Below are 56,084 nucleotides of genomic sequence, written 5' to 3' on the forward strand. Positions count from 1 at the left end.
CCAGGTGGTGGCCCCGGACGACGTCTACAACGAAGCGCTCAAGTGGGCGGGGCAGTTCGCGAACGCCGCGTCGGCCGCGCTCGCCGCGGCCAAGACCGCGATCGACTCCGGCACGGACGTCGATCTCGCGACGGGTCTGAAGATCGAGGAGCAGGTCTTCGCCGCCCTGTTCGCCACGCAAGACCGCACGATCGGCATGGAGTCGTTCGTCGCCAACGGCCCCGGCAAGGCCGAGTTCACCGGAAAGTAGGACCCGACACATGACCGCCATCGACGATCAGAACACCACCGATCCTGCTGAAGAGACCGTGACGGCCCCCGCCGATCATGTGGATCCGGCACCGAACCCGCACGCCACCCAGGAGCAGGTCGAGGCCGCTCTGAAGGACACCAAGCTCGCCCAGGTCCTGTACCACGACTGGGAGGCCGAGACCTACGACGAGAAGTGGTCGATCTCGTTCGACGAGCGCTGCATCGACTACGCGCGCGGTCGTCTCGACAAGATCCTGCCCGACGCCCCGCTGCCGTACGGTCGCGCCATGGAGCTGGGCTGCGGCACCGGCTTCTTCCTGCTCAACCTGATGCAGTCGGGTGTCGCCGAGAAGGGTTCGGTCACCGACCTCTCGCCCGGCATGGTCAAGGTCGCGCTCCGCAACGCCGAGAACCTCGGACTCGACGTGGACGGCCGCGTCGCCGACGCCGAGTCCATCCCGTACGAGGACGACACCTTCGACCTCGTCGTCGGACACGCGGTGCTGCACCACATCCCCGACGTCGAGCAGTCGCTCCGCGAGGTGCTGCGCGTGCTGAAGCCCGGCGGACGCTTCGTCTTCGCGGGCGAGCCGTCGACGGCCGGTGACTTCTACGCGCGCTGGCTCAGCCGCGCCACCTGGTGGGCCACCACCAATATCACCAAGCTGGGTCCGCTGAAGGATTGGCGTCGCCCGCAGGCCGAGCTCGACGAGAGCTCGCGCGCCGCAGCCCTCGAGGCCGTCGTCGACATCCACACCTTCTCGCCGGAGGACCTGGAGCGTCTCGCCACCAGCGCCGGTGCGGTGCAGGTGGAGTCGGCCGCCGAGGAACTGGCCGCGGCCATGCTCGGTTGGCCGGTCCGCACCTTCGAGGCCGCCGTCCCCGCCGAGAAGCTCGGCTGGGGCTGGGCCGGCTTCGCGTTCGGCGGCTGGAAGCGGATGACCTGGCTCGACGAGAACGTTCTGCGCAAGATCGTGCCGCCGAAGTTCTTCTACAACGTGCTGATCACCGGTGTGAAGCCGGAGAAGTAGACGGCAGACGCGAACGGGGATCCCCGCTCGGCGCCGCACCGGTCGAACAGGCCGGCGGGGCGCGGAGCGGGGATCACTGCTGTTCGGCCACCGCGACGACCGGCTCCACGCGGACCGGGAAGTTCACGGAGTTCGCGATGAAGCAGTACTCGTGGGCGGGTTTGTGGGCCGCGACGGCCGCGTCGACCATGGCCGCGTCGGTGACCGTCACCCGCGGCCGCAGGACCACCTCGGTGAATGCGCCGCCCAGCCCGCTCTGGGCCATCGTGCCCTCGGCGTCGTCGGTGTAGCCCACCACCGTCACGCCCTCGGTGACGCAGACATGCAGGTACGAGAGCAGGTGGCATTCCGACAGGGCCGCGACCAGCAACTCCTCGGGATTCCAACGGGCACGGTCGCCGTGGAACGCGGCGTCGGCCGACCCGGCCATCGCGTCCTTCCCCGGTGCCTGGAGCCGGACGTTGCGGTCGTAGTCGCGGTACCCGGACGTACCGGTGCCGCGGTCGCCTTCCCACGTCGAGCGAATCCGGTAACTGTGCTCTCTGACCATGTCGCCGAGTCTATTTCGTCAACGCGACCTCGCGTCGTCCCGCGAACACCCCCGTGCGGAAGTCGGACATCAGGTGAACGCACGACCGGATGAACCGGCCACGGGACCGTCCGACGGCACGCAGTGCGCCGCCGTGGTCGAGGGCCACCACCACCGCGACGACGGCCGCGAACGCCAGCCACACCGCACCGGCCATCCCGCGCAGTCGGGGAGGCGTGTCGGCGAAACCCGCCGCCGACCGCTCCTCCTGGAATCGGACGTGATGCACCTCGTCGTCGAGGATGCGCGCGGACACCTCGTGCAGGAGATGATCCGGCGACGTCGCGAGGGCGCCGTAGTACTCCAGAGCGATCAGTTCGGCGACCGACAGGACCAGCAGTTCGCAGCGCAGCCCCAGCGCTCGGCGGCACCACACGAAGACCTGATCGGACCAGTGTCCCGCGAGCGTCGTCTCGCCGGCTGCGCTGAGCAGTTCGGCGAGCAGTCGCGCATGATTGTTCTCCTCGGCCACGAACATCCGCACCGCCTGCGCGTACTCGGGGTCGCCCGCCGCGTCGGCCAGTCCGATCAGTCGGGCGCCGTCGCCGCTCTCGCCGACCTGGAAGCGTTGGAGACTGGCGACGATCGACGGCGGCAGGGTGCTGCCACGATGCCAGTCCGGGTCGCCGACCTCGGCGCGGTGGCGGGCACGGTCGGAGAACAATTCGGTCCACGTCATGGCTTCGGTTATAGCGGGCAGACCGGTCCCGTCGCCGCGACCTGTCATTCGCGCGGCCGACGCCGGGAGCGGTCGCCAGGTGTTGCGACGGCACGTCGAGAGGGCTCGGCCACCCTTCGATAGGGTGAGATCGCGTTCCGTGGGTGGACGTCAGATCAGGAGTCAGACGCACAGTGGGACAACAGTTCAGTGGCATATGAGTTCAGCATCGACGATGTCGACTTCCTGCGATCCCGGTACGGGACCAAAGCGCTGGAAGTGGTCGCCGACTTCACCCTGACCCCGGAATCGCTGCTGAAGGAGATGCCCGATCTCCGCGCTCGCTACGGCGACCGCGCCGCAGCGCTCGTCGAGACGGTCCGTACGCGCCGCAAAGCAGTCGGCAAGCTCTCAGACCCGGAACGGTTGCTGGCGAGCGATGTCGCCCTGCAACAGGCCACGGCGTCACAGGTGGCCGCACACCGCGCCGCCGACATCGCCGCGCGACGACCGGGGGCTGTCGTGCACGACGTCACCTGCTCGATCGGCTCGGAACTCATGGCGCTGGCCACCGCGGACGGAATCGGCGGAGTGATCGGCAGTGACATCGATCCCGTGCGGTTGGCGATGGCCGACCACAATCTGCGCGTCACCGACACGGCGGCACCATGGCTGCTGGCGCGGGCCGACGCGCTCGCTCCGATGTCGACGGCCGACGTCGTGATCGCCGACCCCGCCCGGCGGAATGCGCGCGGTCGTACGTTCAAACTCGAGGAGCTCGATCCGCCGCTGCTGGAACTGATGGCCGTGTACGCGGGCCGCGAACTGGTGGTGAAGTGCGCACCGGGCCTCGACTACCGGCTGCTGCGCGACCGCTTCGGCTTCGAAGGCCAGGTCCAGGTGGTCTCCCTCGACGGCGGTGTTCGCGAGGCCTGCCTGTGGAGCGAGGTGACCAGGCCGTCGCGTCGGGCGACGGTCCTGCGGTCCGACTGCGACGACTACGAGATCACGAGTGAGGATCCCGACGAGATCGACGGGCCCGGGGTCGGGGAGTGGATCGTCGATCCGGACGGCGCCGTCGTGCGCGCCGGACTGGTCCGCCATTACGCGCACCGGCACGGGCTGCGGCAGCTCGATCCGCAGATCGCCTACCTCACCGGGGACTCCGTTCCGGCGGGCGAGCGCGGCTTCCGGGTGATCGATCAGCTCGGCGTGTCGGAGAAGGTGCTTCGCGGCGCGCTGGCCGCCCACGACTGCGGCAGCCTGGAGATCCTGGTCCGCGGCCTCGACGTGGATCCCGACCGCCTGCGCAAACGACTCAAGCTCAAGGGAAGCAAGTCGCTGACCCTCATCATGACGCGGATCGGCCGGGCCGGGACCGCGTTTCTCTGCGAGCCGGGTGTGCGGGTCTAGGAGTTCGAGTCGGCCTGGTACGCGGATGTCGGCGAGTTACGCGGACACCCGTAACGACGACATCCGCGTAGTTCGCCGTCAGAAGCCGGGTTCTGAATCCAGCTTCTGACGGGGAGTTACGCGGATGGATGCGAAGCCCCTCAGCGGAGGCCGAGACACTAGCTCTTCGCGTCGAAGTAGTAGACGGTGCCCGCGTAGGTGGCGACGGCGATCTGCCCGTTCGGGGAGACCGCGATGCCGGTCGCGAAGCCCTTGGACTCAGGCATCGGGAGGGTCCGCTTGGTGGCACCGGTCTTCGTGTCGACCTCGATCAGTTCCAGGTGCTGATCGGCACCGGTGCGAACGACGGCCCACGCGGTGCCGGTGGTGGTCTGCGTCGACAGTCCTGCGGTCTGCAGGTCGTCGCGCCGGGCGACCTCGGTGACGGCGTCGCCCTCGTCCTTGAGGATCGTGAGGGGCGCGCCCAGCTTGCCTGCGGGGATGATCACGCCGTCCGGGGAGACGCTCATGGTCGCGAATCCCGCGTCGCCCACGTCGTGGCTCCAGCGGGTCTTACCGGTGGCGGCGTCGAGCGCGTACAGCTTGTTGTCGCGCGCGAAGGCGTAGACCGTCTTACCGTCGTTCGAGACCACCGGCGGGCCGACGACGCCCAGCGGCAGGTCCGCGGTCCACTCCTGGGACAGTTCACCGTTGTAGCCGAGCGCCTTCACCTGGGAGGTCTTGGCACCCTGCGGGAAGTAGTTGAGCACGATCCGCTTGTGGCCCCAGTCGACCGCCGGCGGCGCCGAGATCGCGCAGGCGGGTCCGCCGGTGACGCAGTCGGCCAGGCCCGCGGCAGGGGCCTCGGCGGTGGTCGGCCACAGCTTCAACTCCGGCATCATCAGGTCGCCGGTCTGCGAGTTGAAGATGCTGACGCCGCCCTGCGTGGTGGTGACCAGCACCTGGCCGGGGGCGACGAACTTCGCGGACGTGGGCGTGCCGGGGCCGTCGTGACGCCAGCGGATGGAGCCGCCGCCGGTCAGAGCGAGGAAGCGGCCGGGTTCCCCGATGTACGGCTGGCTGAACTGGTCGACCACTGCGGCATTGCCCCAGAATCCGTCGGCCAGTCGTTTGCAGAAGTTCTTGCGGCCGGCACGGTAGTCGAGGACCGTGAAATTGCAGCCGCGAGCTGTGCGTGCGCTGACGACCACGTCGCCGCCGCCGTTCATGACGATCGGGCTGGTGACCGTTCCGCCCGCGTCGCGCGTCCACGACGGTGCCAGGTCGGCGGGCGGCTGAGCCCACGTAAAGTTGGAGTTGGCGCTGTTGCCGCCGTATGACGACCATCCCGCCGCAGGCACAGATCGCACGTCGAGGTGACCGTCGGAGCAGGACGTGACGACCAGGGCAGTGAGCGTTCCGAGGAATGCGGCGCGAAGGAATGCGCGCATGCGGCGACGGGCTGCCTGGGTCATCGTGCTCCGATCTGATGGTCGTGCGCGACGGCCATCGCACACGCGCACGACTCTATCTGGTCCGCTGACCCGGGCAATCGCCTGCTGCGGTCAGGTCGCATCGGGCGGTCGTTTACTGTTTGTGGTCATGACCACCATGTGGAACGCGTCCTACCGGTCTCGTTGGCGTGCGGGACGCCGCCGTGACCCGCAGCAAGTCCGTTTTCTCACGATGGACTCGCTGCGCTGGATCAAGCGGAATCGCGCGTGGACCCCGTGGTACCTGGTCCGGTATTACCGCCTGGCGCGGTTCCGGCTGGCGAACCCGCACATCGTGCTGCGTGGCATGCTCTTCCTCGGCAAGGACGTTGAAATTCATGCGACGCCGGAGTTGGCCCGCATGGAGATCGGCCGCTGGGTGCACATCGGCGACGGCAACTCCATCCGCGCCCATGAGGGCAGCCTGCGGATCGGCGACAAGGCCGTCTTCGGCGCCAACAACGTCGTCAACTCGTACCTCGACATGGAGATCGGCGGCTCCACGCTGGTCGCCGACTGGTGCTACATCTGCGACTTCGATCACGTGACCGACAGCCTGGATCTGCCGATCAAGGATCAAGGCATCGTGAAGGGCCCGGTCCGTATCGGTCCGGACACCTGGGTCGCAGCCAAAGTGACCGTCCTGCGCAACACCACTGTCGGCCGCGGCTGCGTCCTCGGCGCCCACGCCGTGGTCCGCGGTGTGGTCCCCGATTACTCGATCGCCGTCGGCGCCCCCGCCCGCGTCGTCAAGGACCGCAAGGAGGCGTGGGAGGCCGGCGCCGAGCAGCGCGCCGAGTACGAGCGCGCCCTCGCGGACATCGAGCGCAAGAAGGCCGCCGCGCAGAAGAAGACTGGCGAGACGGAGTAGCAATCACCCGCGGATGACCGCCCACGCTCATCGAGTAAGCGCAGGCGCGTAGCGACGGAGCGCATCGAGATGGCTGCTCACTCCGTCGGAACCACGGATTCTGTCGGCGTGACGCTAGGTCGAGCCTCGACAGGCTCGGTCTCGGTCTCGGTCGTCGGAGCGATGCGTTCGGTCGTCTGCGTCGTAGTCGGCGCAGGCGGCGTCACCGTCTCCACCCACCGGTCACCCAGCTGCTTCACGATTGTCACGCTCCCGTCGGGTTCAGTGACCTCGAGCGTCTCTGTTCCCGGCAGCCATCGGACGGTCGCTGCTGAGGAGAAGCTCCCGCGATAGACGACGTCCGTGGACTTCGTGTCGCGGATCGTGACCTTGCTGCCGTCCTGATAGAAGGCGAAGTCTTTCGACGCGGTCGCGGTGCCGTTGGGCGGCAGGGTAGGGGTGGTCGTCGTGGACGAGATCGACCCCGGCGCGGGGACATCCGTGCCGGATTGTTCTTCGGGCGCCGTGTTCGCCGAGGATTCAGAGTCTGAACGTGTGATGGACGTTGTTTCGGTGGGGTGAGTCCGATCGGACGTCTCAGACGTCGTCGGGTCGATGGAGTCGGTCGCGGAAGTCGACCCGGGCATTGCACGTTGGCGCAGCGCACCGGTCACAGTGCCGCCCTGTCCCGGGTTCACGCAGCTGAGTTGAGGGACGAGACCCGTCAGGCCGCCGCCCTTCACGATGATCTTCTGCGTCAAACTTCCGGTGGACCGAAAGTTGCCTATGTAGTTGGTGAGCGTCAAGTCGAGTGTCACACTGCCTCCCAGAAGTGCTGGGATCAGGCTTAACAGCCAGCTCACGAGGCCCAGGCTTCCGGCGTCCACGACTGCCGGGTTCGCGAGGCTTGACGCTGCTTTCGTCGAAGACCGCGGCGCTCCGGATCCGGTGGTGACAATGCTGTACGTGTATGCCGCATGCTCCGGTGGGTTCGGGAAGGTCAGCGTGATGGAGCTGCCTATTCCGGCGACACCGCCACTTAGGTCGTTGCATGTCAGGGATGTCGGATTATCGGGTCGGCCTGCGTTCAGCGTGCCCGTTGCGCTTGCGCTGGCGGCTAGCGGTGCCGCTGACGCCGGACCATTTCCGTTCACGTTAGTCGCCGCGAGAGCGGCAACTGTCACGACAGCGGTACCGGCGACTAGGCGGTGAGCTGCCTGCGATCGTCGCCATCCCTGCGTGGGGGCGAAGGCGACCACGAGCAGGAATACGACTGCCAGTGCTTGGAGGAGCAGCGTCAACGGATTGCTCAGCCATGACGCGACGTATCCGAGAAGCGGGGCCGTTGCCACGATCCGTCGGACCTCCGTGACGACGTACTTCTTCGCGTCGGGCACAGGATTGGCATCGCCCTGCAGTGTGAGGGTCGCTGAGTTCCCGACGATGCCGTCGATGGATTTCACGCGGTGCGTGATTCTCGAGCCATCGTCCGCAGTGACAGTGACGATGTCGCCGCGCTCGACACTGGTAGCCGGCGTTGACCTTGCGAATCCGAGGGCCCCGACCGGGACTGCCGGCGCCATGGAGCCGGTCTCGAAGATCATCGGCCGGATCCCGAAGGTCAGGGCCATCGCAGTCAGCAAGATGCAGATGGCTCCGGCAATGGCTCCCGCAGTGAGGGCAGCCTCGAACGGACCGCGTTTCGTCGGTGAAGTCACGGCATGCCCGTCGCGGAAAAGATGAATCTTGCGGATCCTGATTGACCTGCCAGCGCGCCATCAGCGGTCGTTGGCAGACTCAGCTGTAGACAGAGAGCATCGACTCCGGTCGTGGGCGACAACCAGCTTGTCGTCGCCCGGAACTCGGTTGGGGTGCCCGTAATCGTCGTGCTGGTGCCGGCACCAGGGCAGGCTCCGTTGCTCGGTGCGACACCGGTCGCGTAGCTGAGCGTCACCGCTCGCCCCAGGGCATCAGGGCTCTGGACCGTCGCGGTGTAGGTGAACGGGACGCTGCCGATGTTCTGCACTTTGATGACGAACGCGGTCGACCTGCCAGGGAGCAGGGCCTCGGGAAAACTGAAGCTGAGTGACTTCTCTCCATTGGCCCTGATGTCCACGTTCGCCGTCGTGAACTCCTGCGACGTTGTCGCGGCGGTCGTCGACCACAGGGCCGACGTTCCGATGGCGCCGGTACCGAGCAGGATGCCGGACGCCAGGAGCGCTCGCATGCGGCGCGAGGTCCGTGCGGTGATACGTGGACGTCTCACTGGTCGGCCTCCTTCTCGTGGGTCTGGATGGTCACCGTGTCGGAGGTGTCGTCGGAGATCGCGGAGAATGCGACGGTCGGCGCTTCGTCGGCGGGACCGGCCGTCGCTTCGTCTTCGGCCTTCTTACGACGATCGTCGCGCCAGTCGCAGTAGAACTGCCAGGCCCCGTAGAGGAAGAGGAGTCCGGCGAGCACGAATACGACCACCGTTCGCTTGACGCCGGTGAACCAGGTGTTCACGAAGCCGAGGTAGGGGATCGAGTACCAGAGCTTGCCGCGGATCTGGACGGGTCTGACGGCCGGCTTGTCATTGGTGTTGTTCGCATCGCCGCGCGTGATGAACCGGCGCTCGCCGTCGGGTGCGGTGGTGGTCTCGACGATGCGATGCGTCACGACCTCCGGATCGCCGGAGCGGATCTGGTAGGTGACGACGTCGCCGACGGCGAGGGAGTTCGGATTCACCCGCTTGACGACGATCAGCGTGCCCGGCGGGTACGACGGCCGCATGGAGCCGGTCAGCACCGTGTACGGCTGCGCGCCACCGATCTTCGGAACCAGGATGGTGGCGCAGAGGACTGCGAAGGCGGCGGCGAGCAGCAGCCAGGACACTGTCTGCCATACGTAGTACATCGTGGACTTCGACTCGGCCGAAGTCTCATCGGGGGCCTCGGACGTCGAGGGTGCGTCGGTGGTGGTCATGGGCGCTTCTGCTGGACGTCGAAAGTGAAGGGAATGGTGTATGTCGACGACCCAGTACCGCTCGCTGCGGTGAGTTTGGCGCGGATGCACCAAGTCTCACTGGCACCGCTGGCGAGAGGCCGGGTCGCAGCGGCCGTGGGGGAGCTCGGTCCGGTCAGCCCGGTCGCGGTGAATGCGCTGGTAGGCGGCAATGGATCGGTCGCGAGTACGGGGCAAACGCCGACGCCGCCGGCCAGGTCGATCGTCACTCCCGGTCCGTTGGAGACGGATGGACCGGCCGTTTTCAATGCGAAGTTGATGGGGGTCGTACCGGTGTTGGTGATGACCAAGTTCGCCTGGTTGACAGAGTTGACAACGATGTTCTGGCCGCCGAGCGGAAATGTGTACCCCGATCCCGACTGACTTCCGGCGGACAGACCGATTGTGCCGGTGGTGATTTCAGATCCGGATACGGGTGCGTCGTCAGCCCAGTAGGCCCCGGTGGTGTACACCGATCCGAAGATCAGCGACACCACCAGGAGCACAAGGGCACCGAGAAGGGCTTTCTGTCGAGTCACGGCGGCCGATCAGTAGACGTGTCGCGTGGCTACGACGGTCGGACCTGCTGGAGGGTGATCGTCATTCCGGCGACGCTGACAGTCTGGTGCCCCGCGTCCGCAGTGCCCGACGTGGACGACTTGAACTCTACGGTTACGGTGACTGGGACGGGACTTCCGCTGCTCGCAGTGAACGGGGTCGTGGTGGAGTCGACGCCGTTCACCGTCGAGGTGACAGCGAAGTTGTTCGACGGCACGGTCGTACCGGCCAGATCCACGGCCAGTGTGGCCTTGATGTTCTTGCCGGTGAAGGTCGGCGTGCACATGGCCGCGTACTTCCAGGTGTCGCCGGGGACCATGAAATCTGTCGTGGGGGTGATCGTGGGACCGGTCAGCGTGTCGTTGGAGATGTCGGTCCAGGTTCCGCCTGCGTCGCATTCCAGGTTGAAGTCGCCTGTGACGACTTGGCCGTCCGCGATGTCTGACGTATCGCTCCACAACGCGAACGAACCAGCTCCGCCGAGCAGGATGATGGCGCCGGCACCGAGTGCGAGCGCGCCTTTGGTCTTACGGTTCAACGGTCTACCTCCGTTTTCGCGGTGGTAGGGGGCCGACCACCATGCTCTTGATGTGTTTTGGGAGTCACACACATGAAGATCTTCGGGGGTGATCACTATTTTGTTAACGGTTCCTTGAAGAACGTTTGTCGCGCGTTTGGATGAAACCGCATGTCACAGGACTAAGTGCCCCATGTTCATGCCTTCGAAGGGTCCCGTTCCGGCATCGGGCGCATGGAGATCGTGGGCCTGCCGAGCGGTCGGTCGGGGCGGCGCGTCGCCGATTCGTAGACGACGGCGGTGCGCTGAGCGATCGCCTGCCACGTGAAGTCGACACCCAACCGGGTACGACCGCGCCGCGCGCGGACCTGAGCGGCCTCGGGATCGTCGAGCGCGTCGCAGACGGCCTGGGCGATCCCCGCTGGGTCGAAGGGTTCGAAGGTCCAGCCGGTCTCGCCGTCGGTGACGGCCTCGCCGAGCCCTCCTGCGGTGGAGGTGATTAGCGGAATGCCGGTGGCCGCGGCCTCGAGGGCGACGATGCCGAACGGCTCGTACCGGCTCGGGAGGACGATGGCGTCGCACCGGTGCATCAGGTCCATGAGTTCTTCGCGGTCCTTCTTGCCGACGAAGTCGACGGCCGCGGTCACCTCGTGCTCGTGCGCCAGCTCGTGCAGCCAGGTGGTCTGCGTGCCGTCGCCGGCAACGGTCAGGTGTGTGCCGGGGTGAGCGCGGCGGATGGCGGGGAGTGCTTCGAGGAGGTCCTGCACGCCCTTCTCGTACTCGAGTCTGCCGGCGAACAGCAGGTGCGGCGGCTCGATGCGGACCGCCCGGTCGACGAAGTTCCAGGTGCCGACGTCGATGCCGTTGTGGATGACGGAGATCGGCGGCAGATCGGGACCGAAGAGCGTCTTCACTTCGTCGTGCATGGACGCCGAGCAGGTGATGAGCGCGTCGGAGGCGTTGGCGAGCCACCACTCCACCGAGTGCACCTGCCGGTTGATGTGCCCGGCCACCCAGCCGCTATGTCGACCGGCCTCGGTGGCGTGCAGCGTGGACACGAGGGGAGCGTCGAAGTACTCGGCCAACGCGATCGCCGGATGCGCCACCAGCCAGTCGTGGGCGTGCACGACGTCGGGGGCGGGTTCATCGCGCAGGATGCGAAGCCCGGCGCGGACGAAACCGTGCCCCATCGCGAGGGTCCACGCCATCATGTCGGCGCCGAAGTCGAACGCGGGCGGATCCTCGGCGACCGCGATGACCCGCACACCGTTGACGACGGTGTCGGTGGTGGGATGCGTCATCGAGTCGGTGCCGGACGGCTGCCGGGTCAGCACGATCACGTCGTGCCCCTCGGCGGCGACGGCCTCGGCCAGATGATGCACGTGGCGCCCGAGCCCGCCGACCACGACGGGCGGGTACTCCCACGAGACCACCAGCACGCGCATCAGAATCCGCCTTCCCGGCTCGGCAGTCGCCGAGCGTCCAGGGCGCCGAACAGATTGTCGGCGCGTCGCCACCCCGCGGCCAAGGCCGCCGCGTGATGCTCCTTGCCCGCGTCCGACGCCGCACAGATCTCGCGGGTGGCGTGGGCGTGCTTGTAGGCGCGGTCCTGCGCGTACCCGGCGGCGGTGTCCTTCGAGATCATGAACGGCCAGTCGGACTGCACGGTCATCAGCGTCTCGCGCAGGATCTGGTCGGCCACCTCGTCGCGGCCGCCGCTTCTGCCGTCGAGCCGCTTGTCGAGAGAGTCGAGCGCGGTGCCGGTGACTTCGCGGTTCAGCTGAACCAGGTGCTGTACCTGCGGGCCCTCCCACACGCGCCAGTCCTTCCCGGAACCCCACGACGAGTCCTGCAGGTCGACGGGCTCGCCGACGTAACCGTTGGCGCGGGCGGTGGCGAGCGAGCCGACGGTGATGCCGGCCTCGGGCAGTCGTCGCATCAGGCGTTCGAGCCAGATCGGGCCCTCGTACCACCAGTGGCCGTACAACTCGGTGTCGAAGGCGGCGACGACGTGCGCGGGCCGGCCGATCCGCTCCGACTCGGAGATCAAGCGGTCGCGGATGCAGCCGATGAAGTCGTCGACGTGCTTGTCGATCACCGGGTCCACGAGCGACGGGTCGTACGGCTTCTTGTCCTCGCTCGGCACGTTCTTGCCGGTGACCCGCACGGGTTTGAAGCCGGTCTGGTGGTCGTACGTGTGGAAGTCGCGGTAGTTCGCGTGACCGGGATACCCGGACTTCGGCGACCACACGCGGTAGCTGACCGTCAGATCGCGGCCGAAGGCGACGACGTCGGTGTCGCCGACGGGGCGGCCGAGCGCGGTGTCGCCGTGGAGGGTGGGGCCGTCGACCATGAAGTGGCCGACGCCCGCTGCCCGGTATTCGCGCTCCATGCCGGGCGTGTACGCGCATTCGGGCGCCCAGATGCCGGTGGGGCGGGTGCCCCAGCGCAGCGTGGCGTCGGCGAGTCCCTCGCTGAGGGAGAGACGGCGCAGCCGCTCGTCGAGCAGCGGCTGGAACGGGTGTGCGAGCGGGCCGCCGAGGAGTTCGATGACGCCGGAGGAGATCAGGGGCCGGATCTGCGGGCTGCCGCCGTGCCGCCACTGCGTCTCGAAGTCGTGCAGGGCCGTTGCCGCGGCCTGGAATTCGCGGTGACCCATCCGGCGGCGGTCTGGATCGGTCGAGGTGGCGGCCTCCATCGCACGCAGCTGCCAGTCGGCGAGCCACTCGTACATGGACGTGCCGCAGTGTGGGTCGTCGAGCTGGGCGGCGAGAACCGGCGTGATGCCGAGCGACAGCAGATCGGTGAAGCCGTCGTCGGCCAGACGACGCAGCGCGGCGAAGACCGGCTGATAGCAGTGCGCCCATGACTGGTACAGCCATTCCTCGCCAACCGGCCAGCGCCCGTGATTGGCGAGCCAGGGGAGGTGCGAGTGCAGAACCAGGGTGAACTGGCCGGGGACCTTCTCCGCAGTCATCAGCGTCGGACGGCCACGGCGAACAGGTCGAGGCTGGCGTCGATGTCCGCGACGTCGGATGGGGAGATGTCGAAGTCGGCGGTCGTGACGGCGGCGACATCGGCGGTCAGCTCGTCGGGCCACGGGGTACCCGCGAGGGCGCGCTCGATCTGCGCGTCGATGATCGATCCGCCCCACTTCTCGTCCAGCGCCTTCAGGGTTGCGCCGTGGAAGACGCCGAGCATCTGCTGGACCTGGAAACCGGTGCAGGTGGGCACCACGGTGAGCAACTCCGTCATCTCCGCGGCGTTGAGCTCCCGCGTGTGGAACGGGTTCAGCGGGGTGTCGCGACCGGGGGAGAAGGTGATGCGGTTCGGCGTGCTCATCAGCAGCACACCGCCGGGACGCAGAACACGGTGGCACTCGGCGACGAAGGCGCTCTGATCCCACAGGTGCTCGATCACCTGGAAGTTGACGACGACGTCGACCGACCCGTCGGCCAACGGCAGATCGATCAGGTTGCCCTGGTGCACGATCAGTTCCGGGTAGCGGTGGCGCGTGTGCGCGACGGCCTGCTCGTCGTAGTCGACGCAGGTCACAGACTTGGCGCGCGTCGCGAGCATCGACGCGCCGTAGCCCTCGCCGGAGCCCGCTTCGAGGACGTCGAGGCCCGCACAGCGGTCGAGGATGTACTCGTACGCCACCTCATGTCGCCGGAACCAGTAATTCTCGGCGTCGATTCCGGGTACGGTTCGTTCGCCGGTCAGCACGAGCTGGTCGGCGTGCGCATCGGATTCCGGCTGCGTCGGCTGGTTATCGGTCATCGTGCTGACTGTAAGGCATGCACCGCGGCCCGCCGCATGCGGCAAGTGATCGGTGCCATGTTCTCGCCGTGGACGCCAGCCGCTAAAGTGGTGAATGACCCATGGCCTTACCGGCCGGTAAGTTGCCGAACCCGATGCAGGAGGTCGACGAAGACCCATGACGAATATTGTCGTTCTGATCAAGCAGGTTCCCGACACGTGGTCCGAGCGCAAGCTCGCCGATGGCGACTTCACGCTCGACCGGGAAGCCGCTGACGCAGTGCTCGATGAGATCAACGAGCGCGCTGTGGAAGAGGCTCTGCAGATCAAGGAAGCCAACGGTGGCGAGGTGACCCTCCTCTGCGTGGGCCCCGAGCGCGCGACCGATGCCATCCGCAAGGCCCTCTCGATGGGCGCCGACAAGGCGATCCACATCAAGGACGACCTGATGCACGGCAGCGACGCGGTCCAGACCGCGTACGTTCTGGCCTCCGCCCTGGGCACCGTCGAGGGCGTCGAGATGGTCATCGCAGGCAACGAGGCCACCGACGGCCGCAGCGGCGCCGTCCCGGCCATGATCGCCGAGTACCTGGAGCTCCCGCACCTGACCCACCTGCGCAAGCTGGAGGTCGACGGCGAGACCCTGCGCGGCGAGCGCGAGACCGACGAGGGCATCTTCAACGTCGAGGCCTCGCTCCCCGCCATCGTCTCGGTGAACGAGAAGATCAACGAGCCCCGCTTCCCGTCCTTCAAGGGCATCATGGCCGCGAAGAAGAAGGAAGTCTCCGTGCTGACCCTGGCCGAGATCGGTGTCGACGCCGACACCGTCGGCCTGGCGAACGCCGGCAGCACGGTCACCGCGGTGACCCCGAAGGCCGAGAAGTCCGCCGGCGAGCGCGTCGTGGACGAGGGCGACGGCGGCGTCAAGGTCGCTGAGTACCTGGCCGCGGCGAAGATCATCTGATCGCGCCCACTTCCACTCGCGAACCCAAAGACATTCAGGAGAAGAATCATGGCTGAAGTACTCGTGCTCGTTGAGCAGGACGCCGAAGGCGCGCTGAAGAAGGTCACCAGCGAGCTGATCACCGCTGCTCGTGCCCTCGGCACCCCGTCGGCCGTCGTCGTCGGCAAGCCCGGCTCCGCCGCCGGCGTCACCGCCGGACTCGCCGAGGCCGGCGCCGAGAAGATCTACGTCGCCGAGTCGGATGACGTCGCCAACTACCTCATCACCCCGGCCGTCGACGTCCTGTCGCAGCTGGCCGAGGCGAACGGCGCCGCAGGCGTCCTCGTCGCCGCGACCGCTGACGGCAAGGAGATCGCCGGCCGTCTGGCCGTGCGTCTGGGCTCGGGCCTGCTGACCGACGTCATCGACGTCAAGGAAGGCGGCGCAGGCGTCCACTCGATCTTCGGTGGCGCGTTCACCGTCGACGCTCAGGCCGGCGGCGACACCCCGGTCATCTCGGTTCGCCCGGGTGGCGTCGAGGCCGCTCCGGCCGCCGGCGCGGGCGAGGTCGTCAACGTCGAGGTCCCGGCCCAGGAAGGCGGTGTCAAGATCACCGGCTTCGCGCCGAACGTCGGTGGCGACCGCCCGGAGCTCACCGAGGCGTCGATCGTCGTCTCCGGTGGTCGTGGCGTCGGCTCGGCCGAGAGCTTCTCGGTCGTCGAGGCCCTCGCCGACTCGCTCGGTGCGGCCGTCGGCGCCTCGCGTGCCGCCGTGGACTCCGGTTACTACCCGGGTCAGTTCCAGGTCGGTCAGACGGGCAAGACCGTCTCGCCGCAGCTGTACATCGCCCTGGGCATCTCGGGCGCCATCCAGCACCGCGCGGGCATGCAGACCTCGAAGACCATCATCGCGGTCAACAAGGACGAGGAAGCGCCGATCTTCGAGATCAGCGACTACGGCATCGTCGGCGACCTCTTCAACGTCGCCCCGCAGCTGACCGAAGAGATCAACAAGCGCAAGTGATGGAGCGGAGCGACAGATCGAGCCGACGTCCGAGGCCGAAGGCCGAGGCGTCGGTCGAGATCACGCAAGGTAGGCAGTAAGCCACCGCAAACCGCCGAACACAGAACGCCCTGCCACAGACCACTGTGGCAGGGCGTTTTGTGTTGCACGCTCCAGAGAAGTTAACCCACCGTGCCCGGACATGTCACTCGGCATTGTCAGCGTGGTCGCTCGGCCCGCCTTGACTTCGAGTCATGACAGTTATGGATTTCGGCAACGCCAAAACCACGACCCGCCGGGTGCTCCTGTCCGGCGGCGACTACGAGGTCTCCGTCTCCGAGCACGCCGACCAGATCGACGCCGCCCAACGACTGCGTTTCACCGTCTTCAACAACGAGCCCGGATACTCCGACTCCATCGGCGACGCCTCCACCGGCCGTGACGCCGACGAGTTCGACGAGTACTGCGAGCACATGCTGGTCCGCCACCTTCCGACCGACACCCTCGTCGGCTGCGCCCGGGTCCTCCCTCCGCCCCGCGCGATCGCCGCAGGCGGCTGGTACTCGGCGAGCGAGTTCGATCTCGACGATCTCGGCGGGATCCGCGGCGAGACCGTCGAGATGGGTCGCGCGGTCGTCGACGCCGATCACCGCAGCGGCTCGGTCACCGCGATGCTGTGGGCTGCGATCCTCGGCTACCTGGAGGAGAACAGCTACCGCTACATGATGGGCTGCGTCTCGGTGCCGCTGGAGTCGCCGATCGGCCGAGGCCGGGAGCTCCGCGGCATCCGCGACCTGGCTCGCGACCAGCACCGTGCGCAGTGGTCGGCCTACCCCTACCACGAGGTCCACGTCGACGGCCTGAGCCTCGACGAGCTGGAGCCGCCCGCCACCAACCGGCTGCCTGCCCTCCTCCGCGGCTACGTCCGACTTGGCGCCCGCGTCTGCGGCGAGCCCGCCTTCGACGAGATCTTCGACGTCGGCGACTTCCTCACGGTCCTGGACCGCTACAACGGCGACCAGCGCTACATCGACCGCCTCCGCGGCGCGATGACCCGTCTCGGCAGCGGCGAATAGGCACCGGCATGGGCGGCGCGAACATGGATGCCAGCATCTGGGTCCCGTCGAGTCCGTGCGGACCGCACTGCGTGCACACCTACGTCGAACCCGTCTCGCGTCTGCGGGCGACGATGCGGGTCACGGCACTGGGCACCGTCGGGCTCGGACTCCTGGCGGTCGGGATCCTGACCGTCCTCCTTCCGCGCGTCGCGCGGCACGGCTACTGGCGGGGGAGCGCCAAGATCGCGCTCCGCACCATGGGCGTCGAACTCGACATCGACGACCACCGTCCCGACGGCGCACGACGGGTCCGCGGCGCGCTGATGGTCGCCAACCACGTCTCGTTCCTCGACATCATCGCTCTCTGCTGTGTGGCCCCCGCGCGGTTCGTCGCCAAACGCGAGGTCTTGCAGATGGGCGTCTTCGGTCCCATCACCCGTGCGTTCGGGGTGCTGCCGCACCGTCGGGGCGACCTCCGACGACTCCGGCCGATGATCGATCAGGTCAGCGGAATCCTGGACCGCGGCCGGCCGGTCGCGGTGTTCCCCGAGGGCACCACGTGGTGCGGAACCGCGTCGGGACGTTTCAAGCCGGCGTTCTTCCAAGCGGCGATCGACGCGGGCGTCCCCGTCCTTCCGGTGCGGCTGTCGTACACCGATCACGGACACCGCACGACGATGCCGGGCTTCCTCGGCGAAGACACCATCGGCAGCACCCTGTCGCGGATCGTCCGGTCGCGTGACCTCACGATCACCGTCACAGTCTTCGAACCCCAGCTGCCTGCGGGCGATCGCGGCCACCTGGCGGCCGTCGCACAGGAGTTGATCGCGCCCGCCGAACCGGTCGCGGCACTGCAGGAACTGGCCGTCGACCTGAGCGTCCCGGCGCCGGCCGTCCAGCCTCGACCGGCGGTCGAGCAGGCGGTCGCCTGACTGAGTCGTCACAGCCGGGTCGTCTCGGCTGGGAGAACTCCCGTCGCGGTGTCTATCCTGGTTGGGTCATGTCTTCTCTGCCCTCGACCACCCCGCGCCAGCCGGTCTACCTCGACAACGCCGCCTCCACCGCGCTGGCTCCCGAAGCCGCCGCGGCGATGACCGCCGCGTGGACCACGCCGGGCAACCCCTCGTCGCTGCACGGCTCGGGCCGCGCCGCGCGACGCCTGCTGGAGGAGGCGCGAGAATCCATCGCCCGCGACCTCGGCGCACGGCCCTCCGAGGTGATCTTCACCGGCGGTGGCACCGAGTCCGACAACCTCGCGGTCAAGGGGATCTACTTCGCACGACGACGCGAGGACGCGCGCCGTCGCATCGTCGCGATCTCGTCCGTCGAACACCACGCGGTACTCGACCCGGCGCAGTGGCTGGCCGACGAGCACGACGCCGAACTGGTGGTGCTGCCGTCGGACTCCCACGGTTTCATCGCCCCCGACAAGGTGCGCGACCTGCTCGCCGAGCGGGCCGACGAGGTGGCGCTGATCTCGGTGATGTGGGCCAACAACGAGGTCGGCACCGTGCAGGAGATCGCCGAGATCGCTCGGATCGGCGCCGAGTACGGGGTTCCCGTCCACTCCGACGCGGTGGCCGCGGCCGGGCACCTGCCCGTCGATTTCGCGGCGAGCGGCCTGTCGGCGATGACCGTCGCCGCCCACAAGTTCGGTGGACCGCAGGGCATCGGAGCGCTCCTGCTGGGGCGCGAGGTGGCGTGCGTGCCGCTGCTGCACGGCGGCGGGCACGAGCGTGACATCCGGTCCGGAACGCAGTCCGTGGCCGCGGCGTCCGGCATGGCCGCCGCGTTGCGGGCAGCCGTCGCAAACCTCGATGAGACCACCGCGCGCATCGGTGCGTTGCGCGACCGACTCGCCGCCGTCCTGGTGACCGTTCCCGGCGTGCAGGTGAACGGCGCCTACTCGATCGATCCGTCGCGGGCCCTGGCCGGCGTGGTGCACGTGTCGATCGCCGGCTGCGAGGGAGATTCGCTGCTGATGCTGCTCGACGCCAAGGGCGTCGAATGCTCGGCGGGCTCGGCGTGCAATGCGGGGGTGGCCGCGGCCAGCCACGTGCTGCTCGCGATGGGCTTCGACACAGCGACCGCACGCGGGTCGCTCCGGTTCTCCTTCGGAACCGAGAACACAGATGACGATGTGGACGTCGTCGCCGGAGTGATCGGCGAGGTCGTCGAGCGCGCCCGAGCCGCGGGACTTCTCTCCGCGGCCGGTGCGCGAACGGGAGGTGTGTCCTGATGCGAGTTCTCGCTGCGATGAGCGGTGGCGTCGATTCGGCGGTGGCCGCGGCGCGCGCCGTCGAAGCCGGCCACGACGTCGTGGGCGTGCACCTGGCGCTGTCGACCGCGCCCGGCGCCCTGCGGACCGGGTCGCGCGGCTGCTGCTCCCGAGAGGACGCCGGCGATGCGCGGCGTGCCGCCGACCTGCTCGGCATCCCGTTCTACGTGTGGGACTTCGCCGACCGCTTCAAGGAAGACGTGATCGACGAGTTCGTCGCCGCATACGCGGCGGGGGAGACGCCGAACCCGTGCCTGTCGTGCAACGAGAAGATCAAGTTCTCCGCGCTCGCCGAGCGGGCCGTCGCCCTCGGTTTCGACGCCCTCGCGACCGGCCACTACGCACGCCTGAAGGACGGTGAACTCCGTCGTGCGGTCGACGACGACAAGGACCAGTCATACGTCCTCGCAGTCCTCGACCACGACCAACTCTCGCGCGCCATGTTCCCGATCGGCGACACCCCGAAGCCGCAGATCCGCGAAGAGGCGGAACGACGTGGCCTCGCCGTCGCGAACAAGCCCGACTCCCACGACATCTGCTTCATTCCGTCCGGCGACACCCGCGCGTTCCTCGGTGCGCGGATCGGCATCCGACCCGGTGCGGTCGTCGACTCGACCACCGGCGACACCCTCGCCGAGCACGACGGCGTCCACGGCTTCACCATCGGTCAGCGCAAGGGCCTCGGCATCGAGGCGCCCGCCGCCGACGGCCACCCGCGCTACGTGACCGGGATCGACGCCGAGACCGGCACCGTGACCGTCGGACCGGCCACCGATCTCGACATCCGCAGCATCGCTGCGAACCGCGTGGTGTGGACCTCCGGCGAGACGCCCGACGGACCCGTCGAATGCATCGTGCAGGTCCGAGCCCACGGCGGGCTGGCGCAGGCGGTCGCGACTCCGCTCGACGACGGCACCATGCGCATCGACCTCCGCGAACCGCTGCGCGGCGTCGCCCGCGGCCAGGCGGCCGTGTTGTACGTCCCGGACGCGGTCAAGGGCGATCGCGTGATCGGCTGCGGTCGCATCACCGGTTCGCACGCGTGACGCGACCTGCGCTCCGACTGCCGACCGGCGTCGGCACCGGCATCGGTTCCATGCCCGGCACCGATCCGCGCGAGGCCGTGCGGATCGCAGCGGGCGAGGTGGACCTCCCGTTCCTGTCCGAACTCCCGGCACGCGGGGTGGGGGCCGACATGATCGGCCGCACCGGCGCGCTCCTGGTGGAGCTGCCCGTCGACATGGTGCACCGCACCTACCGACTGGTGGACCACCCGAACACCACGACCCGGCGTGCACACGACTGGCTCCGGTGGGACCTCGACGCCCTCGAGGAGCACTGGGAGACCAGCGGCCGCCACGGCGGCATCGTGAAGGTGCAGGCCTGTGGTCCGCTGACCCTGTCCGCCCACGTCGAACTCCGCGGCGGCCACAAGATCGTCAAGGACCGCGGCGCGGTGCGCGACGTGACCGCGTCGCTCACCGAAGGACTGCGGGAGCACGTCGCGCAGGTGCGACGCCGGGTCGGCGCGGACGTCGTCGTCCAGCTCGACGAACCCGACGCGGGCCGCGTGATCGACGGGACCGTGCCCCCGCTGACGCGCCTCGATCCGATCCGTCCCATCCCGGCACCCGAGGCCGCGGAGTTGCTGCAGTCGCTGATCGACGCCGTCGACGCGCCGGTCCTGCTGCACTCCTGCAACAGTCCTCGCTGGGACCTGACGAACCTGCTGTCGGGGATCGCGCTGTCGCTGGACGTCACGGACCTGCGGCCGACCGTCGACTACGACCCGCTCGGCACGTTCCTCGATCGGGGCGGCGTCCTCGCCGCCGGGCTGGTGCCGACCTCAGAGCCGACTGAACCGCTGCACGCTGAACCGCTGGCCCGCGACCTCGCCGGCCTCATCGACCGCATCGGCCTCCCGCGCGCCGTCCTGCGCGACAACCTGCTCGTCACCCCGACCTGCGGACTCGCGGGTGCGACGCCGTCGTGGGCGACGCGGGCGCTCACGCTGTCGTCCGAGGTGGCCGCGGGGCTGGCGGCCGATCCGGACTTCGCCGCCGCTGAGTAGTCGTCGCCGGGCGGGCTTCTGAGCTATCGCCACCATCGCTGGTTGAGCCGGTCCGGAGCGAAGCGGAGGACCGTGTCGAAACCGCCGCGGGCCGGGTCAGCCCGCCTCCAACACCTTGATCGCCCGCTTGGGAGCCACCTGTCGGAAGCTCGCGTCGAGCAGTTCGCCGACCTCGTCCCAGTCGGCGTCGAGCGCGAGATCGATGCCGAGCCAGCCGTACGCGCCGACGTACGCGGGCACGAAGAAGCGTGGATCCTGAACCAGGGCTTCACGTTCGGACGCCTCTGGGATGAAGAGCAGTGCCGTGTCTCGGCGCACCTTGGAGCCCTTCTCGCCGCCTCCGTACATCGCGAACATCTTTCCGCAGCGGAACGTCGGGCGGCCGTGCGCCACCTTCTCGGTCGCCTCGGGCAGGGCCAGCGCGACGGTGCGCAGCCGGGCCAGGATCGGGTCGTCGTCGGAGAACATGATCGGGTGCGGCATGCCCGCCAAGCGTAGTGGGGAGCACGCTCTTCGTGTCGCAGTTCTGTCGGTGGTCTCCGCTAATCTGAATCGGTGAGTGAGGCTGACGGACAGGACACGGGAGCAGCGGCCATGGGGGAGCAGAACGCCGATCCGGCGCGCGAGTGGGCATTGCTCGCGGAAGAGGTTCGCGGACACCAGTTCCGCTACTACGTGCAGGATGCGCCGATCATCAGTGACGGCGAGTTCGACACCCTGCTCCGAAAGCTGCAGGCGCTCGAGGACGCCCACCCCGAGCTGGCGGTCGCCGACTCGCCGACCAAACTCGTCGGCGGCGGCTTCTCGACCGACTTCACGTCCGTCGACCACCTCGAACGGATGATGTCGCTCGACAACGTCTTCGACCACGACGAGATGCGCACCTGGATCTCGAGGGTCGACGAGGAGGTCGGTGCCGAGACCGAGTTCCTGTGCGAACTCAAGATCGACGGCGTCGCCCTCGCACTCGTCTACGAGAACGGCAAGCTGGTCCGCGGCGTCACCCGCGGAGACGGTCGCACCGGCGAGGACGTCACCCTCAACGCCCGGACCATCACCGATGTCCCTCACGTGCTCGACGACTCCGTCCGCCCGGTGCCGAAACTGCTCGAGGTCCGCGGCGAAGTGTTCTTCCGCGTCGAGGACTTCGCCGCCCTGAACGCCTCCCTCGTCGAAGAGGGCAAAGCGCCGTTCGCCAACCCCCGGAACTCGGCGGCCGGATCACTGCGGCAAAAGAACCCGCAGATCACCGCCAAACGGCACCTGCGGATGATCTGCCACGGCCTGGGCAAGATCGACGGCTGGAAGCCCGAATCCCTGCACGACGCCTACCTGGCGCTCGGGGACTGGGGACTGCCGGTGTCGTCGCACACCCGCAAGGCCACGACCGCCGACGAGATCCTCGGCATCATCGACTACTGGGGCGAGAACCGGCACTCGGTGGAACACGAGATCGACGGCCTCGTCGTCAAGGTCGACGACGTCACGCTGGAACGACGACTCGGCGCCACCTCCCGCGCCCCCCGCTGGGCGATCGCCTACAAGTACCCGCCCGAAGAGGTCACGACCAAGCTGCTCGACATCATGGTCGGCGTCGGACGCACCGGTCGCGTGACGCCGTGGGCGCTGATGGAACCGGTGCTCGTCGCCGGATCCACCGTCGCGCGCGCCACCCTCCACAACGCCTTCGAGGTGAAGCGCAAGGGCGTCCTGATCGGCGACACCATCACCATCCGCAAGGCCGGAGAAGTGATCCCCGAAGTCCTCGGACCCGTCGTCGAACTCCGTGACGGCACCGAACGCGAGTTCGTGATGCCCACCGACTGCCCCGAATGCGGCACCGAACTCGCCCCCGCGCGGGAAGGCGACAAGGACATCCGCTGCCCCAACCAGCGGTCGTGCCCGGGACAACTCCGCGAGCGCCTGTTCTACCTCGCCGGCCGCGGCGCCTTCGACATCGAAGCGCTCGGATACGAAGGCGCGCAGGCACTCCTGAGCAGCGGGGTCCTCACCGACGAAGGCGACCTGTTCACCCTGACCGCCGACGACCTCGTCAAGACCGACATCTACACCACCAAAGCCGGGGCACTGTCCGCCAACGGCAAACGCTTCCTCGCGAACCTCGACAAGGCGAAGGACGTTCCGCTGTGGCGTGTGCTCGTCGGCCTGTCGATCCGCCACGTCGGACCCACCCCCGCCCGCGCGCTCGCCACCGCCTTCGGTGATCTCGACGCCATCGCCAACGCCACCGTCGAAGAACTCGCCGACGTCGACGGTCTCGGCCCCACCCGTGCCGCTAGCGTCCACGACTGGTTCACCGTCGACTGGCACCGCGACATCGTCGCCAAGTGGCGTGCCGCCGGCGTCTCCATGTCCGACGAGCGCGACGAATCCATCGAGCGCACCCTCGAAGGAAAGACCATCGTCGTCACCGGCTCCCTCGTCGACTTCTCCCGCGACGGAGCCAAAGAAGCGATCATCGTCCGCGGCGGCAAGGCATCCGGGTCGGTCTCCAAGAAGACGGACTACGTCGTCATCGGCGACTCTCCCGGCAGCAAGGCCGCCAAAGCCGAGGAGCTGGGTGTGCCGATCCTCGACGAGGAGGGGTTCAAAGCGCTGCTTGCCAACGGGTTTGTCGGTGAGCCTGAGTCTGATCCCGACTCCGAATAGCGGGGTGTGTCCGCTCGCGGGTGGGGTCGGCGACTTTTCCCCGCCTCCGCAGGGGTGTGGTGCCTGTCCGCTCGCGGGCGGGGTCGCGGTGATTTCGCCGCCTCCACAGGGGGTGCCGCTTGTCCGCTCGCGGGCGGGATCGCGGTGATTTCGCCGCCTCCACAGTCCTCGCTCCTCGCCTAGCGGCTCGTCCCTGCGGAGAGGTCGGCGGTCGAAATCACCGCGACCCCGCCCGCGGGCTGGTTCCAGCGAGTTCGTGCGATGGGTGCCGCCGACGCTTGCTCACGCCTTCTTCTTGTTTTTCGCCATGGTGCCGATGATTCCGGCGAGGTAGCCGAGTCTGGCGATCTCAGCGGGACGGAAGTCGGGGCCGCCGATGCGGCCCAGGAGCAGCGCCTTGCCGTTGACCCCGAGCGGGGCGGCGGCGACACGCGTGTCCATGTCGCGCCACGACTGCGGAATCCAGTCGGACTCGGGGTCGAAGGACTGCACCTTCTCCAGAGGCAGCCAGTCGGCGTCGACCAGCGGCGTCTCGGGCGCACCGGAACTCGCGTACAGACGGAGCACGTCGGCGCCCGGCTTGGCGAGGACCGCAGCCCACGACACCCGCAGCACACGCGGCGCGTGATCGACGAGGACCTGCAGCCGATCCTTGCCGCCGGCCGCGACCAGGTCGATGAGCTCCAGCTCCTGGTGGGTGTCGAGGACACCGGCGAACGGGCGCAGTGAGTCGACGCGGATGCCGCTCACCTTCTCGGCGGCGGTGATGAGGGTGTCGGGGAGGGCACCGGCGGGAAGGTCGACGACCAGGTCGTCGATCACCATGCCGTCGGCGCGTTCCACGACCTCGAGCGACCGGATGTCGGCACCGATCGCACCCAACTGCACGGCCAGCATGCCGAGGCTGCCGGGACGGTCACTCAGGAGGACTCGCAGCAGATACGACACCGCGGGTCAGAGCGGCTGCTGCTGGAGCGGACGGACACCGACCGCAGTGCCGTACGCGCACACCTCGACACCGCCGGTGCCCGCGTACTCGTTGGTCTCGAAACGGAACGCGACGACGGCGTTCGCGCCCTTGCCCTGCGCTTCGGCGGCCAGGCGACTGAGTGCCTCGTTACGCGCCTCGTGGAGCAGTTCGGTGATGCCGCGCAGCTCACCGCCCGCGATCGCCTTGAAGCTGGCACCGATGTTGGAACCGATGTGCCGTGAACGGACGGTGAGACCGAAGACCTCTCCGAAGACGTGCTCGATCCGGTACCCGGGCAGCTCGTTGGTGGTGACGATGATCATGCGTCCAACCTACGTCCTGCACCTCGCTCGGGCCACCGGACGCGGCCGACCTCCCTGCCCGGTCTCGGTCGGAGGCAAACGCATATCCTTGTCGGGAACCCTACTGTCGAAGTGAACTCGCGCGGACCACCGCGACGAGTGCGTAAGTGAGAGGTCGACGATGTCCACCGATTCCCAGCCGGCGATCAGCCGGGACGAGGTCGCGCACCTGGCGCGGTTGTCCCGCCTGGCGCTCGATGACGCCGAACTCGACCGCTACGCGTCGCAGCTCGACGCGATCCTGAGCCACGTGGCGCAGATCTCCGAGGTGGCCGCCGACGATGTGCCCCCGACCGCGCACCCGGCCGAGCTGCGCGACGTGCTGCGCGAAGACGTCGTCCTGCCGTCGCTGACCGCCGAGCAGGCCCTGTCGGGCGCGCCGCACGTCGAGCAGGAGCGCTTCGCCGTTCCGCAGATCCTGGGGGAGGAGTGAGCATGAGCAACACCCGTACCGCCGGTGACATCACCGGTCTGTCCGCAGCCGAACTCGCCGACAAGATCGCCGCCCGCGACCTGTCGTCGGTCGAGGTCACCCAGGCACACCTGGATCGCATCGCCGAGATCGACGGCGAGCTCGGTGCGTTCCTGCACGTCGGCGCCGACGAGTCGCTCGCCGCCGCCAAGGCCGCCGACGACGCGATCGCAGCGGGCGAGGCGCCCTCCGCGCTGGCCGGTGTGCCGATCGCCCTCAAGGACGTCTTCACCACCACCGACGCCCCCACCACCTGCGGATCCAAGATCCTCGAAGGCTGGATGTCGCCGTACGATGCGACCGTCACCGCCAAGCTGCGCGCCGCCGGCATCCCGATCCTCGGCAAGACCAACATGGACGAGTTCGCGATGGGCTCCTCCACCGAGAACTCCGCCTACCAGGTGACCCGCAACCCGTGGGACGTCACGCGCATCCCCGGCGGCTCGGGCGGCGGCAGCGCCGCAGCGCTCGCGTCGTACCAGGCGCCCCTCGCGATCGGCACCGACACCGGCGGCTCCATCCGCCAGCCCGCGTCGGTCACCGCGACGGTCGGCGTCAAGCCCACCTACGGCACCGTCTCGCGCTACGGCCTCGTCGCCTGCGCGTCGTCGCTGGACCAGGGCGGCCCCTGCGGTCGCACCGTCCTCGACACCGCACTGCTGCACCAGGTGATCGCCGGACACGACCCGCGCGACTCCACCTCCATCGACCAGGCGATCCCCGACGTGGTCGGCGCAGCCCGCGCCGGCGCGACCGGCGACCTGTCCGGCGTGCGCATCGGTGTGGTCAAGCAACTGCAGGGCGACGGCTACCAGCCCGGCGTCGTCGCCTCCTTCGAAGCGGCGTGCAAGCAGCTCACCGACCTCGGTGCGACGATCGTCGAGGTGGACTGCCCGCACTTCTCGTACGCGCTGGGCGCCTACTACCTGATCCTCCCGTCGGAGGTGTCGAGTAACCTCGCCCGCTTCGACGCCATGCGCTACGGCCTCCGCGTCGGCGACGACGGCACCCACAGCGCCGACGAGGTCATGGCTATGACGCGCGCCGCAGGCTTCGGCCCGGAGGTCAAGCGTCGCATCATGATCGGCACCTACGCGCTCAGCTCGGGCGCCTACGACGCCTTCTACGGCCAGGCGCAGAAGGTCCGCACGCTCATCGCGCGCGACTTCGCCAAGGCCTACGCCGACGTCGACGTGCTGATCTCGCCGACCACCCCGACCACCCCGTTCAAGCTGGGCGAGAAGGTCGACGACCCGCTGTCGATGTACCTCTTCGATCTGTGCACCCTGCCGGTGAACCTGGCAGGCACCGCCGCGATGTCGGTCCCGTCGGGCCTCTCGTCCGACGACGGTCTCCCCGTCGGCCTGCAGATCATGGCACCCGCGTTCGGCGACGACCGCCTGTACCGCATCGGCGCCGCCTACGAGGCCGCGCGCGGCCCCATCGGCTAGCACCCCGCGGGCAGGCGACCGATCGCCAGCCCCTGCTCCACCCCGTAGCGATGGCCGTGCCCGGTCGGCACGTCCAGCGCACCCGGAAGATCGAGCACGGTCCCGATCATCGACACGACCGGCAGCCACGGCTGCCGGTCGCCGTCGTCAGTGGGCTCTGCGTCCAGCGTCCGATCGGCGGGTCGCCACAGCAGCGCCTCGCTGAACGCAGTGACGGGATCGTCCCGATTGGCCAGGACGACGCGTCGCGCGCAGCTCGGGAGCGCTTCGACAGTCCCGGCCGGCGGCCCGGCGAGGACGGTGCCGTCGACGTGGGCACCCGTGCGCACCGCCCACGCCCGCGCGGCGTCGGCACCGACCGCACCCAGACTCTGGCCGACCAGATACACGCGCGGACGTCGCTGCGGCGGCACCGCGTCGAGGCGACGGTCGACGGCGCGCAGCACGGCGATCGCACTGTCGCCGGCAGCGTCGGGCGAGGACACGAATGCCTTCCAGGACGCGACGTCGTCGTACTGCAGCGCCAGGACCGTCACCGAATCGTCGAAGCGGCGCTGCACTCCGTCGACGGTCCCGGCGTCGACCCACCCCGACCCGGTCGGGACCGCGACCACGACGGCGCGACGGTCGAGGCCGCCCGCATCGACCCATCGGTCGACGAGCCGGTCGGCCCGCGTCTGGACCGACCCCGGCTCGGTGAGCAGGCTGTAGATCATCGCGGGACTGTCGGGCACGTCCGGTCGGGCCGCGTCCGCGGGGCCCGGCGTTCGCAGTGCTGTGAGTGCGACCGCGCCGACCAGGACCGTCGCCGCCCACACGCGGGGTCGGATCGTCACCGCCAGCACCGCGGCGATCATCGGCACCGTCGTCACCGCGAGCACCCAGCCGATCCCGATGGACGGCACGTCGAGGGCCGCACGAACCGCGATCTCGTGGCGGGCGGCGACTCCGACCGCCACACCGCTCGCCATCAGCCCGACGGCCAGCCAGACGCCGGTCACCGGGTCGGGACGGTCGTCCACCAGGCGATTCCGCACGGCACCCGCGGCGGCGCCGACGCCCATCCCGACCAGTGTCAGCAGCACGCCCGCGGCGACGGCGATCAGCGTCGATCGCGGCATCACTCCGGGTGCGAGGGCCAGCAACCGACCGACCAGTGCCCCGATCGCGACGGCGGGCCTGACCCGCAACACTCCGCGAGGATTCATTTCCGACCTGCCGATTCCAGCGTCCGCGTCAGATAGGTGGCGGCGATCTCGGCGCCGGACTCGCGGACGGGCGGCCCGGAGCGCTGTCGCCAGGTGTTCATCGCGAGGCCGACCCGGGCGGCCTCGGCAGCTGCGTCGCACACGAGGTCGTCGCACACCGCGTGCATGTCGTCGATCAGCCGGGCGTCGAGAGCGGTCCGTGCCCAGGAGCCTGCAGGCCGGCCGACGGCGGCGGCGTAGCGCAGGAGGTCGTAGCCGAGATCGTGCGCGCGGCACGCATCGGTGAATCGGTCGGGAAGCGGCACCGGGGACGAGCAGTCACCGCGCGGATTCAGCGGTCGACCGTCGACGACCACTGGCCGGTAGCCGAAGCGGGCTTCGAAGTCGGCGGGCAGCGCGGTGAGGGCGTCGCGCGGATGCTCGCCGACCAGTGCGGCGATGGTGCGTTCGGCCGCCGTCGCCCCGACGGGAGGTGTGGTCGGACGCGACGCGGAGGCGAGCGCGGCCGTGATCGGCAGCAGTCCGAGGATGCCGACGGCGATGGCCAGACCGACGCCGATGCGGATGAACCAGCTGGTGAGCGATGCTTTTCGGATCATGACAGCAACGCTATGAACGGGGAGTGCCCGCTCGGATCGGTCGAACTGACCGTTCCGCTGCAGGTCCGGAGAGGGAGCCCGCCGGGTGGTCTCACCGCCGGGAACGACGCGGATCTCCCTCTCACGGGGGAGGCGATCGCGCATCGTCCAGACCTAGGGTCGAGTCGTGAGATTTCGACAACTGGCCGTGCTGCCGTACCGGGCGTGGATCGCGCGCGTCCCCGACCCGACCCTGAACCGGTACCTGTCGCAGGCCCGGAACTGGGTGGCGGCGGTCGCCGCGATCACCATGATCGCCGTGACCTGGCCCGTCCTCGGCGAGACGACGTCGATCCCCGCCTACCTGCTGCCGGCATTCGCGATCGTCGGCTGCGGCGGCATCGCCGTCGTCTTCTTCGGTGAGGCGCCGGTGCGCGCGGGGTGGGCGCTGACCATCATCACGGCAGCGGTGGCGTCGCTGATCCCGAACGACGGCCCGATGCCGATGCCGGTTCCCCTGTTCCTGGCGGTGCTGGTGATGACGGTCGCGGCCCTGTGCACGCAGCCGCTGAACCGACTGCCGGTGGTGGCCGTCGCGACGGCCGGCCTCTTCGTCATCGGGCTGGACCTCGAGGCCGTGATCGGCTGGTGTTTCGCCCTCGCCGTTGCGACCATCAGCATCGCCTTCCTCCGCTACCGGGCCAGCTCGCGTCGTGAGATCGCCGAGCAGACCGAACAGACCGAGGTCCTCCGCGCCCGAGAGGCGGTGCTCGCCGAACGGTCGAGGATCGCCCGCGACCTGCACGACATCGTCGCCCACCGCATGTCGATGATCGTCGTGATGGCGCAGACCGCGCCGTACCGTCTCGCCGCCGCCGAACCCGCCGAGGAGATCGGCCCCGGCGCGCGCACCGAGTTCGACGGCATCGCCGACGCCGCGCGCCAATCGCTCGACGAGGTGCGACAGCTGCTCGGCGTTCTGCGCCCGCACGACGGCGAGCCCGCCGCCCTCCGGCCGGTGCAGGGCCTCGACGACCTGCCCGAACTGATCGACGGCGTCCGCGCCGTCGGCGTCCACGTGACCCTCGACGACGCCGTCGAGCACGCCGCCGTCGCGGAGACCGTCGGCGCCGTCGCCTACCGCATCGTGCAGGAGTCGGTCACCAACGCGACCCGGCATGCCCCCGGCTCCACCGTGACCGCTCGGCTCGTCGTCGACCCGGCGCAGACCCTCCAGGTGACGATCGACAACGGTGCCGCGACCGAACCGGTCGGGGACCACCGCGGCGGCGGTCACGGCATCGTCGGAATGACCGAGCGGGCACGAGCCGTCGGCGGGACGCTCGTCGCCGAGCCGACGGCCGACGGCGGCTTCGCCGTCCGCGCGGAGCTGCCCGTCGGGCTAGGCTGAGCCGGTGCCGACAACCGTGCTGATCGCCGACGACCAGGCGATGGTCCGCGCCGGGTTCGCCGCCCTCCTGAACGCTGCCGACGACATCTCGGTGCTCGGTGACGCGGAGGACGGAATCGTCGCCGTCGACGAGGTGAAACGCCTGCGGCCCGACGTCGTCCTGATGGACGTTCGGATGCCGCGGCGCGACGGCCTGTGGGCCGCCGAGCAGATCGTCTCGTCGGGTCTGCCGACCAAGGTGCTGATGCTGACGACCTTCGACATCGACGACTACGTGTACTCCGCCCTGCGGATCGGCGCGTCGGGCTTCCTGCTGAAGGACGCGCCCGCCGATGAACTGGTCCGTGCCGTGCGGGTCGTCGCCCGCGGCGACGCGCTGCTGGCGCCGTCGGTGACGAAGCGGCTGATCGAGCAGGTGACCTCGCGGTCGGCGCGACCCACCACGTCGGCCGCCGCGGTGCTGACCCCGCGTGAACTGGAGGTGCTGTCGACCGTGGCCGACGGCAAGTCGAACGCGGAGATCGCGCAGGAGCTGTTCGTGTCCGAGCAGACGGTCAAGACGCACGTCAGCAACATGCTCACCAAGCTCGGCTTGCGCGATCGCGCGCAGGCCGTCGTCTTCGCGTACGAGAACGGCCTGAAGTAGTACGTGCCGGGGCGGATCGTGTTGTCATTGACTCGGTACACGCCGTCCTCCTTCGCGAAAGGCTCGCACTTCCATGGCTCGTTTCGGCATTCTGACCTCCGGCGGAGACTGCCCCGGACTCAACGCGGTGATCCGCGGGACAGTCCTGCAGGGCACCTCGGTCCACGACCATGAGTACGTGGGGTTCCGCGACGGGTTCAAAGGGCTGGTCTACGGCGACGCGATGGACCTGGACCGCAGCGTGGTCCGCGGCATCTCCCAGCAGGGCGGCACCATTCTGGGCACCAGCCGGTTCGGCCCCTACGTGGAACCCGACGGCGGCGCCGACAACATCAAGGTCGCCTTGGAACGGCTCGGGATCGACGGCGTGATCGCCATCGGCGGCGATGGCACGATGGCCGCCGCGAACCGTCTCCTGGAGGACGGCATCCCGGTGGTCGGCGTCCCCAAGACCATCGACAACGACTTGAAGGCCACCGACTACACCTTCGGTTTCAACACCGCCGTCGAGATCGCGACCGAGGCCGTCGACCGGCTCCGCACCACCGGCAACTCGCACAAGCGCTGCATGGTCCTGGAGGTGATGGGCAGGCACGCCGGCTGGATCGCCATGTACGCCGGCGTCGCCGCGGGCGCCCACGCCATCCTGATCCCGGAGCAGCCCGAGTCGCTGGAGCAGATCTGCGAGTGGGTCACCAGTGTCCGCGACCGTGGTCGTTCGCCGATGGTCGTCGTGGCGGAGGGCTTCAAGTTCCCCGACATGGACGAGGCTCACTCGCACAAGGGGATGGACGGCTTCAACCGCCCGCGCCTGGGCGGCATCGCGGAGATCCTGGCCCCGCTCATCGAGGAGCACACCGGGATCGAGACCCGCGCGACGGTCCTCGGCCACATCCAGCGCGGCGGCGTCCCCAGCGCTTGGGACCGGGTGCTCGGCACCCGCTTCGGCCAGGCAGTCAGCGACCTGGTCGCCGACCGTGAGTGGGGCAAGATGGTGGCCCTCCGCGGCACCGACATCGTCCGCGTCCCCTTCTCCGAGGCCGTCGGCCACACCAAGACCGTCCCGCTGGAGTACTACGCCGGGTCCCGCGCGATCTTCGGGTAGGCATCCGCGTAACTCACCGTCAGAAGCTGGGTTCTAAACCAAGCTTCTGACGGCGAACTACGCGGATCCGCGTCGAAAGGGTCAGTGTCCCTCCCACTCCGGGGCGCGCTTCTCGACGAACGCGGCGACGCCCTCGCGGAAGTCTTCGGAGACCAGGACGGTGTCGAGGACGGAGGCGCTGTCGAGGACGGACTGGACGGTGTCCGGTTGGTCCTGCGCGGTGGCCATTGCCGCGATCGATGCGCGGACGGCGACGGGCGACGCGGCCAGGATCTCCTGCGCCACGGTGCGCGCAGCCTGCATCACCTGCCCCCGCGGCACGACGCGGGAGACGAGGCCGTGGGTGCGCGCCTCGGCGGCGTCGAGCCGTCGACCGGTCAGGATCATGTCGCGGGCGAGAGCGGCGGGCAGGACGCGGGGCAGTCGCACGAGGCCGCCGGCGGCGGCCACCAGTCCGACCTTCACCTCGGGCAGCCCGAACGATGCGCTTTCGTCGGCGACCACCACGTGGCATGCCAGCGCTACTTCGAGGCCGCCGCCGAGCGCGTAGCCGTTGACGGCGGCGATGATCGGCTTCGGCAGTTCCCGCCGCGATGTGAGGCCGCCGAAACCGTTGGCGGGCACGGCGAGAGCATCGGCGGTGGGATTCGCGGAGAGGTCGTTGCCTGCCGAGAAGGCCTGGTCGCCGGCACCGGTCAAGATCGCGACCCACAGGTCGTCGTCGGCGAAGTACGCGTCGAACACCGCGTCGAGTTCCGCGTTGGTGACCGCAGTCAACGCATTGCGGGCGTCGGGCCGGTCGATCGTCACCTCGAGGACGTGGCCGTCGCGGCGCACGGTGAGGTGCTGATACTCGTCGGCGAATCCGACCGCCGGGACCGGATGCCGTTCGTCGAGGGTTGTGCGGGTCAGCGCGACGTGATTCCGCGTCGCCGACGGACGAACGTAGACGGTGGTGCCGAACGGATCGCCGTCGCCGCTCAGCAGGGCGAGGAGGTCGGGGTCGTCGACCGCGGCGACGAAGCGCGACTCGTCGGGCAGGCGTCCGACGACGATGCCGCCCGGCCGCGCGCCGTCCGGATCGACGACGACGAAGGTCTCGATGACGCCTGCGCCGTCGGGGTAGTGGGTGACGGGCACGGACGGGACCGCGTCGAGCTCGCGCTGCAGTCCCGCGGACGTCGACGGGCGCCACTCGGTGGGCGCGGTGGAGTACACGCCGACCGAGTACTTGCTGAGGATGCCGCCGTTGGCGCCGACCAATCCGAACGACCCCGGCGTGCGGCGTGCGCGGTCGACGATCTCGGAGATCCCGTGCATCGAGTAGTCGTTGCCCGGCCCGCCGAAGTAGGGGAGCCCGCCGGTCGCGGTGAGGCCGCGCGGATCGTCGGGCGCCAAGCCGAGCTCCTCGCACACGTGGGAGACGGCGACCGGGAAACAGGAGTAGAAGTCGAACGCGGCGACCCGATCGAGCTCGACGCGGGCCATCCGCAGCGCCTCGCGGACCGCAGCGGCCGACGCCGGCGCCCGCGAGATGTCCGGGCGGGTCAGCAGCGGACCCTCGTGCAGGTCGGCGTGACCGTGCAGAAAGACCCAGCGGTCCTCCGGAACTCCGGCGGCACGCGCCGCGCCGACCGACATCAGCACGACCGCCGCGGCCTGATTGACGTGGTCGCGCGCGATGAGTCGCCGCGTGTACGGCACTGACACCCGGCGGTTGCGTTCGGAGACGGTCACGAGCTCCTCGGCGCTGAAGACGGTGTCGGTGGCCGAATGCGGGTTCTTCGCTGCGACCTCGGTGAACGGCGCGAACCACGCACCCATCGACAGCGCGTACTCGTGCGCCGAGGCGCCGAGCCGACCGCGTCGGGCGTTCTCGATCAGCGAGTACTGCGAGATCGGGATGACGACGCCGTGCTTCACCTCGTCGACGGAGGTCAACCCGCCGATCGAGTAGCCGCGATCCTCCAACTGGCCGCCGACGGTCTCGGTGAAGTCGAGGGCGACACCGGACTTCTGCGCGTTCCGGACGGTCGACATCACCTCGGCGCCGAACAGCACCACCGCGTCGGCGGCACCGGCAGCGATCGTCGCGGCGAACTCGTTCACCAGGTGCTGCGGACTCTGACCGCCGGTCACCTCTTCGACGGCCCGCCGCGGATCCATGCCGGTCCGGCGGGCGACGGCGCGCGGCATGTTGTCGGGCCGGCCGAACGGGGAGTGCGACGCCGGGCTCGACTTCTCGAACGACCGGACGGCCACCGCGGTGTCGATGGTCGCGGCCAGCGCGGCGACGTCGACTCCGGCGTCGGTGAGGGCGGCGGTGACCGCTCGGGCGGCGAGATCGGCTTCGCCCAGGGCCGCGTAGTCCGGGTCGTCGATGCGCTCGGAGGATTGGCCGACGCCTACGATGACGGGCGTGGCGGGATCGAGATCGGCGAGACCGGGAATCGGCGTGCGGGTCATGAAACGCATTATGCCCACGTTGCCATCGGTCGATGGCAAGGAGGTCGCGTGGTTGCCCTGAGTCAGCCCGACGCGGGGATGTACTGGCGATCGCTGCACGCGGCCAACGATCAGTTCCTGCTGTACGCCTTCGACGCGGCGGAGGACGACGTCGATCCGCTGCCGGAGCTCCAGTCGCGGCCGGAACGTGTCGCCGACCTGCATCTGGGTATCGACCGCGTACCCGGCGACCTCGGCTTCCCGCGCTGGACGCGCACCCCGATCACGGAGCGGAACTGGCGTCGGCACCACGTCGAGCACTGGGACGACTGCCTCGCCGCCGTCGCCGATCTCATGACGCCGGGCAGTAGGGAACCCGAGATCCTGTGGCGCATCCACCTCTTCGGCCCGCTGACCGGAGTGCCGGAGGCCGGCGACCGCGCGACGGTCGTGGTTCTGCAGATCTCGCATGCGCTCGGCGACGGCCGCCGGGTCTCCGACATCGCCCGCAGACTCCTCTCCGACGGCCCCGAGGAGAAGCGACCGGAGTCGCCGCGTCTGCCGGGGATCATCGCCGCGGGTCTCGGCGCGGCGAGCACGGTCCCACGACTGGCTGCCGCGACCGCGATCGGTCTCGCCGCCTGGCGCGACGACGATCCCGAGTCCGGCCTGCCCGCCGTCGAACCGACCGCCCTGAACCTCCCCGGCGACGGCCCGACAGTGCTGCGAACGGTCACCGTGCCGCGCGAGCGACTGCGGAGACTCGCCACGTCGGTGACGGCGGCGGTGCTGACCGTCCTCGCCGACGTCCTCCCGCAGTTCGGCGGCGCGACGGCCGACGGGCGGGTGATCGCCGAGGTCACGATGGCGCGCGAGCCGGTCGACGGGCAGCGCAACAACTTCCACACCGTCGGGATCGACCTGAGCGCGGGTGCCGAACCCGGCGTGCGTGCTGAATCGATCGCGCGGCAGATCGACGCGGCCCGCCGACGCGACGGCGCGCCCGCGCGACGAAGGGCTCGTCGTGCCTCCGCCCTCGCACCGGCGGTCCTCGACGCTCTCGCCGTTCGCCTCGCCGAGCAGGCTCCGCTCCCGGACCGGGTCGCGGGGACCACCGTCGTGTCGTCGGTGAACCGCGGTCCCGCGGACCTGACGCTGAGCGGTCGCCCGGTTCTGTTCACCGCCGGGTTTCCCGCGCTGTCACCGGTGCACGGACTCACCCACGGCATCCACGGGATCGGCGATCGGGTCACCGTGTCGATCGCGGCGCGCGGCGGTGCCGCGGCGACGATCGACGACTACGCCGCGGCGATCGCCGTCGCGTTGGGGTGACGCGCCCTCAGTCGATCAGCCCGCGCTCCCTGGCTGCGGCGATCACCTTGGTTCGACTGTTGACGCCGAGCTTGTCGAAGATGTGCACGAGGTGGGACTTCACGGTGGCTTCCGAGATCACCAGTCGCCGGGCGATCTCCCGGTTGGTGCCGCCGGTCGCGAGTTGTTGGACGATCTCCAGTTCGCGCCCGGTCAGCGACGTGTCCGGGGCCGCGACGCGCGACAGCAGCCGAGCGGCGATCGCCGGGCCCAGCACCGTCTCGCCCGTCGCGGCGGATCGGATCGCGGCGATCAGGACATCGGGCGGGGTGTCCTTCAGGAGATACCCGACCGCGCCGGCGTCGACGGCTCGGACGATGTCGACGTCGGACTGGTAGGTGGTCAGGATCAGCACATTCGGCGGATCGGCGAGCGCGCGGATCGCCTCGGTCGCATAGACGCCGTCGGCCGTCGGGTCGGCGCCGTGCAGCCGCAGATCCATCAGCACCACGTCCAGAGCCGAACCCGTCGCGATGTCGACGGCCTCGGCGGCGGAGCCCGCTTCGGCGACCACGGTGATGTCCTCGGTGGCACCCAGGACGGCGCGGAGTCCGGCCCGGACCACCGGATGATCGTCGACGATCAGCACGTCGATCACCGCCGACCTCCCACGGGCAGTCGGGCGTGGATCGTGGTTCCGCCGCCCGGTGTGGCGTCGACGGTGAATTCGCCGCGACACTGCGCGACCCGGGACCGCATCGAGCGCAGACCGAACCCCGAACCGGCGCGGTCCGCCGGGATCCCGATGCCGTCGTCGACCACGTCCAGATGGACTTCGCCCGGCAGGTGCGTGAGAGTCACGGTGGCAGTGGACGCGGCCGCGTGGCGGCGCGCGTTGAGGAGCGCCTCCTGCGTGATCCGGAGCAGTGCGAGTTGCACGTCGTCCGGCAGATCGATCCGAGCGCCGTGCTCGGCGAAGGCCGTCGGCAGGCCCTCGGCCGACGATGCGACGGTCTGCCGGGCGAGCGCTGCCGACACCCCGTCCGCGGGCACCGGTGCGTCGATGCCCTTCAAGAATCGGCGGGACTCGCTGAGCGCGGCCTGCGCGGCGGTCAGCGCGGCGTCGGGTTGGTCGGCGCGCAGCAGCATGATGATGCTCGTCAGGTACTGGCCGACGCCGTCGTGGATCTCGCCGCCGAGCCGGTCTCGCTCGGCGAGGACGCCTGCCTCGCGTTCTCGTTCGGCGAGTTCGTCGCGCGTCTGAACCAGTTCGTCGAGAAGGCGGTCCCGTTCCTCGACCGTGCGCGTGATCCGTTCGAACGCCTCGGTGACGGCGACCGCGGTCGCGATGCCGATCGTCGGCCCGATCACGCCGCCGACGGTGAAGCCCTCGGTCGCCCAGACACCGACCACCGAGACGACGGTGATGGTCACGGCTGCGACGACCGCCGGCGGGCGGCGGAGGAAACGCCAGCAGAGGATGGCCAGCACGAAGGCGAGCCACACGTAGTCGTCGGACACGGCGACCAGGCCGGCCCAGCCCGCGGTCAAGACCAGGACCCACAGACCTGCACGATCGCGGTGCCCGCGGGCGGACGCCACCGCGCCGACCAGGTACCACCCGGCGACCAGTGCGGCGCCGATCAGCGACACCACCGCGTGCGGTTCGGTGGACGACTTCACGACTCCGACCGCGAGCAGGATCGCGAACAGCACGTGCCCGCCCCATTCGGCGTTGCGGTCGGTGGCGCGGTCGTGTGTCACCCGTCCAGTATCGCCGCCGCGCGCGGTGCGGCAGCGCGAGTGCACCTTTCGATGGAGGGAAAGACGGTCCGTGCAGTCGATGCCGGACCGCCCCTGTCCGCGCGAGGGTGGAGGAGACCTCGAACAAGGGAGACACCGTGTACATCGGTTGGCGCGAGATCCGCGACGCCGAGGGGAGGTTCGTGCTGATCACCGGAGTGATCGCACTGCTGACCCTGATGGTGGTGATGCTGTCTGCGCTCGCCGCGGGCCTGGACGCCGAATCGACGTCGGCGGTGCGTGCACTGCCCGGCGACGTGCGGACCCAGACCGCGGCGGACGGGTCGGCGTCGTCGCTGACCGACAGCCGCGTCGACCCGGTCCCCGGAGTGCCGTCGCTCGGCATCGCTACGACGCGCGTCACCGAAGGGGCGCGGGCCGCGACGGTGTCGGCGTTCGGCTTCTCCGACGTCACCGCGGTGACCGTCGATCCGGAGACGGCCGCGACCCTGGGACTGTCCGTCGGATCGACGGTCACCGTCGGCACCGAACAGATCCGAGTCGATGCGATCGCCGACGTCGGGAAGTACGCGCACACCCCGGTGGTGCGCATGCCGCTGTCGGTGTGGCAGCGAGCCACCGGCCGCGACGCGGCGTCGGCGCTGCTCACCGATCGTGACGTTCCCGGCACCGTCCTGACGGCGCATGCCGACCTGCCGTCGCTGGTCCCCGGCTACCAGTCGGAGCATTCGTCGCTGCTGTTGATCCAGGTCCTGCTGGTCGGCATCTCCGCGGTCGTCGTCGGCGGCTTCTTCGCGGTCTGGACCGGGCATCGCGTGCGGTCGCTGGCCGTGGTCCGGGCGATGGGCGCGGGCCGCCGCTACCTGCTGCGTGACGGGCTCGGACAGGCCGTCGTCGTGCTGGCCGCCGGTCTCGCGGTCGGTCTGATCGTGGGCGGTCTCGGCGCCTGGCTCGCATCGTCGCGCGTCCCGATCGCGCTGGCCCCGACCACCACCGCTGTGCTCGTCTCGGCGATCGCCGTGCTCGGCCTGGCCGGCGCGGGCGTCGCGCTCCGACCGCTCGTCCGGGTGGATCCCCTGACGGCCCTCAACAGATAGGACTCGCATGTCTCTGGAACTGACCGACGTTGTGCTCACATATCCGGACGGCGACGGCGCCCGCATCACCGCCGTCGACGGAGTGTCGGCCGCGGTTCCCCGCGGTCGGCTGGTCGGCCTCACCGGTCCATCCGGGTGCGGCAAGTCGAGTGTCCTGTCCGTCGCGGGAACCCTCATCGCTCCCGACAGCGGTCGGGTGGAGGTGGACGGGATCGACGTCACGGACCTGACCGAAGAGGAGCGGGCTGCGGTTCGTCGCACGCGGGTGGGGTTCGTGTTCCAGCACGACAACCTGCTGCCCAGCCTGACGGCGCTCGAGCAGGTCCTGCTGCCGGTGCACATCGCCGGCGGACGTCCGGCGTCGGCGCGCTCCCACGCTCGAGAACTGCTGGCGGAGGTCGGGTTGGCCGACGCGATGGACCGTCGACCGCACCAACTGTCGGGCGGCATGCGCCAGCGCGTCAACATCGCGCGTGCGCTCATCGGTGATCCCGCGGTACTCCTCGCCGACGAGCCGACCTCGGCGCTCGACTCGCATCGGGCCGCGGAGACGATGGCCCTGCTCACCCGGCTGGTCCGTGAACGGGACGTGGCGGCTCTTCTCGTCACCCACGATCCGCGTGCCCTCGCCGGTGCCGATGATGTGCTGTCGATGCTCGACGGCCGCGTCGTCGACCGCAGTCGCGGTGCGGTGGTCAGGGCCGGCTGAGATCGGCGTCGGTCAGTGCCCGCTCACCGCGGACGATCGCGACCGCCGTCTCCAGAGTGAGATGCAGTTCGGCGTCGGGTCGATCGGCTCCACCGTCGTGATGTTCGGCGACTCCATCGCGGACGTCGACGTGGAAGGGGGCGGCACCGTCGATGACGACGTCCACCGTCCCGGTCCCGATCACCTCGGCGATCGCGGGCCCGAGTGGGAAGGCCATCCAGTGCGCACGGATCGCGTCCTTCTCCGACCGCTCGCCGAGGCGGCGACCACCCCAGACGGCGAGCGCGGTCAGCACGGGGCGGAGGGCCTCGCCGTCGTCGGTCAGTGCGTACACCGAAGCGCTCGCGCGCGGCCCGACGCGCTGCTTGGTCACCAGGCCGTCCTCCTCCAGGCCTCGCAGCCGGGATGCGAGCATGTCGGTGCTGATGCCGGGCAGGTCGGCGAACAGATCGCTGTACCGCCGTGAGCCGCCGCACAACTCACGCACCACCAGCAGCGTCCACCGATCGCCGATCACGTCGAGGGCGCGTCCGATAACGCAGTAGTGCTGATAACTCCGCTGTGGCATGCTCTACATCGTAGCGGCATACTTGGAATAACCAAGCAGTCACTTGGAACGCCCAAGCGACAGCCGCGGCGAGTGTCTTCGGAAGGAACATGCCAATGCAGCTCACGCAGTCGAGCAAACTCTCCGGTGTCTCATACGAGATCCGCGGACCCGTCGCCGAGCACGCCGCACGCCTGGAGGCAGAGGGCCATCACGTCGTCAAGCTGAACACCGGCAACCCACTGGAGTTCGGCCTCGAGGCGCCGCAGGAGATCCTCTCGGACATGGTGCGGACCCTGCCGCAGTCCACCGGCTACTCGAACTCCAAGGGCCTGTTGCATTCGCGGCGCGCGGTGGCGCAGTACTACCAGACACGCGGCGTTGCGAACGTCGACGTCGACAACGTCTTCCTCGGCAACGGTGTCTCCGAGCTGATCATGATGGCGATGACCGCGCTCCTGGAGAACGGCGACGAGGTGCTGGTCCCGGCGCCCGACTTCCCGCTGTGGACGGCGGCGACCGCGCTCAACGGCGGTCGTGCCGTGCACTATCGGTGCGACGAGCAGGCCGACTGGTTCCCCGACCTCGACGACATGGCCGCGAAGATCACCGACCGCACGCGGGCGATCGTGCTGATCAACCCGAACAATCCGACGGGAGCCGTGTACTCGAACGAGCTGCTCGAAGCCGTTCTGGAGTTGGCGCGCCGACACTCCCTCGTGGTCTTCTCCGATGAGATCTACGACAAGATCCTCTACGGCGACGCCCAGCACACCTCCACCGCCGCGCTGGCCGACGACGTCCTGTGCGTCACGTTCTCCGGCCTGTCGAAGGTCTACCGCGGTGCGGGGCTGCGTTCGGGCTGGATGGTCCTGACCGGTCCGACCGCCGACGCCCAGAACTACATCGAGGGTCTGACGATGCTGGCGGGCCTGCGGCTCTGCGCCAACGTGCCGGGGCAGCAGGCGGTCGCCGTGGCGATCGGCGGTCGCCAGAGCATCTACGAACTGACCGCGCCCGGAGGTCGGCTCTTCGAGCAGAGCCAGCGCGCCGCCGACGCCCTCAACGCCATCCCCGGCATCAGCTGCGTCCGACCCAGGGGCGCGCTCTACGTCTTCCCGAAGATCGACCGGAACGTCTACGACATCCACGACGACGAGAAGTTCGTCCTCGACCTGCTCCTGCAGGAGAAGCTGCACATCGTGCAGGGCACCGGATTCAACTGGCCCGAGCCCGACCACTTCCGGATCGTCACGCTCCCGCACGCCGACGAGCTCGAAGCGATCATCGGGCGGATCGGCAAGTTCCTGGCGACCTATCGCCAGTGATGGAGCGGAGCGACAGGTCGAGCGGACGTCCGAGGCGATAGCCGAGGCCGTCCGTCGAGACCACTGTCACGCGGGCTGGAAGTCGGCGACTTCCAGCCCGCGTGACAATGGAGTGATTGCTACTGCCGACCCGGGTACCGGCTGGCGGCGTCGCTGGTGTCACCCGGCAGCTGCGGTCGGGGAGCGGCGGCGGAGGTGCCGTAGCCGTTGCCCGCGCGCGTCAGGCGCTTGGGCAGACGGTCGGCCAGGCCGCCGATTGGGGCGACCGACGCGTTGAGGAGTTCGACGACCTCGTTGAGGTGGTCCACGGTCTCCTGCATCGCGGCCAGGTTCGGCGGCAGCGAGGCGAGCGTCTCCGACAGTTCGGTGAACTTGTCGAGCGGGCCGCCGTCGCCGATGAGCTTCTCGAGTGCACCGTCGGCACCGAGCAGCTGATCGAGGAGACCTTCGTCGCTCGCCGCACGGTCCAGAACGCCGCCGGGCTGCGACAACTTCTCGAGCACACCGTTGGGCGCGGTCAGCTTGTCGACCACACCGCCCTCGGAGGTGAGGCGCTCCAGGATGCCCTCGTTCTCCGTGAACTGGTCGACGACGCCGCCCGGACGGGTCAGGCGGTCCAGCGGGCCGTCCTTGGAGGCGACCCGCATCAGGATCCCGTTCTCGTCGGTCATCTGGTCGAGGAGGCCGCCGCGCTCGGTCAGCTTCTCCAAGAGGCCGTCGGGAGCGGTGAGTCGGTCGATGACACCGCCCGGCTGGATCAGCCGGTCGAGCGGGCCGCCGTTGGCCAGGATGCGACCGAACGGGCGGTCGGGGCTCAGCAGATCGGCGACCTGGCTCAGGATCGTGAGCGGCGCTCGGACGGTGGCGACCTCGCTGCCGTCGTGGATGCCGAGCATCGAATTGACTTCGCTCTCCACGCTCTCCGTGGTGAGTCGCGCGACGTTCACGACCGACTCGACGGTCGACAGCGCGATCCCCGCGGCCGCAAAGCCGATTCGCAGCGGCAGCTTGACCGCTGTCCGCACTTCTTTCACGCCGTTATTCATGAGTGAAGATTGTAGCGGCAGTTACTTCTTAGCAGCCGCCTTCGCGGCCTTCTTGAAGTCGCGAACACGCTGAAGCGAGTCAGAATCGGTGACATCAGCCACGGAGCGATAGCCTTTGCGACCGTAATCTCCCGTCACCTTGGTCCATCCGCGCGGTTTCACGCCCAATTGCTTCGCCAGCAGGGCGACGAAGATCTTGGCCTTCTGCTCCCCGAAACCGGGGAGCGCACGGACTCGGGCGAACAATTCCTCACCGGTGCGGGCCGTCGTCCAGATGCTCGCGGTGTCGCCGTCGTACTCGTCGACGACCATTCGGGCGAGTTCCTGGATGCGTCCGGCCATCGACCGCCCATAGCGGTGGACGGCCGGCGGAGTGGCGCAGAGGTCCGCGAAGGCCTCCGGGTCGGCGTCCGCGATGGCGACCGGGTCGAGGGTGCCGAAGCGGTCGAGAATCTTGGCCGGGCCGGCGAACGCTCGCTCCATCGGGAACTGTTGATCGAGCAACATTCCAGCGGTGAGGGCGAAGGCGTCGGTGGAGAGGAGTTCGTCGGCGACAGGGTCCTGGGCGATCTGGAGTTTTCCCATGACCGCCATGGTAGTGCTGGCAGACTCTGACCCATGAGTAGTCCGTGGAAGCGAATGAGAACCGGGCAACACAGGGCGCATCGGGGGCGACGGCGCGCCGCGGCGGCGGTGATCGCAGCATCGGCGACGCTCGCCGGGGGACTGGCGACCGCCGCACCCGCGGCCGCCGCGCCGTACGGCGCGAAGTACGTCAAGACCATCCGGTGCGACAGCCCGAGTCCCTGGCCTGCCGGACCGCTGCGGATCTTCGTCGACGTCTTCACCGACGTGCCCTTCCCCTCCGACGGCCTGCCCGGCCCGGCGATCGCGCTCTCGGCCAACAACCCGGGCGGCAGCGGACCGATCCTGGAGTTGACCACGCTGACCACCGTCCGCTGGACCAACCGCACCACCGGGCGATCGGGTGTCGTCCGCGTGCCGACGCGGGCGCACAGCGCGAACTGGGATGCCGTGATCCACCCCGGTCACGGGGCCGTCAGCTTCACGATCCACCAGAAGATCGGGGCGCTCGCCTTTGTACCGATGGTGAATCCGCAGTACACCACGTGCCGCGGGTCGGCGACGGCATGAGCGACCAGCACGCCGGTCATGCCGACGTCCCGATCGTCCGTGTTCTCGGCGTCTCCACCGCGGCAGCGGTCGGCGGCTTCCTGTTCGGGTTCGACAGCTCTGTCGTCAACGGCGCGGTCGACGCCATTCAGGGCGAGTTCGCGCTGTCGGACCTGGTGACCGGGTTCGCGGTCGCGATCGCTCTGCTCGGCTGTGCGCTCGGCGCGTGGTTCGCCGGCCGCCTCGCGGACCGCTGGGGGCGCAAACGCGTCATGCTCCTGGGTTCGGTCCTGTTCGTGGCGTCGTCGATCGGCGCCGGCCTCACCCAGACCGTCTGGGATCTGATGCTCTGGCGCATCATCGGCGGTCTCGGCATCGGCATCGCCTCGGTGATCGCACCTGCGTACATCGCCGAGATCGCGCCCGCCAAGTTCCGCGGTGCCCTCGGCTCCATGCAGCAGTTGGCGATCACCCTCGGCATCTTCGCGGCCCTCCTGTCCGACGCGGTCCTCGCCGACAGCGCGGGATCGGCCGCCAACACGTTGTGGGCGGGCATGGAGGCGTGGCGGTGGATGTTCATCGTCGGCGTCGTCCCCGCGGTGGTCTACGGCGTGCTCTCGTTGACGATCCCCGAGTCGCCCCGCTATCTGGTGGCGCGCGGCCGCGACGCCGAGGCGGCGCGCATTCTGGCGAACGTCTCGGGGGAGGCCGACCCCGACGATCGGGTCGCGCAGATCCGCGGCACCGTCAAACGGGAGGCCGCGGCGTCGCTCCGCGACATCACCGGTCCCAGCTTCGGCCTGCACCCCTTGATCTGGGTCGGCATCTGGCTGGCGGTGTTCCAGCAGTTCGTCGGCATCAACGCGATCTTCTACTACTCGACGACCCTGTGGCAGTCGGTCGGCTTCTCGGAGTCCGCATCGTTCGTGACTTCGGTGATCACCGCCGTCATCAACGTGCTGATGACCTTCGTGGCGATCGGCTTCGTCGACCGCGTCGGCCGTCGCGCGCTGCTGCTGGTCGGCTCGGTCGGCATGTTCATCGGCCTCCTGATGGCCGCCATCGCGTTCACCCAGGTGTACGAGACGCTCGACGCCGACGGCGAGACCGTCTCCCGGTTGCCGTCGTCGTGGGGCGTGCTCGCGTTGATCGGCGCCAACCTGTTCGTCATCGCGTTCGCCGCCAGCTGGGGACCGGTGATGTGGGTGATGCTCGGCGAGATGTTCCCGAACCGGTTCCGCGCTGTCGCCCTGGGCCTGTGCACCGCGGTCAACTGGATCTCGAACTTCATCATCTCGCTGCTGTTCCCCGCAGCGATGGGTGCGGTGGGGCCGGCCGTCGTGTACGGCTTCTTCGCCCTGTGCGCGGCCATCTCGTTCGTCTATGTCCGCGGTCGCGTCCCCGAGACCAAGGGCATGGAGCTCGAGGAGATGGGGTAGCGGTCCACCGCTGCCCGACACCGTGGAACGTCGGCTCTTTTCGCGGGAATCAGTCCGACGAAAAGAGCAGACGGTCGCGGACTTTCTAGAACAGCCCCTTCACGAAGGCGTCGACGGCGGCCTGTTCCTGGCGTTCACCGTCCTTCTCGTCTCCGGTGAGGTAGGTGCTCATCTTGACCTTGTTGCTCGCGAACTGCGCTTCGGTGATGTAGCGCAGCGAGTTCGGGACGACGACGGTGTTGTCGACCAGGCGCTGGCTCATCAGGATCGGTCGGTTGAATCCGAGGGTCGGGATCGCGAGCGACTTGCGCAGCGAGGCGGCGAGCTTCGCATTGGAGGCGAGCGGCTTGCTCACCAGGTCGGAGAGCTGGGTGCCGCCGATCTCCTTGATCAGGGCCTCGGTGCACAGGGATTGCGCCTGCTCGACGAGGGCGGCGCCGCGCTTGGACAGGATCGGCTCCAGCTCGGCGGCGTCCTGGGAGGCCAGGGTGTAGAGGACGTCGGCGACGACGGCGGTCGGGACCGCGGTCGACGACGGACTCAGGCCTGCGACGAGGTCGCCGTACCCGGCCGGGATGCTGGTGGCGGTGCCGCCGCGGAAGTCGAGCTTGCCGGTCTGCCACCGAGTGGCGTTGCGTGCGAGGGACACGGCGGCAGCCGCTCCCTGCGCCTGGCCGACCACCGACCACTTCGGCGAGAGGTCGGACCGCCCGATGTCGGCCGCGGCGCGGACCGCGTCGACCAGGTTGTGGGCGGTGGCCTCGACGTCGGAGTACTGCGGTGAGCCCGGAGCGCCGACGGCGGCGTAGTCGGGGGCGATGACCGCGTAGCCGTGGTTCAGCAGCCGGTTGACGGCGGCGCGGTCGTCGGCGTCGGCCCTCGCGGTGGGCGCGCACGACGCACTCCACCCGCTGGATCCGTGCGCCCACACGACCACCGGCCACCCCGCGGCGGGCGTGGTGCCCTTCGGTTCCAGCAGCACCGCGGTGGTCAGGTGCAGACGTTCATCGGATCCCTGGGACCAGTAGCTGAACTGCTGACCGCTGGCGGCCCCCGACATGAGGCGTGCGGTGTCGACGACGCGGTTCGCGTACACCGACCCGGCGGTCTGACCGCCCGGGGCAGCGGGCGCACTCTCCGGTTCGGCCAGGGCGTGCGCACCGGCGAGGGAGCCGACCGTCACCGCTGCCGCGGCAGAGGTGGCGAGGAGGGTGCGGGCGAGCCGCTTCCTGGCGGAGATCATGTTCGGTCCTTCGTGACGGCCGGGAGGTCGGACGCCGGCCGTCGAACGGGTCGACGGCCGGCGGAGTCGGGGAGGGTCAGTTCTTCACGGTGCCGAGCGCCGGCAGGAAGAAGCAGGTGCGGCCTGCCTTGGTGGTGGTGCCGAAGACTGCGGTCAGGATGGTGCCCTGCCCGGTCTTGACGCGGGCAAGCCGGACCCCGTGGAAGTTCTCGGTGTCGGCGAGCAACTGCTTCAGCGGGCCGTTCGCCGCGGCCTCGGACAGCGGCTTCAAGTCGGCCAGTCCGCCCTTCATGGTGGCGGTGTTGAACCAGGCGACGCGGAAGTTGTCGGCGCCGGGCTCGCCGGGCGGCACCAGCGCGAAGGCGGTCTCGTCGTCGCCGATCGCCTGCATGAGGTCCTTGTCGGCGGGCAGCAGATCGGTGAGGGTCTTCAGGGCTCCGGGCTTGTCGGCGGCGACGGTCGGCCACGGGCCGGGGACGGCCAGGGCCGGCGCGGTGGCCAGACCGAGCGGATTGTCTGACGTCGGATCGGTGCACAGCGGTGAGACCGCGGGGCTCAGCAGGGTGGCGCCGGTGGCCTTCTGCAACACGGCCAGGACATCCGATGCGGAGGTGTTCACCGGGGCCGCGACCGGCGACGGTGCGGTCGGCGCCGCGGGAGCGGGGGCGGTCGGATCCGTCGGGTCCGTCGGCGTCGTCGAGCCGAGAAGGCCCAGCTTGTCCAGGCCCAGCTTGTCGAGCCCGATGCTGTCGAGCAGGCTCGAGCTGCCGAGATACTTCGACGGGTCGAGCTGGCCGTCTGACGAGAGGATTGCAGTGAGTGCCTCGGCAGCCTTGTCGGCGCCGCCGTTGCTCTTCAGCACGCGCAGGAGGTCGGCGAGCTCGGCGTCGCCGGGGATCTCGGGGAGGGTGGTGCTCGCGGACGGTGCGCCGGGCGTCGTCGTGCCCGGTGCAGTGACGCTCGGGGTGGCGGTGTCGGGAGCTGCCGGAGCCTGCGGTTCGGCGGAGGCGGCGGCGGGCATCGTCAGGGCGGCGGTGGCGGCCACGGCCAGTCCGGCGACGCCGACGCGGAGTGAACGGTTCGTACGGATGACCACAGGTTTCCTCCCGGTGAACACGCACCAGCCGATCGACTGTGGTCGATGGGGCTGATGTGACAAAAGTTTCTAAAGTTAATGATGGGAACGGGCGCAGGGGTTTGACAAGGAGTGAGTCCGAGTCGTTACCCGGCCGCGATCATCGGGAGATCGGGAGATGCTTGGTGACCTGCGCGCATCGTCCTACGCGAGAGGAACGTCACTGCGGCAGGCAGAGGGCCTGAAAAGCACTTACTCCGTAGATCTGGACCACACGGCGGTCCGAATCTACGGAGTAAGGGGTGAAGGGTGACGCGTCAGATGATCGCGGTGCCGATCGTCGGGGCGATGGTGCAGGAGACCCGCTTGCCCTTGGTCTTGGTGGTCACGGTGCCGTAGATGGTCGAGACGATGCGACCGCGACCGGTGTTCACGATGGCGGTGAAGGTGCCGGGGCCCTTCTGCGCGTTGATCTTCGGGTTCGGGTTCAACGCCTGCTGGCCGGTACGGCCGGTGTCGATGTTGAGCCACGAGATCGTGAGCTTCTGCGCCGACCTCAGTGCGGGACCGGTGCCGAGGCTGGTGTAGACGATGCCCGCCTGGCCGCGCTTGGGGCCGGGCGCCGGCGCGGCCTGCGGACCGGCGGTGGTCAGGGCCATGCCGACCGAGTTGCCGCCGCCGGGCATGCAGCCGAGACCGATGGTCGGGTAGAGGAACTGCTGGATCCGCGGCTTGTTCGGGCCGGTCGGGATGTTCGGGGCGTCGTCCTTCTTCGCCGCGGGCTTGGCCTCGAGCTCGAAGGTCTTCGCGGCCTCCTTGGCACCGGGCTCGCCGAGGAAGTCGATCAACGACTTCCAGACTTCCTGCGCCTCGGCGGGGACGGCCGGGTTGTCGGCGAGGGTGCGCACCTGGGCGAGGAGTGCGGTGTTGACGCCGCCGTCGGCGTCACGGGTGGCGACCGAGCCGATCAGGGCGGGGGTCAGCGCTCCGAGCGACTCGAGGACCTTGGGCTCCACCTCGGGCGCGTTCTCGACGTCGGGGAGCGGGAGGTTCTGCTCGGCGGCCGGAACGTCGTCGGCCGGTGCGGCGGCCGCGGTGGAGGGGACGAGCAGGGCGGGGGTGATCATTGCGGCCGCGGCGATGGCGGCGGCAGTGCGGCGAGAGCGCGCGAGTCGCACAGCAGTAGTCCTCTTCGATCGTTCGGGTGATGATCCAGGGCGAGTGTAGCCACTATTCCGTGAGTTTACTGAGACTGGTGTGACAATTGTTACTGAAGTGAAAGGCGTTTACAGGGTGAAGGGGCCGGTCGAAGTGCGGACGTCCCTGCTCAACTGGTTAGGTGATCGGTGACCAGTGAAGTGACCCGTCGAACGACGAATTCGGGTCATCGCGATCGAAAGGATCGGGACGACGATGTCATTCTCGGGAGCATTCTCCGGCCTCCGGCGACGCGGCCGCACCGTGATCACGGCGGCCCTCGCGGTGAGCCTGGTCGCGACCTCCGCGGCCTGCGCCTCCGGCACCGACAGTGCGAAGGAGGTGGTGCTCCTCTCGCACAGCTCGTTCCAGCTCCCGCAGAAGCTGATCGACCGCTTCCAGGATCAGACGGGCATGAAGCTCAAGGTGGTCGACTCCGGTGACGCCGGTCAACTGTCGGCCGTCGTCTCGCTGACCCCGGGTTCGCCGAAGGGCGACGCGGTCTTCGGTATCGACAACACCTTCGCCGCCCGCCCGATCGAGGCCGGCGCCCTGACCCCCTACACCCCGGCGGCCGCGAAGGACGGTGCCGCCGACTACGCGGTGAAGGGCTCGGAGGGGCAGCTGACGGCGGTCGACCGCGGCGACGTCTGCATCAACATCGACGACGCGTGGTTCGACAAGAACGACATCCCGGCACCCACCAAGTTCGATCAACTGACCGATCCGAAATACCGCGACCTGACCGTCCTGCTGGACCCGTCGACGTCGTCGCCCGGCATGGGCTTCCTGCTGGCCACGATCGGCAAGTTCGGTCCCCGCGCCGAGGACTACTGGCGCGGCATGATCGACAACGGCGCGCAGATCGTCTCCGGCTGGACCGTCGCCTACGACCAGATCTTCAGCGCGGGGGCCGGTCACGGAGATCGGCCGATCGTCGTCTCGTACGCGTCGAGCCCCGCTGCGACGCCCGGCACCAGTGCGCTGTTGGACTCCTGCTTCGCTCAGGTGGAGTACATCGGAGTCCTGCGCGGCGCGGCCAACACCGAGGGCGCGAAGAAGCTCGTCGACTTCATGCTGACCCCCGACGTGCAGGCGGCGCTACCGACCTCCATGTACGTGTACCCGGTCCAGAATGGGGTGGCGCTGCCGGAGAGCTGGCGCACCAGCGCGCCCGTCCCGGCGTGGACCGTGACGATGGATCCGGCCTACATCAAGGCCCACCGTGAGGAGTGGCTGAACCAGTGGCGGGCCGTCGTCAAGAAGTGACGTCGGCCCAGAGCTCCGAGCCCGGCGCACGCGATCGACGTCGGACACCTGTCGCGCTGCGGCTCGCGACGCTGATCCCGGCCCTGTTCGTCGCGGTGCTGTTCGTCTGGCCGATCGTCGCGTTGGTCCGCCGCGCGGGTGAGGTCGGCGGCGGATCGGGGGTCGGGGACCGCCTGGCCGACGTCGACGGCTGGCACCTGCTCGGGGTCACCCTCCTGCAGGCCGCCGCGTCGTCGGCGCTGTCGCTGCTGGTCGCGGCACCGATCGTCTGGCTGCTCGCGACCGTCCGACTGCGGGGTGCGGCCGTGCTCCGCGTCATCGTCACGGTGCCCTTCGTGCTGCCGACGGTCGTCGTCGGCGTCGCGTTCCGCGCCCTGCTGACCGGTCCGCTGGACTTCCTCGGCGTCGACGGCGGCTGGGTCGCGATCCTGATGGCGCATGTCTTCCTCAACGTGGCCGTGGTGGTGCGCGTGGTGACCGCGGCCTGGCTGCAGGTGGATCCGCGGACCGTCGAGGCGGCCCGGTCGCTCGGAGCCACACCGCTGCGAGCGTTCTGGGACGTGGTGGTCCCGCGCATCGCGCCTGCGATCGCCGCGGCCGCGGCACTGATCCTGCTCTTCTGCTCCACCAGCTTCGGCGTCATCGTGATCCTCGGCAACGGCACGGCCCGCACGCTCGAGACCGAGATCTACCAGCAGGCCATCGCCGAATTCCGCATCCCCGAGGCGGTGGCCCTGTCCATGCTGCAGATCGCGGTGGTCGCGGGCGCGCTGGTGGTGGCCCGCCTGGTCGGGAGCCGCGGCACCGTCAGCGGAGTGTCCGCAGCGGGGCGTGAGGGTCGACGGCCGGTCCGCGGATGGCTGTGGGCCCCGGTGGCGGCGACCCTGGCGTGGCTCGGCCTCTGGCTGCTCCTGCCCGTCGCATCGCTGGCCGTCCGCTCGGTCCGGCCCGACGGGCGAGAATGGACGCTGGCCGGCTACCGGGCGCTGGCCGACACCACCTACGGGGACTCGGCGCTCGGTGCGCTCCGATACTCCGTGACGAGCGCCCTGGCCGCGATGGTGCTGGCGGTCGTCATCGGCTTCCTCGTCGCCGTCTCGGTGACCCGCGGCGGCGGCTGGGCCGCCCAGGTGACCGCGCTGCTCGCGGTGCTCCCGCTCGGCGTCAGCGCCGTCACCCTCGGCTTCGGCTATCTCCTGGTGGTCTCCACGCTGCCGCCGGAACTGTCGCAGTCCCCGCTGGTGATCCCGTCGGTGCAGGCGCTGCTCGCGGTGCCGGTGGTCGCCGGAATCATGATCCCCGCCCTCGCGCAGGTACCCCGCGGCCTGCGCGACGCCGCCCGCGTCCTCGGGGCCCGCCCGCTCTGGGTGCTGATCTCGGTGGACGTGCGACTGACCGTCCGATCCCTGTGCGCGGCCGCCGGATTCGCGTTCGTGATGGCGATCGGCGAGTTCGGCGCCACCACCTTTCTCGCCCGCCCCGACACCACCACGCTGCCGGTGATGATCGGCTCGCTGATGGCCAAACCCGGCCTGGACAACCTCGCCACCGCCATGGCGGCGTCGGTGGTCCTGGTGACGGTCAGCGCCGCGGTCATCGCCGCGATCGAGATCCTCGGTGTCGGCGGCACCGACTCGACCCGATCCGCCTCGTCGACGAAGGAGACCGTCTAGATGCTGACCCTGCACGGCGTGACCGTCCGCTACGGACGGTTCGACGCCCTCACCGCCGTCGACTGGTCCGTCGGCACGGGGGAGGCCACGGTCACCGCGCTGCTGGGGCCGTCCGGGTGCGGCAAGTCGACGCTGCTGCGTGCGGTCGCCGGGCTGGAGCCGGTGGCCGAGGGATCGATCGCGTGGGACGGGCAGCCGCTCGACGGCGTCGCCCCGCACCGCCGTGACTTCGGTGTCGTCTTCCAGGACGGACAACTGTTCCCCGGGCGCACCGTCCGGCAGAACATCGCCTACGGCCTCGCCCGTCGCGGCATCCGCGGGACCCAGGCGCGCGACCGCGTCGACGAGATGCTCCGCCTGGTGCGGCTCGACGGATACGGCGACCGCGCCCCCGCAGCCCTCTCCGGTGGCCAGGCGCAGCGCGTGGCCCTCGCGCGGGCGTTGGCCCCGCGGCCGCGACTCCTCCTGCTCGACGAACCGTTGGCCGCCGTCGACTCGCAACTGCGCGAGGAACTGGCCGAGGGGATCGGGGAGATCGTCCGCGAGGCCGGGACGCCCACGGTCCTGGTCACCCACGACCATCGCGAGGCCGCCCTCATGGCCGACACCGTGTCGGTGATGCGCGCGGGACGGATCGTGCAGACCGATGCCGCGTCGCGACTGTGGCACCGGCCCGTCGACGCGGAGACCGCTGAGTTCCTCGGCGCTCGTGCCGTCATCGGGGGCACCCTGCACCGCGGGGTGCTGACCACTGCGATGGGGGAGGTCGCGCTGACCGACGAGACGACCTTCGGGACCCTGCCCGACGGGCCCTGCCGCGTCGCGCTGCGGCCGGAGGCGCTCGTGGCCGACGTGGACCCGGACGGGGACGGCGTCGTCGAGCATGCGGCGGCCCTGGTCTCGTCGTGGCGGGTCCGGCTCCGCGTGGGCGACGCGGTGTACGACGGCGTGAGCTCGCAGCCGGTGACCCCGGGCACGCGGGTGCGACCGAGGTTGGACGCCGGTGCGCTGGCGGTGATCGGATGACCGACCCGGTCCTGGTGGTCGCGGGCGCCGTGCTCGCCGGCCATCGAATGCTGGTGGCGCAGCGCGACTATCCGGAAGAGGTCGCGGGTCTGTGGGAGCTGCCGGGAGGCAAGGTGGAAACGGGCGAGTCGCCCGCGGAGGCGCTCGTCCGGGAATTGTGTGAGGAACTCGACGTTGTGGTCTCCGTCGGCGCCGCGCTGCACGATGCGGTTCGTCCGAAACCCGGTCTCACGCTGATTGCGATGCGCGCCGAGATCGTGTCGGGGACTCCGCGAGCACTGGAGCATCGAGCGGTGCGCTGGGTCGATTCCGCGGAGCTGGCCGCGCTCGTCGAGGCGGGTCGGATGGTGCCGAACGACCTCGGCTGGGCACAGGAAATGGTCGCTGAACTGCGAACTAAGCGGCGCGAGCCTTCTTGAGGGCCTTGTTCGCAGCCTTCTTCGACAGGTGGTCGCAGTCGACCTTCTTCATCCGATGGATGACGACCGGGCAGCGCAGGCACCGGGTCGACTTCTGGCAGCACTTCTTCTTCGGCTTCAGCGAAGCGACCTTTGCCGGGTTCGTCTTTCCCATGCGCTAACTTTAGCGCAGCCTAACCAAGGTCACGCAAGAGTCCGTCGCGTTCAGTGGGATATTTGCCGTACGCTTAACCGGTTGATCGCCGACCGGCTGTGTCTCGCGCCCGGTCGCGATTTCGTGGCCGGATTCCATCGGCCGCGCCGAAACATCGAACCGATTCGAAAGAGACCTTAGTGAGCGCTGGTACCAACTTCCGCAACGTCGCGATCGTGGCACACGTCGACCACGGCAAGACCACCCTGGTCGACGCGATGCTGCGTCAGTCCGGCGTGTTCGGTGAGCGCGCCGAACTCGTCGACCGCGTCATGGACTCCGGCGACCTCGAGCGCGAGAAGGGCATCACCATTCTCGCGAAGAACACCGCGGTTCATCGTCGCCAGCCCGACGGCACCGACTACATCATCAACGTCATCGACACCCCCGGCCACGCCGACTTCGGCGGCGAGGTGGAGCGCGCGCTGTCGATGGTCGACGGTGTGGTCCTGCTGGTCGACGCCTCCGAGGGCCCGCTGCCGCAGACCCGCTTCGTGCTCCGCAAGGCGCTCGCCGCGTCGCTCCCGGTGATCCTGGTCGTCAACAAGACCGACCGTCCCGACGCACGCATCGGCGAGATCGTCACCGAGTCCCAGGACCTGCTGCTGGATCTGGCGTCCGACCTCGACGACGAGGCCGCCGAAGCCGCCGAGCTGGCCCTGGAACTCCCGGTCCTGTTCGCCTCGGGTCGCGCGGGTGTCGCCAGCACCGAGCAGCCGGCGAACGGCGAGGTCCCGAACGCGGAGAACCTCGACGCCCTCTTCGACGTCCTCATCAACAGCGTCCCCGCCCCGAAGGGCGACGCCGAGGCACCGCTGCAGGCGCACGTCACCAACCTCGACGCGTCGCCCTTCCTCGGCCGCCTCGGCCTGGTCCGCATCCACAACGGCACCCTCCGCAAGGGCCAGCAGGTCGCGTGGATGCGCGAAGTGAACGGCGAACCGGTGGTCGAGCGCGCCAAGATCACCGAGCTCCTCGTGACCCTCGGCGTGGACCGCGCTCCCGCCGAGGAGGCCGTCGCGGGCGACATCGTCGCCGTGGCCGGCATGTCGGAGATCATGATCGGCGACACCCTCGCCGACCCGGACAACCCCGTCGCCCTGCCGCGCATCTCGGTCGACGAGCCCGCCATCTCGGCGGTCATCGGCACCAACACCTCGCCGCTCGCCGGCCGCATCAAGGGTCACAAGCTGACCGCCCGCATGGTCAAGGATCGCCTCGACTCGGAGCTCATCGGCAACGTGTCGCTCCGCGTGCAGGACATCGGCCGCCCCGACGCCTGGGAGGTCCAGGGCCGCGGTGAGCTGGCGCTGGCCATCCTCGTCGAGCAGATGCGCCGCGAGGGCTTCGAGCTGACCGTCGGCAAGCCCCAGGTGGTCACCCGCCAGGTGGACGGCAAGACCCACGAGCCGTTCGAGCACCTCACCATCGACGTCCCCGAGGAGTACCTCGGCGCCGTCACCCAGCTGCTCGCCGCACGCAAGGGCCGCATGGAGCAGATGAACAACCACGGCTCCGGCTGGGTTCGGATGGAGTTCGAGGTGCCCTCGCGCGGCCTCATCGGCTTCCGCACCGACTTCATGACCGAGACCCGCGGCACCGGCATCGCCAACGCAGTCTTCCACGAGTACGCACCGTGGGCGGGCGAGATCCGCGCCCGCCACACCGGCTCGCTGGTCTCCGACCGCTCGGGCACGGTGACTCCGTTCGCCATGATCCAGCTGGCCGACCGCGGCACCTTCTTCTGCCACCCGGGCGACGACAGCTACGAGGGCCACGTGGTGGGCATCAACCCGCGCGCCGAGGACCTCGACATCAACGTCACCCGCGAGAAGAAGCTGACCAACATGCGTCAGTCGTCGGCCGACGTGATGGAGACCCTCGCGAAGCCGATGGACCTGGACCTCGAGGCGGCCATGGAGTTCTGCGCCGCCGACGAGTGCGTCGAGGTGACCCCCGAGGTCTGCCGCGTGCGCAAGGTCAATCTCGATGCGAGCACCCGCGCCCGCGAGCGCTCGCGCGCCAAGAGCCGCGACGCCAACGCGTGACGACATCCGAGTGTCCCTCTTGCACATGCGGGAGGGGCACTCGGCGTCTTTGGCTACCATGAGCCGGACGCAACGGTCGCCCCGACAGCGCGGGCGGGCGGAGCCGACGAGGACACGACCGACGAGGGCAAGGGGAATGCGGATGAGGACCGTGCGGGCGCGTATCTCCGCGATCGCGGTGGCCGGGCTGATCGGTCTGTCTGCGACGGCCTGCATGGCGGATCCGCCGCCACCGGTGCGCGAGACCCTCCCGACGCACACCCCGAACGAGTACCCGGACGAGCGCACGGTCACCATCGCCACCGACACCATCGGCGCGGGCTTCAACCCCCACCTCGGCGCCGATCAGGGCACCGTCACCACGGCCATCGCCGCGATGACCCTGCCGAGTCCGTTCGTTCCGGTCAACACCGCGGACGGGGTGGAGTGGCGGATGAACGACGCGCTCCTGACTTCCGCCGAGATCACCTCGTACCAGCCGTTCACCGTCGAATACAAGATCGTCAACGACGCCCAGTGGTCCGACGGACTGCCGGTGACCGGCGACGACTTCCACTACCTGTGGGAGCAGATGTCCCGGCAGCCCAACGTGCTCGGGGCGGCCGGCTACCGTGCGGTGTCCGATGTGCAGACCTCCGGCGGCGGCAAGGTCGTGACGGTCACCTTCGGCGACGCCTACCCGGAGTGGCGACAGCTGTTCAACTACCTGCTGCCCAGCCACACGCTGCGATCGGATCCCACCGGCTTCCAGACCGGGATGGACAAGGGCAAGCCGGTCACGGCCGGCCCGTTCCAGATCTACTCGATCGACCGTT

Annotated in this window: 55 protein-coding genes (2 of these 55 only partly in view); 29 read left to right on the top strand and 26 right to left on the bottom strand. The window is 69.3% G+C overall.

Going from position 1 to position 56,084, the window contains the following annotated elements; genetic code table 11:
* Both ACH46_RS05595 and ACH46_RS05600 read left to right on the top strand, forming a co-directional pair.
* Positions 1-250, top strand: the end of a protein-coding gene (locus ACH46_RS05595; RefSeq protein WP_062392046.1) for an enoyl-CoA hydratase/isomerase family protein. Its footprint begins 539 nt before the window's first position; the window shows 250 of its 789 coding nt (coding positions 540-789); its start codon lies off the left edge, out of view; it ends in the stop codon at positions 248-250.
* 10 nt (positions 251-260) lie between these two features.
* Positions 261-1,283, top strand: coding sequence for a class I SAM-dependent methyltransferase (locus ACH46_RS05600; protein ID WP_062392047.1), 1,023 nt, complete (start codon positions 261-263; stop codon positions 1,281-1,283).
* A gap of 73 nt (positions 1,284-1,356) precedes the next feature.
* Here ACH46_RS05600 and ACH46_RS05605 read toward each other — a convergent pair whose 3' ends face one another.
* The gene (locus ACH46_RS05605; RefSeq protein WP_062392048.1) at positions 1,357-1,833 is read right to left on the bottom strand and encodes an OsmC family protein; all 477 of its coding nucleotides are present in this window, start codon (positions 1,831-1,833) and stop codon (positions 1,357-1,359) included.
* 10 nt (positions 1,834-1,843) lie between these two features.
* Positions 1,844-2,551 carry a ferritin-like domain-containing protein gene (locus tag ACH46_RS05610; protein WP_062392049.1) on the bottom strand — a complete coding sequence of 236 codons (708 nt, stop codon included), beginning with the start codon at positions 2,549-2,551 and terminating at the stop codon, positions 1,844-1,846.
* Between the two features lie 189 nt (positions 2,552-2,740).
* Between ACH46_RS05610 and ACH46_RS05615 the strand changes: the two genes are divergently transcribed.
* Entirely contained in the window at positions 2,741-3,943 is a 1,203-nt protein-coding gene (locus ACH46_RS05615) for a THUMP-like domain-containing protein (RefSeq protein ID WP_062392050.1), read from the top strand.
* A gap of 158 nt (positions 3,944-4,101) precedes the next feature.
* Here ACH46_RS05615 and ACH46_RS05620 read toward each other — a convergent pair whose 3' ends face one another.
* Positions 4,102-5,397: an outer membrane protein assembly factor BamB family protein gene (locus ACH46_RS05620; protein ID WP_062392051.1), complete on the bottom strand. Its 1,296-nt coding sequence runs from the start codon at positions 5,395-5,397 to the stop codon at positions 4,102-4,104.
* A 127-nt stretch (positions 5,398-5,524) separates the two neighbouring features.
* Between ACH46_RS05620 and ACH46_RS05625 the strand changes: the two genes are divergently transcribed.
* Positions 5,525-6,286, top strand: coding sequence for an acyltransferase (locus ACH46_RS05625; RefSeq protein ID WP_062392052.1), 762 nt, complete (start codon positions 5,525-5,527; stop codon positions 6,284-6,286).
* A 77-nt stretch (positions 6,287-6,363) separates the two neighbouring features.
* Here ACH46_RS05625 and ACH46_RS05630 read toward each other — a convergent pair whose 3' ends face one another.
* The 8 genes from ACH46_RS05630 to ACH46_RS05665 form a co-directional block, all read right to left on the bottom strand.
* Positions 6,364-7,869, bottom strand: a complete 1,506-nt coding sequence (locus ACH46_RS05630; RefSeq protein ID WP_157851014.1) for a S24/S26 family peptidase — start codon at positions 7,867-7,869, stop codon at positions 6,364-6,366.
* Between the two features lie 110 nt (positions 7,870-7,979).
* The gene (locus ACH46_RS05635) at positions 7,980-8,492 is read right to left on the bottom strand and encodes a hypothetical protein (RefSeq protein ID WP_062392054.1); all 513 of its coding nucleotides are present in this window, start codon (positions 8,490-8,492) and stop codon (positions 7,980-7,982) included.
* A gap of 35 nt (positions 8,493-8,527) precedes the next feature.
* The gene (locus ACH46_RS05640) at positions 8,528-9,229 is read right to left on the bottom strand and encodes a signal peptidase I (RefSeq protein WP_062392055.1); all 702 of its coding nucleotides are present in this window, start codon (positions 9,227-9,229) and stop codon (positions 8,528-8,530) included.
* On the bottom strand, positions 9,226-9,786 hold the full coding sequence (locus ACH46_RS05645; RefSeq protein ID WP_062392056.1) for a hypothetical protein: 561 nt from the start codon (positions 9,784-9,786) through the stop codon (positions 9,226-9,228). Before ACH46_RS05645 ends, ACH46_RS05640 begins: the two co-directional genes overlap by 4 nt.
* A gap of 29 nt (positions 9,787-9,815) precedes the next feature.
* Positions 9,816-10,343, bottom strand: a complete 528-nt coding sequence (locus ACH46_RS05650; RefSeq protein ID WP_062392057.1) for an alternate-type signal peptide domain-containing protein — start codon at positions 10,341-10,343, stop codon at positions 9,816-9,818.
* Between the two features lie 176 nt (positions 10,344-10,519).
* Complete coding sequence (locus ACH46_RS05655; RefSeq protein WP_062392058.1) at positions 10,520-11,767, bottom strand: glycosyltransferase family 4 protein; 1,248 nt, start codon at positions 11,765-11,767, stop codon at positions 10,520-10,522.
* A complete protein-coding gene (locus tag ACH46_RS05660) occupies positions 11,767-13,299 on the bottom strand; it encodes a 1,4-alpha-glucan branching protein domain-containing protein (RefSeq protein ID WP_062392059.1) in 1,533 nt (510 codons plus the stop codon). The genes ACH46_RS05655 and ACH46_RS05660 overlap by 1 nt, the downstream gene beginning before the upstream one ends.
* Positions 13,299-14,102: a class I SAM-dependent methyltransferase gene (locus tag ACH46_RS05665; RefSeq protein WP_062392060.1), complete on the bottom strand. Its 804-nt coding sequence runs from the start codon at positions 14,100-14,102 to the stop codon at positions 13,299-13,301. The genes ACH46_RS05660 and ACH46_RS05665 overlap by 1 nt, the downstream gene beginning before the upstream one ends.
* 157 nt (positions 14,103-14,259) lie before the next feature.
* On the opposite strand from ACH46_RS05665, the gene ACH46_RS05670 reads away from it, so the two are divergent.
* From ACH46_RS05670 to ACH46_RS05700, 7 genes are all read left to right on the top strand, one after another.
* On the top strand, positions 14,260-15,045 hold the full coding sequence (locus tag ACH46_RS05670; protein ID WP_062392061.1) for an electron transfer flavoprotein subunit beta/FixA family protein: 786 nt from the start codon (positions 14,260-14,262) through the stop codon (positions 15,043-15,045).
* Between the two features lie 48 nt (positions 15,046-15,093).
* Positions 15,094-16,047 (top strand): electron transfer flavoprotein subunit alpha/FixB family protein, encoded by a 954-nt coding sequence (locus ACH46_RS05675; RefSeq protein WP_062392062.1) that lies wholly within the window; start codon positions 15,094-15,096, stop codon positions 16,045-16,047.
* Between the two features lie 233 nt (positions 16,048-16,280).
* Complete coding sequence (locus ACH46_RS05680) at positions 16,281-17,102, top strand: GNAT family N-acetyltransferase (RefSeq protein ID WP_062392063.1); 822 nt, start codon at positions 16,281-16,283, stop codon at positions 17,100-17,102.
* Between the two features lie 23 nt (positions 17,103-17,125).
* Entirely contained in the window at positions 17,126-18,016 is an 891-nt protein-coding gene (locus ACH46_RS05685) for a lysophospholipid acyltransferase family protein (protein WP_062395021.1), read from the top strand.
* Positions 18,017-18,084: 68 nt separating this feature from the next.
* Positions 18,085-19,323 (top strand): cysteine desulfurase family protein, encoded by a 1,239-nt coding sequence (locus tag ACH46_RS05690; RefSeq protein ID WP_062392064.1) that lies wholly within the window; start codon positions 18,085-18,087, stop codon positions 19,321-19,323.
* Positions 19,323-20,408, top strand: coding sequence for a tRNA 2-thiouridine(34) synthase MnmA (gene mnmA, locus ACH46_RS05695; RefSeq protein ID WP_062392065.1), 1,086 nt, complete (start codon positions 19,323-19,325; stop codon positions 20,406-20,408). The genes ACH46_RS05690 and mnmA overlap by 1 nt, the downstream gene beginning before the upstream one ends.
* 50 nt (positions 20,409-20,458) lie before the next feature.
* Positions 20,459-21,433, top strand: coding sequence for a uroporphyrinogen decarboxylase/cobalamine-independent methonine synthase family protein (locus ACH46_RS05700; protein ID WP_082399873.1), 975 nt, complete (start codon positions 20,459-20,461; stop codon positions 21,431-21,433).
* 96 nt (positions 21,434-21,529) lie between these two features.
* Here the strand turns inward: ACH46_RS05700 and ACH46_RS05705 are convergent, their stop codons facing one another.
* Positions 21,530-21,916, bottom strand: a complete 387-nt coding sequence (locus tag ACH46_RS05705; protein WP_062392067.1) for an MmcQ/YjbR family DNA-binding protein — start codon at positions 21,914-21,916, stop codon at positions 21,530-21,532.
* Between the two features lie 111 nt (positions 21,917-22,027).
* Between ACH46_RS05705 and ligA the strand changes: the two genes are divergently transcribed.
* Positions 22,028-24,103 (top strand): NAD-dependent DNA ligase LigA, encoded by a 2,076-nt coding sequence (gene ligA / locus ACH46_RS05710; protein ID WP_062392068.1) that lies wholly within the window; start codon positions 22,028-22,030, stop codon positions 24,101-24,103.
* Between the two features lie 282 nt (positions 24,104-24,385).
* On the opposite strand, the gene ACH46_RS05715 is transcribed toward ligA, so the two are convergent.
* Together ACH46_RS05715 and ACH46_RS05720 are read right to left on the bottom strand one after the other, a co-directional pair.
* The gene (locus tag ACH46_RS05715) at positions 24,386-25,051 is read right to left on the bottom strand and encodes an ACT domain-containing protein (protein ID WP_193392944.1); all 666 of its coding nucleotides are present in this window, start codon (positions 25,049-25,051) and stop codon (positions 24,386-24,388) included.
* Positions 25,052-25,057: 6 nt separating this feature from the next.
* Complete coding sequence (locus ACH46_RS05720; RefSeq protein ID WP_062392069.1) at positions 25,058-25,396, bottom strand: YbjQ family protein; 339 nt, start codon at positions 25,394-25,396, stop codon at positions 25,058-25,060.
* A 160-nt stretch (positions 25,397-25,556) separates the two neighbouring features.
* Here ACH46_RS05720 and gatC point away from each other — a divergent pair, with 160 nt between their 5' ends.
* Positions 25,557-25,868, top strand: a complete 312-nt coding sequence (gene gatC / locus ACH46_RS05725; protein ID WP_062392070.1) for an Asp-tRNA(Asn)/Glu-tRNA(Gln) amidotransferase subunit GatC — start codon at positions 25,557-25,559, stop codon at positions 25,866-25,868.
* Between the two features lie 2 nt (positions 25,869-25,870).
* On the top strand, positions 25,871-27,358 hold the full coding sequence (gene gatA / locus ACH46_RS05730) for an Asp-tRNA(Asn)/Glu-tRNA(Gln) amidotransferase subunit GatA (protein ID WP_062392071.1): 1,488 nt from the start codon (positions 25,871-25,873) through the stop codon (positions 27,356-27,358).
* On the opposite strand, the gene ACH46_RS05735 is transcribed toward gatA, so the two are convergent.
* Together ACH46_RS05735 and ACH46_RS05740 are read right to left on the bottom strand one after the other, a co-directional pair.
* A complete protein-coding gene (locus ACH46_RS05735; RefSeq protein ID WP_062392072.1) occupies positions 27,355-28,566 on the bottom strand; it encodes an alpha/beta-hydrolase family protein in 1,212 nt (403 codons plus the stop codon). The genes gatA and ACH46_RS05735 overlap by 4 nt on opposite strands.
* Positions 28,563-29,165 carry a hypothetical protein gene (locus ACH46_RS05740; RefSeq protein ID WP_062395025.1) on the bottom strand — a complete coding sequence of 201 codons (603 nt, stop codon included), beginning with the start codon at positions 29,163-29,165 and terminating at the stop codon, positions 28,563-28,565. The genes ACH46_RS05735 and ACH46_RS05740 overlap by 4 nt, the downstream gene beginning before the upstream one ends.
* A gap of 166 nt (positions 29,166-29,331) precedes the next feature.
* Between ACH46_RS05740 and ACH46_RS05745 the strand changes: the two genes are divergently transcribed.
* The 3 genes from ACH46_RS05745 to ACH46_RS05755 all read left to right on the top strand — a co-directional run bounded on the left by ACH46_RS05745 (position 29,332) and on the right by ACH46_RS05755 (position 32,306).
* Positions 29,332-30,555 (top strand): sensor histidine kinase, encoded by a 1,224-nt coding sequence (locus ACH46_RS05745; protein ID WP_062392073.1) that lies wholly within the window; start codon positions 29,332-29,334, stop codon positions 30,553-30,555.
* 4 nt (positions 30,556-30,559) lie between these two features.
* Positions 30,560-31,201, top strand: a complete 642-nt coding sequence (locus ACH46_RS05750; protein WP_062392074.1) for a response regulator — start codon at positions 30,560-30,562, stop codon at positions 31,199-31,201.
* A 73-nt stretch (positions 31,202-31,274) separates the two neighbouring features.
* Positions 31,275-32,306 carry a 6-phosphofructokinase gene (locus ACH46_RS05755; protein WP_062392075.1) on the top strand — a complete coding sequence of 344 codons (1,032 nt, stop codon included), beginning with the start codon at positions 31,275-31,277 and terminating at the stop codon, positions 32,304-32,306.
* Positions 32,307-32,387: 81 nt separating this feature from the next.
* Here ACH46_RS05755 and ACH46_RS05760 read toward each other — a convergent pair whose 3' ends face one another.
* Positions 32,388-34,772 (bottom strand): acetyl-CoA acetyltransferase, encoded by a 2,385-nt coding sequence (locus ACH46_RS05760; RefSeq protein ID WP_062395027.1) that lies wholly within the window; start codon positions 34,770-34,772, stop codon positions 32,388-32,390.
* 48 nt (positions 34,773-34,820) lie between these two features.
* Between ACH46_RS05760 and ACH46_RS05765 the strand changes: the two genes are divergently transcribed.
* Complete coding sequence (locus ACH46_RS05765; RefSeq protein WP_062392076.1) at positions 34,821-36,083, top strand: WS/DGAT domain-containing protein; 1,263 nt, start codon at positions 34,821-34,823, stop codon at positions 36,081-36,083.
* A 7-nt stretch (positions 36,084-36,090) separates the two neighbouring features.
* On the opposite strand, the gene ACH46_RS05770 is transcribed toward ACH46_RS05765, so the two are convergent.
* Positions 36,091-36,720 carry a response regulator gene (locus ACH46_RS05770; RefSeq protein ID WP_062392077.1) on the bottom strand — a complete coding sequence of 210 codons (630 nt, stop codon included), beginning with the start codon at positions 36,718-36,720 and terminating at the stop codon, positions 36,091-36,093.
* A complete protein-coding gene (locus tag ACH46_RS05775; protein WP_062392078.1) occupies positions 36,717-37,826 on the bottom strand; it encodes a sensor histidine kinase in 1,110 nt (369 codons plus the stop codon). Before ACH46_RS05775 ends, ACH46_RS05770 begins: the two co-directional genes overlap by 4 nt.
* Before the next feature lie 137 nt (positions 37,827-37,963).
* Here ACH46_RS05775 and ACH46_RS05780 point away from each other — a divergent pair, with 137 nt between their 5' ends.
* Together ACH46_RS05780 and ACH46_RS05785 are read left to right on the top strand one after the other, a co-directional pair.
* Entirely contained in the window at positions 37,964-38,923 is a 960-nt protein-coding gene (locus ACH46_RS05780) for an ABC transporter permease (protein ID WP_062395028.1), read from the top strand.
* Positions 38,924-38,930: 7 nt separating this feature from the next.
* Positions 38,931-39,632, top strand: a complete 702-nt coding sequence (locus ACH46_RS05785) for an ABC transporter ATP-binding protein (RefSeq protein ID WP_062392079.1) — start codon at positions 38,931-38,933, stop codon at positions 39,630-39,632.
* Here ACH46_RS05785 and ACH46_RS05790 read toward each other — a convergent pair.
* Complete coding sequence (locus ACH46_RS05790; RefSeq protein WP_062392080.1) at positions 39,619-40,200, bottom strand: winged helix-turn-helix transcriptional regulator; 582 nt, start codon at positions 40,198-40,200, stop codon at positions 39,619-39,621. The two genes, ACH46_RS05785 and ACH46_RS05790, sit on opposite strands and share 14 nt — an antisense overlap.
* A 95-nt stretch (positions 40,201-40,295) precedes the next feature.
* Between ACH46_RS05790 and ACH46_RS05795 the strand changes: the two genes are divergently transcribed.
* Positions 40,296-41,507 (top strand): pyridoxal phosphate-dependent aminotransferase, encoded by a 1,212-nt coding sequence (locus ACH46_RS05795; protein ID WP_062392081.1) that lies wholly within the window; start codon positions 40,296-40,298, stop codon positions 41,505-41,507.
* A gap of 119 nt (positions 41,508-41,626) precedes the next feature.
* Here the strand turns inward: ACH46_RS05795 and ACH46_RS05800 are convergent, their stop codons facing one another.
* Both ACH46_RS05800 and ACH46_RS05805 read right to left on the bottom strand, forming a co-directional pair.
* Positions 41,627-42,553: a hypothetical protein gene (locus ACH46_RS05800; protein WP_062392082.1), complete on the bottom strand. Its 927-nt coding sequence runs from the start codon at positions 42,551-42,553 to the stop codon at positions 41,627-41,629.
* A gap of 21 nt (positions 42,554-42,574) precedes the next feature.
* Positions 42,575-43,138, bottom strand: a complete 564-nt coding sequence (locus ACH46_RS05805; protein WP_062395029.1) for an HhH-GPD-type base excision DNA repair protein — start codon at positions 43,136-43,138, stop codon at positions 42,575-42,577.
* A 54-nt stretch (positions 43,139-43,192) separates the two neighbouring features.
* Here ACH46_RS05805 and ACH46_RS05810 point away from each other — a divergent pair, with 54 nt between their 5' ends.
* Positions 43,193-43,708 (top strand): hypothetical protein, encoded by a 516-nt coding sequence (locus ACH46_RS05810; RefSeq protein WP_062392083.1) that lies wholly within the window; start codon positions 43,193-43,195, stop codon positions 43,706-43,708.
* On the top strand, positions 43,705-45,126 hold the full coding sequence (locus ACH46_RS05815; RefSeq protein WP_062395030.1) for a sugar porter family MFS transporter: 1,422 nt from the start codon (positions 43,705-43,707) through the stop codon (positions 45,124-45,126). Before ACH46_RS05810 ends, ACH46_RS05815 begins: the two co-directional genes overlap by 4 nt.
* 85 nt (positions 45,127-45,211) lie before the next feature.
* Here ACH46_RS05815 and ACH46_RS05820 read toward each other — a convergent pair whose 3' ends face one another.
* The 3 genes from ACH46_RS05820 to ACH46_RS05830 all read right to left on the bottom strand — a co-directional run bounded on the left by ACH46_RS05820 (position 45,212) and on the right by ACH46_RS05830 (position 48,622).
* Complete coding sequence (locus ACH46_RS05820) at positions 45,212-46,369, bottom strand: alpha/beta hydrolase family protein (protein ID WP_062392084.1); 1,158 nt, start codon at positions 46,367-46,369, stop codon at positions 45,212-45,214.
* Between the two features lie 76 nt (positions 46,370-46,445).
* Complete coding sequence (locus ACH46_RS21245; RefSeq protein WP_062392085.1) at positions 46,446-47,465, bottom strand: hypothetical protein; 1,020 nt, start codon at positions 47,463-47,465, stop codon at positions 46,446-46,448.
* Between the two features lie 296 nt (positions 47,466-47,761).
* On the bottom strand, positions 47,762-48,622 hold the full coding sequence (locus ACH46_RS05830; protein WP_062392086.1) for an Rv1157c family protein: 861 nt from the start codon (positions 48,620-48,622) through the stop codon (positions 47,762-47,764).
* A gap of 235 nt (positions 48,623-48,857) precedes the next feature.
* On the opposite strand from ACH46_RS05830, the gene ACH46_RS05835 reads away from it, so the two are divergent.
* The 4 genes from ACH46_RS05835 to ACH46_RS05850 are packed head-to-tail and all read left to right on the top strand — an operon-like array spanning position 48,858 to position 53,028.
* Complete coding sequence (locus ACH46_RS05835; RefSeq protein WP_062392087.1) at positions 48,858-49,910, top strand: thiamine ABC transporter substrate-binding protein; 1,053 nt, start codon at positions 48,858-48,860, stop codon at positions 49,908-49,910.
* The gene (locus ACH46_RS05840; protein WP_062392088.1) at positions 49,874-51,583 is read left to right on the top strand and encodes an ABC transporter permease; all 1,710 of its coding nucleotides are present in this window, start codon (positions 49,874-49,876) and stop codon (positions 51,581-51,583) included. Before ACH46_RS05835 ends, ACH46_RS05840 begins: the two co-directional genes overlap by 37 nt.
* Positions 51,584-52,609, top strand: a complete 1,026-nt coding sequence (locus ACH46_RS05845; RefSeq protein ID WP_062392089.1) for an ABC transporter ATP-binding protein — start codon at positions 51,584-51,586, stop codon at positions 52,607-52,609.
* Entirely contained in the window at positions 52,606-53,028 is a 423-nt protein-coding gene (locus ACH46_RS05850; RefSeq protein WP_062392090.1) for a (deoxy)nucleoside triphosphate pyrophosphohydrolase, read from the top strand. Before ACH46_RS05845 ends, ACH46_RS05850 begins: the two co-directional genes overlap by 4 nt.
* Here ACH46_RS05850 and ACH46_RS21460 read toward each other — a convergent pair.
* A complete protein-coding gene (locus ACH46_RS21460) occupies positions 53,006-53,182 on the bottom strand; it encodes a hypothetical protein (protein WP_193392945.1) in 177 nt (58 codons plus the stop codon). The two genes, ACH46_RS05850 and ACH46_RS21460, sit on opposite strands and share 23 nt — an antisense overlap.
* A 179-nt stretch (positions 53,183-53,361) precedes the next feature.
* On the opposite strand from ACH46_RS21460, the gene typA reads away from it, so the two are divergent.
* Both typA and ACH46_RS05860 read left to right on the top strand, forming a co-directional pair.
* A complete protein-coding gene (typA, locus tag ACH46_RS05855) occupies positions 53,362-55,269 on the top strand; it encodes a translational GTPase TypA (protein ID WP_062392091.1) in 1,908 nt (635 codons plus the stop codon).
* A gap of 142 nt (positions 55,270-55,411) precedes the next feature.
* Positions 55,412-56,084, top strand: partial view of an ABC transporter family substrate-binding protein gene (locus ACH46_RS05860; RefSeq protein ID WP_120298808.1) — the 5' end (the start) only. Its footprint extends 1,217 nt past the window's final position; only the first 673 of its 1,890 coding nucleotides appear in the window; its start codon is at positions 55,412-55,414; the stop codon falls past the right edge of the window.

The sequence above is a fragment of the Gordonia phthalatica genome (assembly GCF_001305675.1).
Lineage (GTDB): Bacteria > Actinomycetota > Actinomycetes > Mycobacteriales > Mycobacteriaceae > Gordonia > Gordonia phthalatica.

Coding starts and splice junctions, on each gene's coding strand:
- gatA (WP_062392071.1), top strand. CDS start 25,871: ATGAGCAACACCCGTACCGCCGGTGACATCACCGGTCTGTCCGCAGCC.
- ACH46_RS05835 (WP_062392087.1), top strand. CDS start 48,858: ATGTCATTCTCGGGAGCATTCTCCGGCCTCCGGCGACGCGGCCGCACC.
- ACH46_RS05785 (WP_062392079.1), top strand. CDS start 38,931: ATGTCTCTGGAACTGACCGACGTTGTGCTCACATATCCGGACGGCGAC.
- ACH46_RS05810 (WP_062392083.1), top strand. CDS start 43,193: ATGAGAACCGGGCAACACAGGGCGCATCGGGGGCGACGGCGCGCCGCG.
- ACH46_RS05660 (WP_062392059.1), bottom strand. CDS start 13,299: ATGACTGCGGAGAAGGTCCCCGGCCAGTTCACCCTGGTTCTGCACTCG.
- ACH46_RS05790 (WP_062392080.1), bottom strand. CDS start 40,200: ATGCCACAGCGGAGTTATCAGCACTACTGCGTTATCGGACGCGCCCTC.
- gatC (WP_062392070.1), top strand. CDS start 25,557: ATGTCCACCGATTCCCAGCCGGCGATCAGCCGGGACGAGGTCGCGCAC.
- ACH46_RS05665 (WP_062392060.1), bottom strand. CDS start 14,102: ATGACCGATAACCAGCCGACGCAGCCGGAATCCGATGCGCACGCCGAC.
- ACH46_RS05760 (WP_062395027.1), bottom strand. CDS start 34,772: ATGACCCGCACGCCGATTCCCGGTCTCGCCGATCTCGATCCCGCCACG.
- ACH46_RS05690 (WP_062392064.1), top strand. CDS start 18,085: ATGTCTTCTCTGCCCTCGACCACCCCGCGCCAGCCGGTCTACCTCGAC.
- ACH46_RS05820 (WP_062392084.1), bottom strand. CDS start 46,369: ATGATCTCCGCCAGGAAGCGGCTCGCCCGCACCCTCCTCGCCACCTCT.
- ACH46_RS05815 (WP_062395030.1), top strand. CDS start 43,705: ATGAGCGACCAGCACGCCGGTCATGCCGACGTCCCGATCGTCCGTGTT.
- ACH46_RS05625 (WP_062392052.1), top strand. CDS start 5,525: ATGACCACCATGTGGAACGCGTCCTACCGGTCTCGTTGGCGTGCGGGA.
- ACH46_RS05605 (WP_062392048.1), bottom strand. CDS start 1,833: ATGGTCAGAGAGCACAGTTACCGGATTCGCTCGACGTGGGAAGGCGAC.
- ACH46_RS05735 (WP_062392072.1), bottom strand. CDS start 28,566: ATGAATCCTCGCGGAGTGTTGCGGGTCAGGCCCGCCGTCGCGATCGGG.
- ACH46_RS05795 (WP_062392081.1), top strand. CDS start 40,296: ATGCAGCTCACGCAGTCGAGCAAACTCTCCGGTGTCTCATACGAGATC.
- ACH46_RS05635 (WP_062392054.1), bottom strand. CDS start 8,492: ATGCGAGCGCTCCTGGCGTCCGGCATCCTGCTCGGTACCGGCGCCATC.
- ACH46_RS05630 (WP_157851014.1), bottom strand. CDS start 7,869: ATGATCTTCGAGACCGGCTCCATGGCGCCGGCAGTCCCGGTCGGGGCC.
- ACH46_RS05600 (WP_062392047.1), top strand. CDS start 261: ATGACCGCCATCGACGATCAGAACACCACCGATCCTGCTGAAGAGACC.
- ACH46_RS05685 (WP_062395021.1), top strand. CDS start 17,126: ATGGATGCCAGCATCTGGGTCCCGTCGAGTCCGTGCGGACCGCACTGC.
- ACH46_RS05640 (WP_062392055.1), bottom strand. CDS start 9,229: ATGACCACCACCGACGCACCCTCGACGTCCGAGGCCCCCGATGAGACT.
- ACH46_RS05740 (WP_062395025.1), bottom strand. CDS start 29,165: ATGATCCGAAAAGCATCGCTCACCAGCTGGTTCATCCGCATCGGCGTC.
- ACH46_RS05720 (WP_062392069.1), bottom strand. CDS start 25,396: ATGATCATCGTCACCACCAACGAGCTGCCCGGGTACCGGATCGAGCAC.
- ACH46_RS05805 (WP_062395029.1), bottom strand. CDS start 43,138: ATGGGAAAACTCCAGATCGCCCAGGACCCTGTCGCCGACGAACTCCTC.
- ACH46_RS05680 (WP_062392063.1), top strand. CDS start 16,281: ATGACAGTTATGGATTTCGGCAACGCCAAAACCACGACCCGCCGGGTG.
- ACH46_RS05705 (WP_062392067.1), bottom strand. CDS start 21,916: ATGCCGCACCCGATCATGTTCTCCGACGACGACCCGATCCTGGCCCGG.
- mnmA (WP_062392065.1), top strand. CDS start 19,323: ATGCGAGTTCTCGCTGCGATGAGCGGTGGCGTCGATTCGGCGGTGGCC.
- ACH46_RS05670 (WP_062392061.1), top strand. CDS start 14,260: ATGACGAATATTGTCGTTCTGATCAAGCAGGTTCCCGACACGTGGTCC.
- ACH46_RS05700 (WP_082399873.1), top strand. CDS start 20,459: ATGCCCGGCACCGATCCGCGCGAGGCCGTGCGGATCGCAGCGGGCGAG.
- ACH46_RS05620 (WP_062392051.1), bottom strand. CDS start 5,397: ATGACCCAGGCAGCCCGTCGCCGCATGCGCGCATTCCTTCGCGCCGCA.
- ligA (WP_062392068.1), top strand. CDS start 22,028: ATGGGGGAGCAGAACGCCGATCCGGCGCGCGAGTGGGCATTGCTCGCG.
- ACH46_RS21460 (WP_193392945.1), bottom strand. CDS start 53,182: ATGGGAAAGACGAACCCGGCAAAGGTCGCTTCGCTGAAGCCGAAGAAG.
- ACH46_RS05800 (WP_062392082.1), bottom strand. CDS start 42,553: ATGAATAACGGCGTGAAAGAAGTGCGGACAGCGGTCAAGCTGCCGCTG.
- ACH46_RS05845 (WP_062392089.1), top strand. CDS start 51,584: ATGCTGACCCTGCACGGCGTGACCGTCCGCTACGGACGGTTCGACGCC.
- ACH46_RS05755 (WP_062392075.1), top strand. CDS start 31,275: ATGGCTCGTTTCGGCATTCTGACCTCCGGCGGAGACTGCCCCGGACTC.
- ACH46_RS05655 (WP_062392058.1), bottom strand. CDS start 11,767: ATGCGCGTGCTGGTGGTCTCGTGGGAGTACCCGCCCGTCGTGGTCGGC.
- ACH46_RS05610 (WP_062392049.1), bottom strand. CDS start 2,551: ATGACGTGGACCGAATTGTTCTCCGACCGTGCCCGCCACCGCGCCGAG.
- ACH46_RS05675 (WP_062392062.1), top strand. CDS start 15,094: ATGGCTGAAGTACTCGTGCTCGTTGAGCAGGACGCCGAAGGCGCGCTG.
- ACH46_RS05850 (WP_062392090.1), top strand. CDS start 52,606: ATGACCGACCCGGTCCTGGTGGTCGCGGGCGCCGTGCTCGCCGGCCAT.